This window comes from Pseudomonas sp. LPH60, from assembly GCF_030718165.1.
Lineage (GTDB): Bacteria > Pseudomonadota > Gammaproteobacteria > Pseudomonadales > Pseudomonadaceae > Aquipseudomonas > Aquipseudomonas danubii.
The window spans coordinates 230,164-287,242 of sequence record NZ_JAVAJH010000006.1 but is presented as its reverse complement, the minus strand read 5'-3'; the positions used below and the strand labels follow the sequence as shown (position 1 = coordinate 287,242).

Annotated in this window: 48 protein-coding genes (2 of these 48 running past the window's edge); 20 read left to right on the top strand and 28 right to left on the bottom strand. The window is 63.7% G+C overall.

The window, feature by feature from the left end; translation table 11 throughout:
• Together Q8O96_RS22680 and Q8O96_RS22675 are read left to right on the top strand one after the other, a co-directional pair.
• Positions 1–50: the 3' portion of a histidine phosphatase family protein gene (locus Q8O96_RS22680; protein ID WP_305949495.1), read on the top strand. It extends 487 nt beyond the left edge of the window; the window shows 50 of its 537 coding nt (coding positions 488–537); the start codon falls outside the window, past its left edge; its stop codon occupies positions 48–50.
• Positions 51–226: 176 nt separating this feature from the next.
• Complete coding sequence (locus tag Q8O96_RS22675) at positions 227–934, top strand: peptidoglycan DD-metalloendopeptidase family protein (RefSeq protein WP_102879395.1); 708 nt, start codon at positions 227–229, stop codon at positions 932–934.
• Positions 935–1,025: 91 nt separating this feature from the next.
• Here the strand turns inward: Q8O96_RS22675 and Q8O96_RS22670 are convergent, their stop codons facing one another.
• Together Q8O96_RS22670 and Q8O96_RS22665 are read right to left on the bottom strand one after the other, a co-directional pair.
• Positions 1,026–3,305, bottom strand: coding sequence for a P-loop NTPase fold protein (locus tag Q8O96_RS22670; RefSeq protein WP_250330251.1), 2,280 nt, complete (start codon positions 3,303–3,305; stop codon positions 1,026–1,028).
• Positions 3,306–3,317: 12 nt separating this feature from the next.
• Entirely contained in the window at positions 3,318–4,727 is a 1,410-nt protein-coding gene (locus tag Q8O96_RS22665) for a hypothetical protein (RefSeq protein ID WP_305949439.1), read from the bottom strand.
• A 177-nt stretch (positions 4,728–4,904) separates the two neighbouring features.
• On the opposite strand from Q8O96_RS22665, the gene fnr reads away from it, so the two are divergent.
• Positions 4,905–5,657 carry a fumarate/nitrate reduction transcriptional regulator Fnr gene (fnr, locus tag Q8O96_RS22660; RefSeq protein ID WP_305949438.1) on the top strand — a complete coding sequence of 251 codons (753 nt, stop codon included), beginning with the start codon at positions 4,905–4,907 and terminating at the stop codon, positions 5,655–5,657.
• Here fnr and Q8O96_RS22655 read toward each other — a convergent pair.
• Together Q8O96_RS22655 and Q8O96_RS22650 are read right to left on the bottom strand one after the other, a co-directional pair.
• On the bottom strand, positions 5,654–7,027 hold the full coding sequence (locus tag Q8O96_RS22655) for an MBL fold metallo-hydrolase RNA specificity domain-containing protein (RefSeq protein ID WP_102865083.1): 1,374 nt from the start codon (positions 7,025–7,027) through the stop codon (positions 5,654–5,656). The genes fnr and Q8O96_RS22655 overlap by 4 nt on opposite strands.
• A 46-nt stretch (positions 7,028–7,073) precedes the next feature.
• Positions 7,074–7,985 (bottom strand): universal stress protein, encoded by a 912-nt coding sequence (locus Q8O96_RS22650; RefSeq protein WP_305949437.1) that lies wholly within the window; start codon positions 7,983–7,985, stop codon positions 7,074–7,076.
• Between the two features lie 256 nt (positions 7,986–8,241).
• On the opposite strand from Q8O96_RS22650, the gene Q8O96_RS22645 reads away from it, so the two are divergent.
• Complete coding sequence (locus Q8O96_RS22645; protein WP_102865085.1) at positions 8,242–8,805, top strand: GNAT family N-acetyltransferase; 564 nt, start codon at positions 8,242–8,244, stop codon at positions 8,803–8,805.
• Between the two features lie 45 nt (positions 8,806–8,850).
• Here the strand turns inward: Q8O96_RS22645 and Q8O96_RS22640 are convergent, their stop codons facing one another.
• From Q8O96_RS22640 to Q8O96_RS22630, 3 genes are all read right to left on the bottom strand, one after another.
• Positions 8,851–9,774: a universal stress protein gene (locus tag Q8O96_RS22640; RefSeq protein ID WP_115580006.1), complete on the bottom strand. Its 924-nt coding sequence runs from the start codon at positions 9,772–9,774 to the stop codon at positions 8,851–8,853.
• A gap of 121 nt (positions 9,775–9,895) precedes the next feature.
• Positions 9,896–11,134: a DUF4010 domain-containing protein gene (locus Q8O96_RS22635; protein WP_060839197.1), complete on the bottom strand. Its 1,239-nt coding sequence runs from the start codon at positions 11,132–11,134 to the stop codon at positions 9,896–9,898.
• A 169-nt stretch (positions 11,135–11,303) separates the two neighbouring features.
• Positions 11,304–12,209 (bottom strand): helix-turn-helix domain-containing protein, encoded by a 906-nt coding sequence (locus Q8O96_RS22630; protein ID WP_102865088.1) that lies wholly within the window; start codon positions 12,207–12,209, stop codon positions 11,304–11,306.
• 163 nt (positions 12,210–12,372) lie between these two features.
• On the opposite strand from Q8O96_RS22630, the gene Q8O96_RS22625 reads away from it, so the two are divergent.
• The 3 genes from Q8O96_RS22625 to Q8O96_RS22615 are packed head-to-tail and all read left to right on the top strand — an operon-like array spanning position 12,373 to position 16,178.
• Positions 12,373–13,731: a glutamine synthetase family protein gene (locus Q8O96_RS22625; protein ID WP_305949436.1), complete on the top strand. Its 1,359-nt coding sequence runs from the start codon at positions 12,373–12,375 to the stop codon at positions 13,729–13,731.
• Positions 13,732–13,779: 48 nt separating this feature from the next.
• Complete coding sequence (locus tag Q8O96_RS22620; protein ID WP_250330247.1) at positions 13,780–14,868, top strand: polyamine ABC transporter substrate-binding protein; 1,089 nt, start codon at positions 13,780–13,782, stop codon at positions 14,866–14,868.
• Positions 14,865–16,178: an FAD-binding oxidoreductase gene (locus Q8O96_RS22615; RefSeq protein WP_305949435.1), complete on the top strand. Its 1,314-nt coding sequence runs from the start codon at positions 14,865–14,867 to the stop codon at positions 16,176–16,178. Before Q8O96_RS22620 ends, Q8O96_RS22615 begins: the two co-directional genes overlap by 4 nt.
• Before the next feature lie 251 nt (positions 16,179–16,429).
• Here Q8O96_RS22615 and Q8O96_RS22610 read toward each other — a convergent pair whose 3' ends face one another.
• Positions 16,430–17,185 carry a TetR/AcrR family transcriptional regulator gene (locus tag Q8O96_RS22610; protein ID WP_207167879.1) on the bottom strand — a complete coding sequence of 252 codons (756 nt, stop codon included), beginning with the start codon at positions 17,183–17,185 and terminating at the stop codon, positions 16,430–16,432.
• A 353-nt stretch (positions 17,186–17,538) separates the two neighbouring features.
• On the opposite strand from Q8O96_RS22610, the gene Q8O96_RS22605 reads away from it, so the two are divergent.
• The 4 genes from Q8O96_RS22605 to Q8O96_RS22590 are packed head-to-tail and all read left to right on the top strand — an operon-like array spanning position 17,539 to position 22,207.
• Entirely contained in the window at positions 17,539–18,243 is a 705-nt protein-coding gene (locus tag Q8O96_RS22605) for an ABC transporter ATP-binding protein (RefSeq protein ID WP_250330245.1), read from the top strand.
• Complete coding sequence (locus tag Q8O96_RS22600; RefSeq protein ID WP_102865094.1) at positions 18,240–19,439, top strand: ABC transporter permease; 1,200 nt, start codon at positions 18,240–18,242, stop codon at positions 19,437–19,439. Before Q8O96_RS22605 ends, Q8O96_RS22600 begins: the two co-directional genes overlap by 4 nt.
• A complete protein-coding gene (locus Q8O96_RS22595; protein WP_102865095.1) occupies positions 19,432–20,931 on the top strand; it encodes a TolC family protein in 1,500 nt (499 codons plus the stop codon). The genes Q8O96_RS22600 and Q8O96_RS22595 overlap by 8 nt, the downstream gene beginning before the upstream one ends.
• On the top strand, positions 20,921–22,207 hold the full coding sequence (locus tag Q8O96_RS22590) for an efflux RND transporter periplasmic adaptor subunit (RefSeq protein ID WP_115579998.1): 1,287 nt from the start codon (positions 20,921–20,923) through the stop codon (positions 22,205–22,207). The genes Q8O96_RS22595 and Q8O96_RS22590 overlap by 11 nt, the downstream gene beginning before the upstream one ends.
• A 199-nt stretch (positions 22,208–22,406) precedes the next feature.
• Here the strand turns inward: Q8O96_RS22590 and Q8O96_RS22585 are convergent, their stop codons facing one another.
• The 10 genes from Q8O96_RS22585 to Q8O96_RS22540 form a co-directional block, all read right to left on the bottom strand.
• A complete protein-coding gene (locus Q8O96_RS22585; RefSeq protein WP_115579997.1) occupies positions 22,407–24,110 on the bottom strand; it encodes an AMP-binding protein in 1,704 nt (567 codons plus the stop codon).
• A 19-nt stretch (positions 24,111–24,129) separates the two neighbouring features.
• The gene (locus tag Q8O96_RS22580) at positions 24,130–25,428 is read right to left on the bottom strand and encodes an acetyl-CoA C-acetyltransferase (protein WP_305949434.1); all 1,299 of its coding nucleotides are present in this window, start codon (positions 25,426–25,428) and stop codon (positions 24,130–24,132) included.
• Positions 25,425–26,318, bottom strand: coding sequence for a MaoC/PaaZ C-terminal domain-containing protein (locus Q8O96_RS22575; protein WP_207167877.1), 894 nt, complete (start codon positions 26,316–26,318; stop codon positions 25,425–25,427). Before Q8O96_RS22575 ends, Q8O96_RS22580 begins: the two co-directional genes overlap by 4 nt.
• Before the next feature lie 3 nt (positions 26,319–26,321).
• The gene (locus tag Q8O96_RS22570; RefSeq protein ID WP_102865100.1) at positions 26,322–27,674 is read right to left on the bottom strand and encodes a 3-oxoacyl-ACP reductase; all 1,353 of its coding nucleotides are present in this window, start codon (positions 27,672–27,674) and stop codon (positions 26,322–26,324) included.
• A 30-nt stretch (positions 27,675–27,704) separates the two neighbouring features.
• On the bottom strand, positions 27,705–30,254 hold the full coding sequence (locus tag Q8O96_RS22565) for an acyl-CoA dehydrogenase (protein ID WP_305949433.1): 2,550 nt from the start codon (positions 30,252–30,254) through the stop codon (positions 27,705–27,707).
• Positions 30,255–30,533: 279 nt separating this feature from the next.
• Complete coding sequence (locus Q8O96_RS22560; protein ID WP_102865102.1) at positions 30,534–31,970, bottom strand: outer membrane protein transport protein; 1,437 nt, start codon at positions 31,968–31,970, stop codon at positions 30,534–30,536.
• 123 nt (positions 31,971–32,093) lie between these two features.
• A complete protein-coding gene (gene praB / locus Q8O96_RS22555) occupies positions 32,094–32,585 on the bottom strand; it encodes an alkane oxidation protein activator PraB (protein WP_102865103.1) in 492 nt (163 codons plus the stop codon).
• A gap of 207 nt (positions 32,586–32,792) precedes the next feature.
• Positions 32,793–33,284 (bottom strand): alkane oxidation protein activator PraA, encoded by a 492-nt coding sequence (praA, locus tag Q8O96_RS22550; RefSeq protein WP_102865104.1) that lies wholly within the window; start codon positions 33,282–33,284, stop codon positions 32,793–32,795.
• 145 nt (positions 33,285–33,429) lie between these two features.
• Positions 33,430–34,707, bottom strand: coding sequence for an alkane 1-monooxygenase (locus tag Q8O96_RS22545; RefSeq protein ID WP_102865105.1), 1,278 nt, complete (start codon positions 34,705–34,707; stop codon positions 33,430–33,432).
• Positions 34,708–35,000: 293 nt separating this feature from the next.
• A complete protein-coding gene (locus tag Q8O96_RS22540) occupies positions 35,001–35,996 on the bottom strand; it encodes an alpha/beta fold hydrolase (RefSeq protein WP_305949432.1) in 996 nt (331 codons plus the stop codon).
• A 265-nt stretch (positions 35,997–36,261) separates the two neighbouring features.
• Here Q8O96_RS22540 and Q8O96_RS22535 point away from each other — a divergent pair, with 265 nt between their 5' ends.
• From Q8O96_RS22535 to Q8O96_RS22520, 4 genes are all read left to right on the top strand, one after another.
• A complete protein-coding gene (locus tag Q8O96_RS22535) occupies positions 36,262–37,830 on the top strand; it encodes an NAD(P)/FAD-dependent oxidoreductase (protein ID WP_305949431.1) in 1,569 nt (522 codons plus the stop codon).
• Entirely contained in the window at positions 37,817–38,716 is a 900-nt protein-coding gene (locus Q8O96_RS22530) for an SDR family oxidoreductase (RefSeq protein WP_102865108.1), read from the top strand. Before Q8O96_RS22535 ends, Q8O96_RS22530 begins: the two co-directional genes overlap by 14 nt.
• Before the next feature lie 38 nt (positions 38,717–38,754).
• Positions 38,755–39,597 (top strand): metal-dependent hydrolase, encoded by an 843-nt coding sequence (locus tag Q8O96_RS22525; RefSeq protein WP_305949430.1) that lies wholly within the window; start codon positions 38,755–38,757, stop codon positions 39,595–39,597.
• Positions 39,598–39,709: 112 nt separating this feature from the next.
• The gene (locus tag Q8O96_RS22520) at positions 39,710–40,504 is read left to right on the top strand and encodes a type 1 glutamine amidotransferase domain-containing protein (RefSeq protein ID WP_305949429.1); all 795 of its coding nucleotides are present in this window, start codon (positions 39,710–39,712) and stop codon (positions 40,502–40,504) included.
• A 75-nt stretch (positions 40,505–40,579) separates the two neighbouring features.
• Here Q8O96_RS22520 and Q8O96_RS22515 read toward each other — a convergent pair whose 3' ends face one another.
• From Q8O96_RS22515 to Q8O96_RS22495, 5 genes are read right to left on the bottom strand one after another with little or no spacing between them, the layout of a single operon-like run.
• Entirely contained in the window at positions 40,580–41,344 is a 765-nt protein-coding gene (locus Q8O96_RS22515; RefSeq protein ID WP_102865111.1) for an ABC transporter permease, read from the bottom strand.
• Positions 41,344–42,543, bottom strand: a complete 1,200-nt coding sequence (locus Q8O96_RS22510; protein WP_102865112.1) for an ABC transporter substrate-binding protein — start codon at positions 42,541–42,543, stop codon at positions 41,344–41,346. Before Q8O96_RS22510 ends, Q8O96_RS22515 begins: the two co-directional genes overlap by 1 nt.
• Positions 42,509–43,348: an ABC transporter ATP-binding protein gene (locus Q8O96_RS22505; RefSeq protein WP_305949428.1), complete on the bottom strand. Its 840-nt coding sequence runs from the start codon at positions 43,346–43,348 to the stop codon at positions 42,509–42,511. The genes Q8O96_RS22510 and Q8O96_RS22505 overlap by 35 nt, the downstream gene beginning before the upstream one ends.
• Positions 43,345–44,412 (bottom strand): acyl-CoA dehydrogenase family protein, encoded by a 1,068-nt coding sequence (locus tag Q8O96_RS22500; protein WP_305949427.1) that lies wholly within the window; start codon positions 44,410–44,412, stop codon positions 43,345–43,347. The genes Q8O96_RS22505 and Q8O96_RS22500 overlap by 4 nt, the downstream gene beginning before the upstream one ends.
• A gap of 48 nt (positions 44,413–44,460) precedes the next feature.
• A complete protein-coding gene (locus tag Q8O96_RS22495; RefSeq protein ID WP_305949426.1) occupies positions 44,461–45,021 on the bottom strand; it encodes a carboxymuconolactone decarboxylase family protein in 561 nt (186 codons plus the stop codon).
• A gap of 104 nt (positions 45,022–45,125) precedes the next feature.
• Here Q8O96_RS22495 and Q8O96_RS22490 point away from each other — a divergent pair, with 104 nt between their 5' ends.
• Entirely contained in the window at positions 45,126–46,037 is a 912-nt protein-coding gene (locus Q8O96_RS22490; protein ID WP_305949425.1) for an AraC family transcriptional regulator, read from the top strand.
• 17 nt (positions 46,038–46,054) lie between these two features.
• Here the strand turns inward: Q8O96_RS22490 and Q8O96_RS22485 are convergent, their stop codons facing one another.
• Genes Q8O96_RS22485 through Q8O96_RS22465 form a run of 5 tightly spaced genes read right to left on the bottom strand, consistent with a single transcriptional unit; the run spans position 46,055 to position 49,831 of the window.
• Positions 46,055–46,726, bottom strand: a complete 672-nt coding sequence (locus tag Q8O96_RS22485; RefSeq protein ID WP_102865117.1) for a methionine ABC transporter permease — start codon at positions 46,724–46,726, stop codon at positions 46,055–46,057.
• On the bottom strand, positions 46,723–47,700 hold the full coding sequence (locus Q8O96_RS22480) for a methionine ABC transporter ATP-binding protein (protein ID WP_305949424.1): 978 nt from the start codon (positions 47,698–47,700) through the stop codon (positions 46,723–46,725). The genes Q8O96_RS22485 and Q8O96_RS22480 overlap by 4 nt, the downstream gene beginning before the upstream one ends.
• Entirely contained in the window at positions 47,697–48,506 is an 810-nt protein-coding gene (locus Q8O96_RS22475; RefSeq protein ID WP_102865119.1) for a MetQ/NlpA family ABC transporter substrate-binding protein, read from the bottom strand. Before Q8O96_RS22475 ends, Q8O96_RS22480 begins: the two co-directional genes overlap by 4 nt.
• A gap of 29 nt (positions 48,507–48,535) precedes the next feature.
• A complete protein-coding gene (locus Q8O96_RS22470; protein WP_115579987.1) occupies positions 48,536–49,573 on the bottom strand; it encodes an isopenicillin N synthase family oxygenase in 1,038 nt (345 codons plus the stop codon).
• A 42-nt stretch (positions 49,574–49,615) separates the two neighbouring features.
• Complete coding sequence (locus tag Q8O96_RS22465) at positions 49,616–49,831, bottom strand: molybdopterin-binding protein (protein ID WP_102865121.1); 216 nt, start codon at positions 49,829–49,831, stop codon at positions 49,616–49,618.
• Positions 49,832–50,055: 224 nt separating this feature from the next.
• Between Q8O96_RS22465 and Q8O96_RS22460 the strand changes: the two genes are divergently transcribed.
• The 4 genes from Q8O96_RS22460 to Q8O96_RS22445 all read left to right on the top strand — a co-directional run.
• A complete protein-coding gene (locus Q8O96_RS22460; protein ID WP_250330237.1) occupies positions 50,056–50,877 on the top strand; it encodes an aldo/keto reductase in 822 nt (273 codons plus the stop codon).
• A gap of 204 nt (positions 50,878–51,081) precedes the next feature.
• On the top strand, positions 51,082–53,916 hold the full coding sequence (locus Q8O96_RS22455; protein ID WP_115582394.1) for an ATP-binding protein: 2,835 nt from the start codon (positions 51,082–51,084) through the stop codon (positions 53,914–53,916).
• Complete coding sequence (locus Q8O96_RS22450; protein WP_102865123.1) at positions 53,903–55,093, top strand: EAL domain-containing protein; 1,191 nt, start codon at positions 53,903–53,905, stop codon at positions 55,091–55,093. Before Q8O96_RS22455 ends, Q8O96_RS22450 begins: the two co-directional genes overlap by 14 nt.
• A 109-nt stretch (positions 55,094–55,202) precedes the next feature.
• A protein-coding gene (locus Q8O96_RS22445; protein ID WP_305949423.1) for a hybrid sensor histidine kinase/response regulator crosses the window boundary here: on the top strand, positions 55,203–57,079 show its 5' portion. The gene runs 1,363 nt beyond the window's last position; 1,877 of the gene's 3,240 nt are visible here — the first part of the coding sequence; it begins with the start codon at positions 55,203–55,205; its stop codon lies off the right edge, out of view.

The following is a 57,079-nucleotide window of genomic DNA, read 5'->3' as shown; positions in this document are numbered from 1 at the left end:
ACAGCGACGGCAGTCGCTACTGGAGTGCGACAGTCTATCGACGGCAATAGCCCGCCCGGAGCGGCCCGGGAAATCCGCCACGCCCTGAGTCCTGATGGAATTTAACGGCACCGAACACTGTCTATTGCGCGCCGGTTGTCCGGCAAACGGGTATAGTTGCCGGCTTGCCCGGCGCGCTACAGGCAGCTTGGGCTACAGGACTTGGTCAGGACTTAATGGTTGCCGCGTGTTGGTAAGACTTCTATTGATTGCACTGCTGCTGGCGGTATCCGCCTGCAGCTCCAATTCCTCCAGCCCTGGCGGCACTGGGCCGCTCAAGGCCGGTGAATACCGGGTCAAGCGTGGCGACACGCTGTATTCGATCGCCAGCCGCAATGGCACCAACTGGAAGGAAGTGGCGCGGCTCAACGGCCTCAAGGCGCCCTACACCGTGGAAGTCGGCCAGGTACTGCGGGTTGGCGGCGCGACCAGGACCACCCGCGTAGTCAGCAGCAAGTCGCGCAGCACCGCCAGCAAGAGCAAGGTCAAGGCCGCACCGCCCGCCCCGCCCATGCCCAAGGTCACCCTACAAGGCTGGAGCTGGCCGCTGCGCGGGGTGCTGATCGGCCGTTTCTCCCCCACCGGCAAGCTCAACCAAGGCATCCGCATCGCCACCACCCAGGGCCAGCCCATCCACGCCACCCTGGGCGGCAAAGTGGCGTTCGCCGGTTACATGCGCGGCTACGGCAACCTGATGATCCTCCAGCACGGCCCCTCCTACACCAGCACCTACGCCTACAACAGCCGCTTGGTGGTCAAGGAAGGCCAGATGGTGATCAAGGGCCAGAAGATTGCCGAGGCCGGGTCCCAGGACACCGACCGCGCCCAGTTGTACTTCGAGATCCGCGCCAATGGCGTACCGGTGGACCCGTTGCGGTTGCTGCCGCCGGGGTGAGTGCAGCAAGCCCCCTGCGCCCAGGGCCAAGGCACGTCAACGAAACCCGGGGCAATGGCCTCTCCCGCTATTGAGCGGAGGCCGCGCGGAGTCAAATGCCTCGCAGTTCGTGCTCGATGTCATCGGGCTTGCCACTCCACCAGTCGGGAGTGTCAAGCAACCCCGGGCTTGCCACCTGCTTTTCAAGCTGCGACTTCAACTTCTTCAGATACACCCGGGTCTGGATGGTCGGCTCCAGCTGGCAGAGGGCTTGCCAAGCCAGCTGGATATATTCCAGGTAGCGCGTGGCCTGCTCTGCACAGGTAGAGGAAGACTCCCATCGATCAGTAAACGCACCAAGGTAGGACAAGGCGTTCTTCGCCAGTATTTCCCTGGCGCCCAGCTCCTGGGTGCTGCCGATCAGTTCCTTCAAGGCTGCGCATCCCAAGTCTTTGCTGGCCTGGGTATACAGGGGTGAGCGCTCTTCAGTCAGTACCCACTTCAGTCGCGCATCATCCTGGCCCAGTGCATTCGCTACGCCATTGGGCAAGGCGAACACCTGGATGGCACTGTGTATCAGAGGCGGCGCGAGCACCGTCCGCAACGCATCCACATAGTGCTCATATGCTCGGGCAACTTCCCAGGCAGGAACACGCAGCGTGCCCTGTATAGGCTCGGCATCCAGATACAGGCGCTGTGGATCATCGCACTGAGCGGCAATGATCGCCGCCAATCGCAGCTCGCGTTCACGGAGCGCTCTTTCCGGTTGGCTGCCGTCCTTTGAGACACTCCCATAAAAGCTCCTGATAAAGCCGATACACACGTCATATTCGCTGCGTGCCTTGAACATGGCGCCCTGAAGATCGGCCGTGTAACAGAACTCGATCAACCCCAGCAGCTCACCGGCACGGCTCAACGCTCGCTCAAAGGCTTCCCGTGAGTAGAACGAGGCGGTTCTGCCCAACTGCTCGCCATACTGGAAATTCGCCATGTTGAGCATCGCGCTGGCCACGGCAACCTCACCTTCATCGCTACGACTGGCCGCATCACGAATGAAGTCGTTGAGGGTCTGGACGTTCTGGAATTCACCCCAGGATTTCACCAACCGGGAAAACTCGGGAATGGTGAACTCCACTTCGCGGACCGCCAGGCTCATCTCATAGTGAATGTTTGCCAGAGACAGTTTGCTTCTGGCATGGCCCAGCTCTTCGATCAACTTCAGCAGGCGCTTGTTCTTAATCTCATCCTTGGGAGATTGTGCGGCGTTGAGCGCTACTTGCTTGTGCTGCTCCTGTTCCTTGGTATTGGCATTGCCGAACATGTTAGCTCTGAAGGCCGAGTGGAAACCCAGCAGGTGCTCTTCAACCACCTGGGCCACCTTGGGTTCGGTTTCACGCAAGAGGGTCTGCAGAACAATCCCGCGCCAGTCCAGTTGCCCATCGGCATGTCGATCAGCCGCCGCGCCAAACACCGACAAGCTGCGGCAGATGCGTTTGGCCTGGCGCGGATTGGTGGGAAACCACTCGGCGGTCTGCGCGATGGCCGTGTCCGGCAGGAATGGGCAGCAGTATTTCAGGTTCCTGGCGACCATTCGCTGCACCTGCTTCGGGCTTGGCTCGGGCAGGGTCACCGGTACATCGATGATCTTGTCCAGAAAGTGCTGGGCCGACTCGCCGAAGGCTTCGGAATAGGAGCGAAGTGCCTTGCCCACCACGTCCTTGTCGAAGGCCAGGACAAAGACGAATCCCGGCCAGTCCAGGAGCTCGCGCAGGGCTAGAAGCGTCTGCGGGAGTATTTGCGGATCGGCACGGTCAAGGTCATCGATGAAGACAATGACTCGTCTATGACCCAGTTCCTTGCGCAGGGCCTCTATGTCGCTGCTGTCGAGCTGCAATATGTCGCTTAATTTCTCGGCGGCGACACCGGCGGCAGTGGCCCAGGCGGTGACGAAGTAACTGGAGTTAACTGACTCTGGCAACTCCGTTTCAGCTATTTTTTTTGCCAACGCCCCAACCAGATCTGCACCTTTTTTCGATTGGCGTTTCGTCCAGTTCCGGAAGGGCTCTGCGTAGCCCAAGCGTCCCAGCACCTGGGCCAGTTGCAAATAGAACTGCACCATGAACTCCTGCTCCCCGGTGGTGCGCCACGCGGGAAGCCGGATGACAATGTCGTCGTTCTTCTCAGCAATCTGCTGCAGAAAATTCAGCACGCTGGTCTTGCCGCTGCCCCACTGACCATAGAGGCCGATCCGCGCCGACCACCCCAGGGGCGTCGCGGTGATCATGCGATAGACCAGCTTGGCCACCGGCCAGCGATCCAGAAGGTCGTCGTCGCGCCGGGTCAGCGCCGCATCGTGTCCGCCCGGGGCGGTAAAAGCCTGTGTCACCGACATCTACTGGGGTCCTTATTGCTGCTGCGGCTTGATCAGGTCGATGGAGATCATCTTGTGCATGCCACTGAGGGGCACCAGACGCTTGACGTCCATCTGGTAGAAACCGGCCACCGGACTGATGGACGCCGGCATGGCCGGGGTGCAACCGGTCAGGCTGTAGAGGTTCATGTAGTCGGCATTGGGGTCGCCCACGGTGCCCTGGCGCATGGACAGGCTGCAACGCAGGCTGCCCTTGAGCCCCGGGCCACCGTCACCCTGGACTTCCAGGCGCAACGGGCAGACACCCATGCGCCGCCCACCCATCCAGGGGTCCTGGGCCTGCGGGCATTCCTGGTCGCCAACGGTGGCCATGACCTGACCCACCAACTGGCGCAGGTCCTTGTTCTGGTCGGGCCAGACTTCGCCGTTGTCGACCATGCGGTCCTTGATGAACAGGGTGTAGCGCACCGGGAAGCCGACCTTGTTGCTGAGCATGAACGCACCCTGGGAATAGGCCAGCTTGTCGCCGGCCATACAACCGGCGCGATCGGTGACGGAGAACTCGGTGGTGTTGAGGTTCTTGATGTCGGTGCCGCCGTTGAATCTGATCAGGCACTGGGCTTGCCGGCCATCGCGGCAGTTGTTTTCCACCAGGCGCAACCCCTTGCCGACCACAGCGCTGTCGTCGATGACAAAACCGTTGAAGTTGGTCATGTCACTGGGCAGCACGCGGTTGACCCGCAAGTCGACGAGAAAATCGCCGTTCTGTGCCAGCGAGGACTCCAGGTTCATCGAGAAGCGTGCATTGCATTGCTGCTTCAGGGTCACCTTGAAGTTCTGCGCATCCGGCAGGCCACCGATCATGCCGCCCGCACCGATCGGCAGGCCGAGTACGCTGCCCAGGGTGGTCAGAATGCCCGAGATCATGGCCTTGGTCTTGGCATAGGCCTCCAGCTCGTCGTTGGTCATATCGCTGACTTGGGCTTGGCTGAAGTTGTTCGACTGCTTCCAGTTGAAGCTGGTGGTGGAGCGGATGGTGCCGCTGAGCCGGGCTTCGTCACAGGCCCCACGCTCCTGGCAGAACTTGAGGTTGAACCCCCAGTCCTTGCTGAAGATATCGAGGATGTTGAACATCGGCTTGCTCAAGGCCATCACCAGCATGCCCTGCTGGCGCGCGCCGATCACCACGGGACCGGACTCCAAGCCCTTGGCGGTAGCGTATTTGGGCGCGCTTACCGGGTATTTGCGCTCGAAATCCGAAGAATCGACGTGGAACGGTGGCTCGAACGTGATGGGATAGTCGCCTTCGTTCTCGATCACCAGGGTGATGAAATCAGGCTCCGCTGCCTGAGTCTCAAGGCTGAGAACGGCCAGCGGCAGGCCGAGCAGGCAACTGGTCAGTACGGCGGTTTGGCAGCGGGTCCAGAATCCGGTTGGGCGCATCGTCAATCCTTGAACTAGGGTGGGGGACGCTCACTTTAATGACTTTATGGCCCATTGCCACTTCTTCGTTCATGACCTCCGATTGACATCAAGCAGCACCGATCGCATCGGTCTACAGTTAATCGTCAGGCTTGCCCTCCTCCCTTGCCGAGCCGGCTCAACCGTCGAGAGCCCCCCATGCCGCCATTCGAAGCACGCCCGATTCAGGTACAGCACCTCAAGACCGCCTGCTCAAGTTGCAGCGTGCAGGAGTTGTGCCTGCCCATCGGCCTCAGCCACCAGGAAGTGGAGTGCCTGGACACCTTGATCCTGCAACGGTTGAAGGTGAAGAAAGGCCATGCGCTGTATCACGCCGGCGACCCCTTGCATTCGCTGTACGCCGTGCGCCTGGGGTTCTTCAAGACCTGCGTGCTGTCGGTGGATGGCCGCGAGCAGGTCACCGGGTTCCAGATGGCCGGCGAGATTCTCGGGCTGGACGCCATCAGCACCAACCAGCATGCCTGCAGCGCCTTTGCTTTGGAGGACTGCGAGGTCTGCCCGATTCCCTTTGCCCAGCTGGAGCACTTGTCCCAGGCCCTGCCTTCGCTGCAGCACAACCTGAACAAGATCCTCAGCCGGGAGATCGTGCGTGATCACGGCATGTTGCTGCTGATGGGCAACATGAACTCCGACGAGCGCCTGGCGGCATTCCTGCTCAATCTGTCCCAGCGCCTGAGCCTGCGGGGCTATTCGTCGCGGGCCTTTATCCTGCGCATGCGCCGCGAGGAAATCGGCTCCTACCTGGGGCTGCGCCTGGAAACCGTTTGTCGGGGCATAGCCCATCTGCGGGACCAGGGCCTGGTGACCATCAACGGCAAGCAGGTGGATATCCTCGATCTGGAGGGCCTGAAGCAGCGGGTCGCGGGTTGCCAGAACGCGGCCAGGGACTAGGTCGCCGGGCCTGGCTGCAACTCCACGCTGTCCCGGTATTCCGGCACCGACACCGACCAGCCCAGTTCCAGGCTGATGCGCCGACGCAAGGTGTCGGCGGCGTTGGCCTCGCCGTGGACCACATACGTGTGTTTCGGCGGACGCTTGAAGCCTCGCAGCCATTGCATGATCTCGTCGGCATCGGCATGGGCCGAGAGGTTCTGCATGGCCGTGACTTCGGCGCGGATCGGCACCTCCCGGCCATGAATGCGCACCGACTCGGCGCCGGCGATGATCTGCGCGCCGCGGGTGCCGCCGGCCTGAAACCCGGGAAACAGCAGGCTGTTGGCCGGATCGGGCGCCAGCACCTTGAGGTGGTAGAGCACCCGGCCACCGGTGGCCATGCCACTGGCGGCAATGATCACCGCCGGGCTCTTGAGCTGGTCCAGGGCCATGGACTCCTGGGTGCTGCGCACGATGTGCGCCACATGGCACATGCCTTCGCACTCCTCCCGGGACAGTCGATGGTCGCTGCGAAAGCGCTGGTACAGATGGGTGGTGTCGGTGGCCATGGGGCTGTTGAGGTAGATCGGCAGGTCGGGAATCGCCTGGCGCTGGCGCAGGCGATACAGGTGGTACATCAGCAGCTGCGCGCGCCCCACGGCAAAGGACGGCACCAGGGTGATACCGCCACGCTCGGCGGTGCGGTTGATGACATCGGCCAGTTGCTGCTCGGGGTCGTCCCGGGGATGCAGGCGGTCGCCGTAGGTCGACTCCACCAGCAGATAATCGGCTTGCTCGATGCTTTCGGGGGCGAACATCAGCGGGTCCTGCATGCGGCCCAGGTCACCGGAAAACACCAGGCTCATGCCCGCGGCGTCGACCTGGACCGTGGCGGCGCCGAGAATGTGCCCGGCGCCGCGCAACTGGATGTGCAGCCCCGGCAGCACTTCCACCCGGTGGTGCAATTGCAGCGGATGCAGGAGTTTCAGGGCCTGCTCGGCATCGCGCTCGGTGTACAGCGGCAATGCCGGAGAGTGCTTGGAGAAGCCATGGCGGTTGGCATAGGCCGCCTCCTCTTCCTGCAGGCGCGCACTGTCGCGCAGCAGAATCCTGGCCAGCTCGCAGGTGGCCGCCGTGGCATACACCGGCCCGCGATAGCCATTGCGCACCAGCAGCGGCAGGTAGCCGCTGTGATCCAGGTGAGCATGGGTCAGCACGATGGCGTCCAGCTCGCGCAGCGGCAGGCCGAAGGCTTCCCAGTTGTGCTGGCGCAGCTGCTTGTAGCCCTGGAACAGCCCGCAGTCCACCAGCACATGCCGGTCCTCATGCTGCAACAGGTATTTGCTGCCGGTGACGGTGCCGGCGGCACCGAGAAAGCTCAGGCGCATCTCCATCTCCTTCGTGTCGGGCGAGGTTGCGGGGCATGGCCGCACCTCACTCCTGGGGCTCCACCAGCATCAGGCTGCAGGGTGTGTGATACAGCAGTTGCTCGGCGCTGGAGCCGATGAAGCGTTGCAAGCCCCGGCGATGTGCGCGCCCGAGGACCATCAGGTCGAAATCGTTGTCGGCAGCAAAGCGTGCGATGACCTGATGCGGCACACCCTCCAGGCGATAGCAGTGCTCAGGGGCAATGGCGTAGCGCTCGGCCAGGGTCTCGAACGCTTCCTGCTGCGCATCATTCACCGCATCGCGCAAGCTGATGTTGGTGTCAGGACTGAAGATCGGCAGGCCGGTGGCGTTCTCAGTGGCCCAATCCACCACATTCAGCAAGTGCACCCGGGCACCGCAGTGTTTGGCCAGGGTCGCGCACATCTCGAGAATGCGTTGGTTCAGGCCCTGGGTCAGGTATTCCAGATGGGACAGGTCCAGGGCGGCCAATACCTTCAACGGCAAGGGGTGCCGACAGTCCGTCACCAGGTGCAACGGCTGGCGCAGCTCGCGCAGCAGCAACCAGTCCAGGGGCTTGTAGAAAATGCGCCGCAGGGCCGGTACTGGCTGGGCGTCCTTGATCACCAGGTCCGGGTGGTAGTCGGTCACATAATCGAGGATGTCCTGCAGCCGGGCCTTGGCCCACAAGACTTCGGTGGTCACCCGCAGGCCATTGGCCCGTTCGAAGCGAGCCTGTTGCTCCAGCCACTGCCGATGCACCTGCAGGTAGCCTTCCCGGGCCTGGGCCATGGCCTGGTGATCGAACAGCCCGGCGACCTCCAGCACTTCGATGAAGTCGAAGGCGACGATGTGCAGGCTGGCGCCCATGGCCCGGGCCAGGGCACTGGCCCGGTCGAAAGCCGGCGTGCGGGACAGCGCCGTGGGGGCGATCAACAACACGCGTTGCAGTGTGGACATGGGCACCTCCCGGGCGGCGCACTGGACAGCGGCCCGGGAGTCCCGAGCCGATGCGCCGATGATGCGCGCCGCTCGGGCCGCCGATTTGACAAAAGTCACAAAGCCTCGGGTTAAGCCCGCGCCGGCAGTCAATATCCGCGGCGGTGGGCCGCATCTGATCCAGATCAGATCCTGCCCCGGGCAACAGGGGTAAAGGATAGTCAGCACGCGGCCGCGGGTCGCGGGCCCACCTTCATCGTCCCCAGAGGATCGCCCCATGTTCAGCATCAAGGAACACAACGATCAGGCCGCCGCTGCCTACGGCACCGTGACCGGCCTGCACTGGATCGAGGCGCTTAACGACGGCCGCCACGTGCTGATACGGCCCTTGGCCGAGAAAGACCGCGAGCGCGAGTACAACTTCATCAAGCGCCTGTCCCCGCAATCGCGACACATGCGCTTTCTGGCGCAGATCAAGGAGCCCGACGCCGCCATGCTCGAGCAGTTGATGGATGTCGACGGCAAACAGCGTCTGGCCTACATCGCCCTGGTGCATGAACAGGGCCAGTTGATCGAGATCGGTGTCAGCCGCTATGCCGCCACGTCCCACGATGAATGCGAATGCGCCGTCACCGTGGCCGATCAATGGCAGCATCTGGGTCTGGGGTCATTGCTGATGACCCATCTGATCCGCGCCGCCCGCCAGCATGGGTTTGTGCAGATGTATTCGGTGGACAGCGTGAACAACCAGGCCATGCGCGAGTTGGCCGCGCACCTGGGTTTCACCACCCACACCGACCCGGACGACGCCCATCAGGTGGTGCATCGTTTGCTCCTGTGACCGGCGGTGCCACGTCGGTGTGGCACCGGCGTGGCCTGGTGCGGCTCATGGCAAGGGGTCACGCGGCGGCTTGACCGCCCAGATACTGCAGGGTGCCTGCAACAGCAGATGTTCGGCGGTGCTACCCAGGCGCTTGTGCAGGCCGCGGTGCTGGGTGGTGCCCATGACGATCACATCGCTCTGGTGCTCCTCGGCGAAACGACAGATTTGCTGCAGCGGCATGCCCTCGATGAAGTGGCTGCGTTGCGGGGGCACGCCGTGGCGCTCCGCCAGAGCGCGATAGACATCGTGTTGCGCCGCGCCCAGGGCTTCATACAGACCACTGGCCAGGGACAGCGCGCCGGCTCCGGTGTCTTTGGCATAGACGGCCACCCAGTCATACACATGCAGCAGGTCCAGCTCGGCGCCGCATTGCTCGGCCAGTTTCACCGCGGCGTCGACGATCTGATCGTTGAACTGCAAGTCCTGCACTTCGCTGCGCAGCACGTCGATGATGGCCAGCACTCGGCGTGGCCGTGGGTGCCGGGCCTCGGTCACCAGATGCACCGGCAGCGCGCAATCGCGCAGCAACTGCCAGTCCAGCGGGGTATAGAAGATCCGCCGCATCGCCGACTCGGCATGGGCGTCCTTGATGATCAGGGCCAGGGGCATCTCGTTGGCGAACAGCTGGATCTCTTGATACGGCTGGCTGGCCCAGCGCGCTTCGCAGGTCACCGACAGGCCACGCTCGCGCATGCCTTGCGCCTGCAGCTCCAGCCATTGCCCGTGCTGTTCCAGATAGGCCGCCTGCAACTGCTCGGCCTCACGGCTCTCGAACAGCCCGGCCAGCGTCAGGGCCTGCAAATGATCCAGGGCGACGATATGCACCGGCAATTGCATGGCCAGGGCCAGTTGCTCCGTGCGTTCGAACGCCGGCGTGCGCTGCATCTGCTGGGGCGCGATCAAGAGTAAACGCGGGGTTTGCGACATGGTTCACCTCGGCACTGGAGCTTGAAGAAACCGCTAGGGGGTCATTCAAGACTGAGCGCAATGGCCAGGCACGAGTTGATCTTTATCAGGCGTCGCGGCTTTTTTTCGACCCGGTAGCCGCTTATTGCAGCCAGACACCGACCCACATCGCCAGGGTCAGCAGCGCCTGCCCGGGCACGACGTACAGCGCAAAGCGCCATCCACCGCTGAGGGCCGCCAGCATGCACTTGCTCAGGGAGTTGCTGCTGACCGCCAGCATCACCGCGCTGCCGATGGCACTGCCGGGCAGTTGCCCGGACTTGACCAGCGAAGCAATGGACGCCGTAGACGCATGGGCATCGGCAAAGCCGCTGATCAAGGCGCTCAACATCAGGCCCAACTGCCCGAAGTAATTGAGCATCAGCGAACAGGCGAAGGTTATGGCGCTCATGGTCAGGGCCACGATCAAGGCCAGCTTGGGATTGAACGCGCCCTTGTCGCTGACCGGTTCGACGCTGCTGGGCTGGCTGCGTGGAAACACCAGGCAAGCGGCATACAGCGCGGTGCAGAGCCCCCCCAGCACCAGGGGCAGCCACATGGTTTGCAGCAGTGCGCTGTCGACCGTTACCAGGATCAGAGCGATCTGGGTCACCGTGGCCAGGTTGGACAGCAGCGCCGCGGCCGCCAGAACCCTGACCTGCCCGGGCGCCTTGGCGACCCGCTGGCCCATGGAGGCGATGGTCAAGGTGCTGGAAACGAATCCCGACGCCACGGCGCTGAGGGCATAACCGTAATGGGCGCCCAGGGTCCGCACCGCGACGTGGCCCAGGGCCCCAACCGCCATCAGCAACACGGTCAGGGTGCCGATGGTGCGCAGGTTGAACGCCTCATAGGGGCCGATGAAACGATCCGGCGCCAGGGGCAGGATCACCAGCGCCGCCACCAGCAGCGTCAGACCGTCGGCGATTTCCCGGTCGCTCAACTGACTGCGCACAAAGTGATGGAGTGTCTGTCGATAGGCCAGCAAGGCGGTCATGACCACGGCGATGGCCAGCGCCAGCTCCGGTGCCGTGCCACACAAGGCCCCGAGGATCAGCACCGCCAGCAGCGCCACTTCGCTGGTGACCCCCGGGTCCTCTTGCTCGTTGCGCCAATAGGCCACCGTCACCAACCCGGCCACAGCAATGGCCAGCGAGGCCAACAGCAGCGGACCGCCGACTCGCTGGCCGATGAACCCCAACAGCGCGGTGATGGCGAAGGTACGCAACCCGGCGCTGCCACGCTGAGGCCCCTGCCCTTTGCGCCGCTCGCGCTCCAGGCCCACCAGCATGCCGATCCCCAGGGCCGCGGCGGCGTTGGTCAGGTCGATGGTTTCAAGCATTGCACGCCCCAGGAAGACAGCCCACACCGAGAATAGAGCGCTGCCGGCGCTTTCGCGAATCGGCCGCCCAGCACCTTGCAGGAGCCGGCTTGCCGACGAAGGCTGAGAGTGATGCAGGGTTTGCGGGCCTCTTCGCTGGCAAACCAGTTTCTGCGGCCAGTGCTGCCGATCAGCTCGGGCGACGTTTCAGGGTCTGGCTGGGCAACTCCTTGAACAGCGCTCGATAGCTGCTGGAAAACCGTCCCAGGTGCCAGAACGACCAGTGCATCGCCACCTCGGCCACGGTGGTCTCGCTGGGCCCGCGGCTGAGCAGTTCGCGGTGCGCGCTGTTGAGCCGGCGCAGGCGCAGCCACTGGCTGGGGGCCATGCCGGTAAAGGCCTTGAACGCGCTTTGCAACTGACGCAGGGAAACCCCGGCCACCTGGGACAGCTCCAGCAGGTTGAGGGTTTCCTCGGGGACGTCGGCGGCCCACTGCGCCACCCGCTGCATGATGCCCCGCTCCTCGTTGCGCCGTTGCAGGCCGCCCGGGTCCAGGCGCACGCAGGCGTTGTCGAGGATGTACAGGCAGTCGTCCAGCAGTTGCTGGGTCAGGGCTTCGCGGCTGGGTGGGTCAAAGGTCTGGGACAGGCGGGTCAAGGTGGAACTCAGCCAGCGACAGAACAGGGCGTTCTGCTGGTTGGTCAGCGGCGCCATGAACAGGCCGTCGAGGCGCTCCACCCCCAGGCCCTGGCGCTGGACGAACTCGGGGCCGAACACCACCGCCACTTCCTGGTAGTTCTCCGGGGTGATCCAGATATTGCGGCTCTCGCCATTGAGCAGGTACAGGGCGTTGTCGCTGCGGTCGAAACAGAACGCCAGGGCGCCTTGCGGGGCGCTGAAATTCTGCTCGACCCGGGTGTTCATGCACTCCTCGTAGATCTCCACGCCCTGCAGGTCGAGGTAGCGCACCAGGCCGTTGAAATGCCCGGGGGACATCTGCTGGTAGTGCTGCACCCAACCCGGGGTGGCACGGATCTGATCGGCGACATCGAAGGTGTTGAACGCTTGAACCTGAAGCGGATTGGACGCTGTCATCGGGGGACCTTGCGCACTCTTTTGGTGCGCTTTGGTGCTGCTTAAAGTGGATAGATGGAACAACAAGGCTCGCCCAAGATAGTCGCCAATGCGCCGCAGGGGAAGCCTTGCCGGGATACTCCCGCTCACCTCGGAGCAGACAAGAACAATCATCGAGGTCTTTATGAACGCCCCTTTCGATCAGCTGTCCTCCTGGCTGAAAGATCACAAGATTACCGAAGTCGAATGCGTGGTCAGCGACCTGACCGGCATTGCCCGCGGCAAGATCGCGCCCACCAACAAGTTCCTGCACGAGCGCGGCATGCGCCTGCCGGAAAGTGTCCTGCTGCAAACGGTAACCGGGGATTTTGTCGACGACGACCTGTACTACGAACTGCTGGACCCGGCGGACATCGACATGGTCTGCCGCCCCGACTCGTCATCGATCTACCTGGTGCCCTGGGCCATCGAGCCAACGGCCATCGTCATCCACGACACCTTCGACAAGTTCGGCAACCCCATCGAGCTGTCGCCGCGCAACGTGCTGAAAAAAGTGCTGCAGCTGTACACCGACAAGGGCTGGCAGCCGATCGTCGCCCCGGAAATGGAGTTCTACCTGACCCAGCGCTGCGAGGACCCGGACCTGCCGCTCAAGGCCCCGCTGGGCCGCTCCGGTCGCGCGGAAAGCGGCCGCCAGTCGTTCTCCATCGACGCCGCCAACGAGTTCGATCCGCTGTTCGAAGACGTCTATGACTGGTGCGAAGCCCAGGGCCTGGACCTGGACACGCTGATCCACGAAGACGGCCCGGCGCAGATGGAAATCAACTTCCGCCACGGCGACGCCCTGGACCTGGCGGACCAGATCACCGTGTTCAAGCGCACCCTGCGCGAGGCGGCGCTCAAGCACAACGTCACCGCCACCTTCATGGCCAAGCCGGTGGCCGATGAACCCGGCAGCGCCATGCACCTGCACCAGAGCGTGGTGGACATCAGCACCGGCAAGCCGATCTTCGTCGATGCCGACGGCCAGAAGAGCCAGCTGTTCCTGCACCACATCGGCGGCCTGCAGAAGTACATCCCCAAGGTGCTGCCGATGTTCGCCCCCAACGTCAACTCGTTCCGCCGCTTCCTGCCGGACACCTCGGCCCCGGTGAACGTCGAATGGGGCGAGGAAAACCGTACCGTCGGCCTGCGGGTGCCGACTGCCAGCCCGGATGCCATGCGCGTGGAAAACCGCCTGCCCGGTGCCGATGCCAACCCTTACCTGGCGATTGCCGCCAGCCTGCTGTGCGGCTACCTGGGCATGGTCGAGGGCATCGAGCCCAGCGCCCCGGTGGAAGGCCGGGCCTATGAACGGCGCAACCTGCGCCTGCCGATCACCATCGAAGACGCCCTGGCGCACATGGAGGACTGCCCGACCATCGAGCACTACCTGGGGCGCAAGTTCGTCCGCGGCTACGTGGCGGTCAAGCGCGCCGAACACGAGAACTTCAAGCGCGTGATCAGTTCCTGGGAGCGTGAGTTCCTGCTGCTCAGCGTCTGATTTGTCCGCAGTCCGCAATCAACAAAAACAACCCGAAGAGGTGTCGACATGCGTCTTTTGCAAGCAGTGATCCCGGCAGCACTGGCGGCCTTGATGAGCGCCGCCGTCCAGGCACAACCCAGTGTCAGCGTGTACAACTGGACCGACTACATCGGCCAGACCACCCTCGCCGACTTCCAGGGCAAGACCGGGGTCAAGGTGATCTACGACGTGTTCGACTCCAACGAAACCCTGGAGGGCAAGTTGCTGGCCGGGCGCACCGGCTACGACGTGGTGGTGCCCTCCAACCATTTCCTGGCGCGCCAGGTGAAGGCCGGCGCGTTCCTCAAGCTGGACCGCTCGCAGTTGCCCAACTGGAAGAACCTGGACCCCAAGCTGCTGGCGCTGCTGGAGCAGAACGACCCCGGCAACCAGTACTCGGTGCCCTACCTGTGGGGCACCAACGGCATCGGCTACAACGTCGACAAGGTCAAGCAGGTGCTGGGCGTCGACCACATCGACTCCTGGGCGGTGCTGCTGGAACCAGAAAACCTGAAGAAGCTCCAGCAATGCGGGGTGTCGATGATGGACTCGCCGGATGAAGTGTTTCCGGCGGTGCTCAACTACCTGGGCCTGGACCCGCGCAGTGAAAATCCCGAGGACTACAAGAAAGCCGAGGCCAAGCTGCTGACCCTGCGCCCCTACATCACCTACTTCCACTCCTCCAAGTACGTCTCGGACCTGGCCAACGGTGATATCTGCATCGCCTTCGGCTACTCCGGGGACGTGTTCCAGGCCGCCAACCGGGCCAAGGAAGCCAAGAACGGGGTGAACATCGCCTACGCCATTCCCAAGGAAGGCAGCAACCTGTGGTTCGACCTGCTGGCGATTCCCGCCGATGCCGGCAACGTCAAGGAGGCTCACGCCTTCATCAATTACCTGCTGGACCCGCAAGTGATCGCCAAGGTCAGCGCCTACGTCGGCTATGCCAATCCCAACCCGGCCTCCCAGCCGTACATGGACGCCGAGCTGGTGAACAATCCCGAGGTGTACCCGCCTCAGGACGTGCTCGACAAACTGTACATTTCCACCACCCAGTCGCCGGCCATCATGCGCTTGATGACCCGCTCCTGGAGCAAAGTGAAGTCCAACAAATGATTCAGCCAAACCTTTCGGGCAGTGCCACCGGGCATGCCCGCTCCTACTACGCCGCCTCCGCCGGCAGCCTGCCTGGCTATCCGTCCCTGGACGGTGACCTGAGCGCCGACGTCTGTGTCATCGGCGCAGGTTTCACCGGCGTCAACACCGCCATCGAGCTGGCCCAGCGCGGGCTGTCGGTGATTCTCCTGGAAGCCCGGCACATTGGCTGGGGCGCCAGTGGGCGCAACGGCGGCCAGCTGATCCGCGGCATTGGCCACGACGTCAGCGGCTTTGCCCGCTACGTCGGCAAGGAAGGGGTGAAATACCTCGAGCATGCCGGGATCGAGTCGGTGGACGTGGTGCGTCAGCGCATCGCCGAGCACGGTATCGACTGCGACCTGCGCTGGGGCTTCTGCGAGCTGGCCAATACCCCGGCCCAGTTCGCGGCGTTCCAGGCAGAACAGGAGCATCTGGCGAGCCTGGGCTACCGCCACCCTACCCGCCTGGTGGCGCCTCAGGACATGCATCAGGTGGTGGACTCCCCGGTGTATGCCGGGGGCCTGGTGGACATGGGCTCGGGGCATCTGCACCCACTCAAGCTGGTGTTGGGGGAAGCGCGGGTCGCGGCCTCCCTGGGGGTGAGGATCTTCGAACAGAGCCCGGTGCTGGAACTGGTGCATGGCAACCGCGTCGAGGTGCGTTGCGCCACAGGCACCGTGCGCGCCGCCAGCCTGGTGCTCGGATGCAACGCCCACCTGGATGAACTGGAACCGCGCCTGAGCGGCAAGGTATTGCCCGCCGGCAGCTACATCATCACCACCGAGCCATTGCCTGAGGCGCTGGCGACACAGTTGATCCCGCAGAACCTGGCGCTGTGCGACCAGAAAGTGGGCCTGGACTACTACCGGCTGACGGCGGATCGACGCCTGCTGTTCGGCGGTGCCTGCCACTATTCAGGGCGTGATCCTGCGGACATCGGCGCCTACATGCGGCCGAAGATGCTCAAGGTATTTGCGCAATTGAACGATGTGGCCATCGACTTCCAATGGGGCGGCAAGATTGGCATCACCGCCAATCGCTTCCCCCAGGTAGGTCGGCTGCACCAGTACCCCAACGTGTACTACGCCCAGGGCTATTCCGGTCATGGCCTGAATGTCACCCACTGGACTGCACGGCTGCTGGCCGAAGCCATCCATGCCGGGCACAGCCATGGCCTGGATGTGTTCAGCGCCGTCCCACACATGACCTTCCCCGGCGGCCCAGCCCTGCGCGCACCGCTGCTGGCCCTGGGCATGCTCTGGCACCGGATGCGGGAAATGCTCGGTTGACCGCCCGCCTTCGCCGGCCCACCCCGCTTGCTATGGGGCGGGCAGGTTCTCCAGGAGACCGTCACTGCGGAAAATCCAGCAACAGCGCATTGACCCGTTGTGGCTGCTCATTCTGAATGCCGGGCGCTCCAGGGTAGATGCGAGGAGCGGAACCTGGCACATGGCGGCCGCAGCCCTGAGCAATATTGATGCTTCGAATGACACTGCCGCTCCTGCCGGCACGGTGCGCTGCTGGCAGGAGCGGCAGCTCCTCAGACAGGAATCATTCCGACCTGGGACTGGCTGTGCTGGCGAATCAGGCGCTGAGTGTTCAAGACCTTTTCCAGGGCCTGCTCGGAGTCGGGGTCCTGCATGGGCGCACGAATCGCCGCCGACACCAGGCTGATCAGCTTGGCCATGACTTCGGCGTCGGTGGCCGGACGGCCCAGGCTCATGGCCTGCATCAGCAGGCGCAGTTCGGTGCCGGCCATCACCCCGGAAATCGCCTTGAGGGCAAACTGCAGGCGCACCCCCAATTCGTTGCGCGGCAGGTCCGGCAGCGCCAGGGCGAAGGCCTTGAAGAAGCGCTCGAACACCGGTTGGTAGTGTTCCTTGAGGTATTCCTGAATGAACGGCGAGGTATCGCTGTACACCCGCCCCAGGAAACGGATGAACGACCGGCCTTCCAGGCCACCGCTTTCATCACTGCGCTCCAGGCCCATGGCCGGGGCGAACAGCACCCCCAGCAGGGTCTCGCAATCCAGCGGTCCCTGGGCCTGCTCTTCACATTTGGCCAGCAGTTCCAGGCGTTGATCGTTGAGGGGGCCCAGGCGCTGCATCAGCAGGGCCTTCATCAGCGAATCCTTGTCGCCGAAGTGATAGTTCACCGCCGCCAGGTTGACCTGGGCGCGCTCGGTGATCTGACGCAGCAGCACGGCGTCGTAGCCGTACTTGATGAACAATGCCTCGGTCGCTTCCAGCAGTCGGGTCTTGGTGACATTGGGGGCACTGAGTTTCTTGGCGACCATGGAGGACTAACCTTTGCTGGGATGAAAAACTGACCGTTCGAACAGTGTTTTAAAAAAAAATTTGATTTTTTATACCCGCGAGAAGCCCTAAAAGCAAGCGTCCCAGGGACGTCCCCTGCGGCCCGAGGCCGTTTTGTGACCCGCCGGTTCCTGGTCGAAAAATCCCGAAAAAAGCCCGCAATTACCCGGTTCAGACAGCTGGCGCGCCAGGATGAACGCAGTTACTATTCAAACAAAGTTTTTAAAATAATAAATAAAACCAGAGCTTGGCGTTGCCCCTGAACCCCCGCTGCACGAGCCGTACGAGGTGGGAGTGTTCAAGCATTCAGTCGAGCCAGCCGGCGCGGTAAGCGATGACAGCGACGATAATCGACCCAGGTTTTATCTCCCTGCAAGGCATAGGCAAGAGCTATCGGCTGGCGGAGCAACCGCTCCACATTCTCAAGAACGTTTCCCTGTCCATCGAAGCCGGTGAAAGCTGCGCCATTCTCGGTGCCTCCGGTTCCGGCAAGAGCACCCTGCTCAACATCCTCGGCCTGCTGGACCTGCCCGACAACGGCGACTACCGCTTTGCCGGGCACGATATCTTCCGCGCCAGCCCCGACCAACTGGCGGCGATCCGCAACCAGCAGATCGGCTTCGTCTTCCAGAGTTTCAACCTGCTGCCGCGCCTCAGTGCCCTGGACAATGTCGCCCTGCCCCTGAGCTATCGCGCAGTGGCACGGCGTGAATCGCTGGAACGCGCCCAGCACATGCTCGATCAGGTGGGCCTGGGGCAACGGGCCCACCACCGCCCGGCGGACCTCTCCGGCGGTCAGCGCCAGCGGGTAGCGATTGCCCGGGCCCTGGTGGGCGAACCCTCGGTGATCCTCGCCGACGAACCCACCGGCAACCTCGACAGCCATACCGCCCAGGAGATCATGGACCTGCTGCTGTCGCTGAACCGCGAGCGCCAGGTGACGCTGATCATCGTCACCCACGACCCGGGCATTGCCCAGCGCCTGGACCGGCAGATCCGGGTCACCAACGGCGTGGTCCAGGAGGTCTGCCCGGCATGAGCCTCAAGGTCGAGCAAAGCGCCAGCCAGTTGCTGCACGAAGCCTTGGTCAGCCTGCGCACCCTGGGCAAGCGTTCGATCCTGGCCCTGCTGGGGATCGTCATCGGCAGTTCATCGGTGGTGGCCCTGATCAATATCGGCCATAACGCCGCCGAAGACGCCGCGGCCATCTTCCAGGACATGGGCACCGACACCCTGGCAGTGCAGTTCCCCGACACTTCGGGGACGCGCACGCCCATGCCGGCGGCGCTGGACCTGGCCACCCTGTACAAGGCCCTGCCCAACCTGCTGCACATCGCCCCGGTGGCGTTGTTCAGCGGCCCGGTGGTGTTCCAGGGACGCACCACCAACGCCAACCTGGTGGGCAGCACAGCGGCATTGAATGACGCCATGCGCCTGCAACTGCAGCAAGGACGCTTCCTCTCGGAATTCGATGCCACCGAAACCTACGCGGTGGTGGGGGCGCAAGTGGCCCAGGCCCTGAGCCAGCCCCATGCCCCACTGCGCCTGGGCGACAGAATCCGTATCAACGATTACCTGTTCCAGGTGATTGGCATCCTGCACTCGCAACCGGCTGCCGTGCTGATCCCGGTACAGACCAACGAATCCCTGTTCGTACCTCTGGAGGGCATGCGGCGAATATCCTCCAGTGCGCAGATCAGCAACCTGATAGCCCGCGCCGCTCCCTCCCAGGACATGAACCAACTGGCCACGGCCCTGGGCGATGCGCTGAAAAAACAGCTACCGGGACGGGGCGTGGAAGTACAGATACCGCAAAAGATCATCGACGGCATGACCCGGCAAAGCCGCACCTTCGGTTACCTGCTGATGGCCCTGGGGGGCATCTCCCTGGTGGGGGGCGGGGTCGGGGTGATGAACGTGATGCTGATGAACGTCTCGGAACGGCGCCGCGAGATCGGCATCCGCATGGCCCTGGGCGCCAGGCGCCGGGATATCCGCAACCTGTTCCTGCTCGAAGCCGTGACCCTGACGGCGGTCGGTGCTTTGTCCGGGGCGGTGCTGGGCATGAGCGCCGCCTACCTCTATGCCCGGGTTTCCGGCTGGCAGTTTTCCCTGGCCTCTGCATCCCTGCCCCTGGGCATCGGCAGCACCTTGTTGATCGGCCTGTTCTTCGGCCTGTACCCGGCCATCTCGGCCTCGCGCCTGCAACCGGTGGAGGCGCTGCGCGATGAATGATCGCCAACGCGCCGGGCTGTTGCTGCTGTGGCTGATCAGCCCCTTGGGGCACGCCGCCTCCCAGGACATGAACGTGGCTCGCCAGGCGTCAGCCCCGACCCTGCACAGCGGCTATGAACGCAGCGTCCTGCTGAGCCAGCAGCAGACCGACCTGACCCTCGCCGACGCGGTCTACCTGGGCCTGCGCAACAACCGCGGGATTCGCAGCGCCTACTTGCAGCGCGTGGCGCAAAAGTTCGACCTGCGGGTCTCGGAAGATGCCTTCAATCCCAAACTGCTCCTCAGTGGCACCTATCAGGCCAACAAGGGCAGCCACGACGGGGTACGCAACGCCATGCTCACGCCCAGTTCCAGTCTGCTGGGGGAGTACGGCACCCGCTTGAACATGGCCTGGCGGCAAGAGTTGAGCAATGCCAATCGGGCCGGCTACTACCGACGCGACGGCCTCGACCTGGCGATTATCCAGCCCCTGCTCAAAGGCGCCGGCTGGGATGTGACCACCGCGCCGCTACGCCTGGCGCGGATCAACGAACAGGCCTATCGCCTCAACCTCAAGGCCAACGTGGCGCAGACCATCAGCGACATCATCGGCGCCTACCGCGAGCTGCTGCGGGCCCAGCAACAGCTGGCGATCGTCGAGGATGCCCTCAAGCGCGCCAATGCCCTGCTCCAGGTGAACAAGGCGCTGATCGCTGCCGGGCGCATGGCCGAGTTCGAGATCGTGCAGACCGAAGCCGATATCGCCAGCCAGGAACTGGGGGTCGAAGAAGCGCGCAATCAGGTGGACATCAATCGCCTGTCGCTGCTGCGGCTGCTGGCCCTGGACCTGTCCACGCGCATTCGCGCCAGCGACGCCCTGGAGGCCGCCAGGATCAACATCGACCAGCAGGACGCCCTGCGCCTAGCCCAGCTCCAGCAACCCAGTTACCTGGCGACCTTGCTCGGCAGCCAGCAGGCCGATCTGAACCTGGTGATCGCCAAAGACCAGGGCCGTTGGGACGTGTCCCTGGTGGCCGGTGCCAACCAGGTGCGCAACCGCTACGACAACGACGGCGGCAATGGCGCGGGCAGGACCTGGGACAGCTATGCCGGGGTCCAGGTGCAGATCCCCATTGGCGACCTCAGTACCCGCCAGGCGGAAGTCCATGCCCGGGTCGACGTGGAAAACCAGGCGCTGGTCCTGGCCGATGCCCGCCAGGCCCTGGAGCGCAGTGTCAATGACGTGGTGCGCGACCTCGGCACCCGTTGGCGCCAGTATGAAATTGCCCAGCGCGCCGTGGAACTGTCCAAGCGCAAACTGGAGATCGAACGGGAGAAACTCAGCGCCGGACGCTCCAGCAACTTTCAGGTGCTGAGCTATGAAAGCGACCTGCGCACCAGTGAAAACGCCCGCCTCAACGCACTTATCGCCTACCTCAACGCCCAGACCCAACTGGACCTGACCCTGGGCACGACCTTGGAGACCTGGGACATTGCGCTCAATGACTACTGAGCAGAAAAGCTCGCGCAAACGCTACCTGCAAGGGGGCGCGGCGCTGGTGGTGCTGGCCTTGGCCGGCGTGGCCCTGATCGGTTACCACGCCCCGGACCACACAGCGACTGACAAGGGCCGCTGGATCGAGGTCAGCAGTGCGCCGCTGATTCATCAGATCGGCCTGGTGGGCAAGATCGAACCCCAGCGCACCATCAGCCTGACCGCGCCGTTCGACGGCATTGTCCTGGCCAACCTGGTGGAACAGGGCCAACGGGTGGAGGCCGGCCAGACCCTGCTGAAAATGGACCCCAGCCTGATCGAGATCCAGTTGCGCGAAGCCTTGTCGGTCCAGCTCAAGGCCCGACGCAGCGTCCAGGAACTGCAGGACTGGAACAACAGCGCCCAGGTCACCCGTGCCCGGCGGACCTTGCGTTCCTCGCAGATGGCGGTCAGCAATTCCGAGCGCAAGCTCAGTGAAAGCCAGAGCCTGTTTGCCCGGGGCATCATTCCCCGCAACGAACTGGACGACCTGACCCAACAACTGCAGACCCAGCGCCTGGACCTGAGCGCGGCCCAGGGCGAGCTGCAACAGGCCCTGGATCAGGGCAAGGGCGAATACCGGCAGATTGCCGAGATGGAACTGACCAATGCCACGGTCAAATACGAAGCCCTGCGCGCTCTGCTGGCGGGCAAGGACGTCACCGCGCCGTTTGCCGGCATCGTGGTGCCGGCGCCGGGCGTCAACCTGAGCCAAATCGCCTCGGCAGGGGCCTCGGGCCCGGTGCAGACCGGCAGCAAGGTCGGCCAGGGCCAGGCCCTGTTCGGCCTGGCCAACATCGAGCAACTGAAGATCGTCAGCAAGGTCTCGGAGCTGGACATCAACCAGCTGCGTCAGGGCCAGAGCGTGGAAATCCTCGGTGACGGCTTTGATGGCGAACGCCTCAATGGCCAGGTGGACATCGTCAGCAGCCTGGCCCTGCCCGGCGACGCCAGCGGCGCCAGCGCACAGTTCCCGGTGACCCTGTCGATCCCCACGCTGACCCGGGAACAACTGCAGCGGGTGCGCCTGGGCATGAGCGCGCGATTGACCATCATCACCTACCGCAACGATCAGGCAATCGTCATCCCGCCGGCAGCGATCCAGCGCGGCGCAGATGGCATGAGTGTGGAATATCGGGCGAGCGCCGATCAGCCGGCACAACGGCTGCCGGTGAGCGTCGGCCAATCGACGGCGGAGGGTATCGAAGTGTTCGGCCTGCAGCCGGGCCAGGTCCGCCTGCCCAACGCCTTGTAGGTTCAGGCTTGCCCGGCTATCACCCGAAGAACCTCTAGCGCCCTCGGGACGCTTGCGCCCCTGCGGGCCGTTCGCAGCCTTCGGCAGCGGCTACAGTGATCGCCGTGGAGGTAGCCGCTGCCGAGCCCCGGCGAGGCTGCGAAAAGGCCCGCAGGGCCTTGCTTGACGATCTTCAGAACAACCTCGGACGCCCTCGGAACTAACGCAGGGCCCGACGCAGGACCTTGCCCACGGTGGTCTTGGGCAACTCTTCGGTACGGAACTCGACGTAGCGCGGCACCTTGTAGCCGGTCAGGTACTCGCGGCAGTGGGCCAGCAACTGCTCCTGGGTCAGGTTCGGGTCCTTGCGCACCACGAAGATCTTTACCTTCTCCCCCGTCACCCCATCCTCGACCCCGATCGCCGCCACTTCCGCCACGCCCGGATGCAAGGCCACCACATCCTCGATCTCGTTGGGGTACACGTTGAAGCCGGACACCAGGATCATGTCCTTCTTGCGGTCCACCAGGCGGATGAAACCCTGCTCGTTCATCACCCCGATATCCCCGGTGGACAGCCAGCCATGACGGTCCAGGACCTTGGCGGTCTCTTCCGGACGCTGCCAGTAGCCCTTCATCACTTGGGGGCCACGCACCTGCAACTCGCCCTCCTCGCCCAGCTCCGCCAGTTCGCCGTCCTCACGCACGAAACGCACCCAGGTCGACGGCAGCGGCACGCCGATGGTCCCGGTGAAGTCACCCTCGCGCATGCGCGCGATGTCGATCGGGCTGATGCTCACCACCGGCGAGCATTCGGTGAGGCCGTAGCCTTCGATGATCGGCACCCCGGTGACCTCCTTCCAGCGCCGGGCCACGGCGGTGTGGGTGGCCATGCCGCCGGCGATGGCCAGCTTCAGGTCGGAGAAGTCCCGGCCACGAAACTCTTCGTTCTCCAGCAAGCCGTTGAACAGGGTGTTGACCCCGACGATGCCGCTGAACTTCTCCTTGCGCAGGATCATCTGCACCCGCTTCACGTCCCGCGGGTTGGCGATCAGGATGTTGCGCCCGCCCAGGCACATGAACATCAGGCAGTTCACCGTCAGCGACAGCACGTGGTACAGCGGCAGCAAGGTGACGTTGGTTTCCTGCTGGTTTTCGTCCAACTGGTCGCCAACCCAGGCCTTGGCCTGCATCAGGTTGGCGAGGATGTTGCGGTGGCTGAGCATGGCGCCCTTGGCATCGCCGGTGGTGCCGCCGGTGTATTGCAAAAAGGCAATGTCGTCCTGCTTCAGGTCCACTGGACGGGGCTCCAGCACGGCGGCCAGTTTCATCATCGCCGGGAAGCGGATCGAGCCTGGCAGGTTGAACTTGGGCACCTGCTTCTGCACATGGCGCAGGGCGAAGTTCAAGGCCGCGCCCTTGAAGGTGCCCAGCAAGTCGCCAATGGCGGCCACCACCACGTTCTTCAATTGGCTGCCCGGCATCGCCTGCTCCAGGGTGTGGGCGAAGTTCTCGAAGATCACCACGGTTTCGGCGCCACTGTCCTTGAGCAGGTGCCGCAGTTCATGGGCGGTGTACAGCGGGTTGACGTTGACCACCACCGCCCCCACCAACAGGGTGCCGAACAGGCAGATCGGATATTGCAGGCAGTTGGGCATCATCAGGGCCACCCGATCGCCCTTCTTCACCCCTTTGGATTGCAACCAGGCGGCGAAGGCGAATACGCGCTTCTCCCAGAGGTCGTAGCCCATCTCGGTGCCGATGCTGACGTAGGCCACCCGGTGGCGGTACTTGTCCACGTGTTCGAGGAACACTTCCCGCAGCGACGGGTAGCGGTCGATGTCGGCTTCGATATCGCTGGGCACACCCGGCAGGTAAGCGTTCAGCCAGATACGCTCGGCGGGTTGCAGGCTCACGACACTCATTGGCAGTCTCCTGGTTATTTTATTTTTCGACGATGGCGGTGATACCCAGCCCGCCGGCTGCACAAACGGAAATCAGCCCGCGGCCGGAACCACGCTGGTGGATCGCCTTGGCCAGGGTCGCCAGCAGGCGCCCGCCGGTGGCGGCAAAGGGATGCCCGCAGCCCAGGGAGCCGCCGTTGACGTTGAGTTTGCTGCGCTCGATGCTGCCCAGGGCGCCGTCGAGGCCGAGTTTTTCCCGGCAGTAATCGGCGTCTTCCCAGGCCTTGAGGGTGCACAGCACCTGGGCGGCGAAAGCCTCGTGAATCTCGTAGAAGTCGAAATCCTGCAAGCCCAGGCCTTCCCGGGCGAGCATGCGCGGCACCGCGTAGGCCGGAGCCATCAGCAGCCCTTCCGTACCGTCGACGAAGTTCACTGCGGCAGTTTCCCCGGTCCGCAGGTAGGCCAGCACCGGCAGGTTGTGGGCGGCGGCCCACTCCTCGCTGGCCAGCAGCACCACCGAGGCACCGTCGGTGAGCGGGGTCGAGTTGCCGGCGGTCAGGGTGCCGTTGTGGCGGTCGTACGCCGGGCCCAGGCCGGCGAGCTTCTCCAGGCTGGCATCGGCCCGCAGGTTGTTGTCCCGGGTCAGGCCGCGATACGGGGTGATCAGGTCGTCGAAGAAGCCGCGCTGATAAGCGGCCTGCAGTTGCTGGTGGCTGGCCAGGGCCAGTTCATCCTGGGCCAGACGCTTGATATGCCAGCGCTTGGCCATTTCTTCACAGTGCTCACCCATGGACAACCCGGTGCGCGGCTCGCCGTTGCGTGGCAGCAGCGGCTTGAACAACATCCCCGGGCGCACCTTGAGCAAGCTGCGCAGTTTGTTGCCGGTGCCCTTGGCGCGATTGGCCTGGAGCAAGGTCCGCCGCAGCCCTTCGTTGATGCCGATGGGCGCATCGGAAGTGGTGTCGGCACCACCGGCGATGCCCACTTCGATCTGCCCCAGGGCGATCTTGTTGGCCACCAGCAGCGCCGCCTCAAGCCCAGTGCCGCACGCCTGCTGCACGTCGTAGGCCGGGGTCTGCGGCGACAGCGTGGTGGACAGCAGGCTTTCCCGGGCCAGGTTGAAATCCCGGGAATGCTTGATCACCGCCCCCGCGGCGAACTCCCCCAGGCGCTGGCCCGACAGGCCGTAACGATCCACCAGCCCCTGCAACGCCGCCACCAGCAGGTCCTGGTTGCTGTCGTTGGCATACACCGTATTGGAGCGGGCGAACGGAATCCGGTTGCCGCCGATGATCGCCACCCGGCGCACCGGCGCCGGATTGAAACTGTACTCAGTCATTGCCCAGCTCCCCAGATAAATAGGCCGCGCATGTGGGGTTTGTCCCCCGCGTTGTTGCGCACTTCGAACGCATGGCGCGGACCGTCGGGCAGACGGTTCCACAGGGTCACCGCCGCCGGCAGGAAGATCGGCAGCTTGAACTCGCAGTCCAGCTCCGCCGCCGCCAGTGGATGGGGCGGCTGCTGCGCTGCCAGGGCCCGGCCCAGGGTCCACATGCCGTGGGCGATGGGCCGACGGAAACCGAACAGCCGCGCGCCGAGCCAGGAGGTGTGGATCGGATTGAAATCGCCGCTGACCTGGGCAAAACGCCGCCCCAGGTCGCCCCCCAGGCTCCAACGTTGAGTGCGCACCAGGGCCTGTTCATCCAGTGGCAGCGAGCCTTGCCAGGGCTCACCAATGGGCGCGCTGACGCCACGGCGCAGATACAGGCTGTCGCTTTCCCAGACCAGGCTGCCGCCACTGTGGGCCCGGGTGGCAATCGACAACGCCTGGCCCTTGGGATGGGCCAGCCAACGCTCGGCAAACACCTCCAGGCGCAGGGCCTGCCCTTCCTCCAGCTTCTGGTACTGACGGATACGGTTGGCCAGGTGGACCATGCCGCTGGCCGGATAGGGAAACGTCGGGTGGGTCAGCAACAACAGATGCAACGGGAAAGCCAGGGTATGGGGAAAGGCCAGCGGCACACCGTGCTCCCGGCGAAAGCCGCAGGCCTGGGCATAACGGGCGATTTCGGCGGCCTGCAGCTCCACCGCCGGGCGTACCAGACGCTCGCTGGGCAGCTTGGGGGCGACCTCCAGTTTGGGCTTGCGCAAGCTGCGGATGCCGTCGTACAGCAACTGGCCCCGGGACGGCGGCGGTTCGATGATGCGAATGGCAGAGTCGGCATTCATGGTTCAGGCCCCCAGCAGGCTTTGTCCGCAGACGCGGACCACCTGTCCATTGATCCCGCCGGAGGCCGGATGGGCCAGCCAGGCGATGGTTTGCGCCACATCCACGGCCTGACCGCCCTGGTTCATGGAATTCATGCGCCGTCCGGCCTCGCGAATCAGCAGCGGGATCTTCGCGGTCATCTGGGTTTCGATAAAGCCCGGTGCCACCGCGTTGACCGTGATCTGCTGACGCGCCGCCAGTGGCCCCAGACTCTCCACCAGACCAATGACCCCGGCCTTGGAAGTGGCGTAGTTGCTTTGCCCGAGGTTGCCAGCGATCCCGGAAATCGACGAGACACAGACGATCCGTCCCCCCGGGTTCAGGCCCTGGCCCTCCAGCAGCGCCTGGCTCAGTAGCAGCGGTGCTTCCAGGTTGACGGCCATGACCTTGCGCCAGGCGGCTTCGGTCATCTTCGCCAGGGTCTTGTCCTGGGTGATGCCGGCGTTGTGCACGACGATATCGAAAGCACCGTGCTCACCGACGAACTCCAGCAGCCGCTGCCCGGCACCAGAAGCGGTGATGTCCAGGGCCAGAGCGCTGCCCTTGAGGCCCGCTGCCGCCTGCTGCAACTCAGCCTCGACCTGGGGAATGTCCAGGCACACCACCTGGGCGCCTTCCCGGGCCAGGACCTGGGCAATGGCCAGGCCAATGCCGCGACAGGCCCCCGTGACCAGGGCCCGCCGGCCCTCCAGTGGCTGGGCCCAGTCGATGTGCCGGGGCACATCCACCGGCTCGCCGATGCGCACCACCTGACCCGAGACATAGGCCGAACGACGGGACAGGAAAAACCGCAGGCTGCTGTCCAGTTCAGCTTCGGCACCGGGCTCGACATACAGCAGTTGCGCGGTAATGGCCCGGCGCAACTCCTTGCCCAGGGAGCGCACGAAACCCTCCAGGGCCCGCTGCGCCACGGCCTGGGCCAGCGCCTTGCAGTGCTCCGGCGGCGTGCCCAGCACCAGCACCCGACCGTGGGCGGTCAGGCGCCGGACATTGGCATGGAAGAAGCGGTACAGCTCATCGAGCTGGGCGATATCCGCCAGCCCGCTGGCGTCGAAGACCAGGCCCTGGACCTTCACGGTCGAGGGCGCGTTGATGCTTGCGGCCTGGGCCGCCACGGTGTCGGTGGCGGCGAAGATCCGTTGCAGCTCGCCCAGAAGGCGCCCCTCGGGCGCCGCGGCGAGGACCACCGGGTTGATCAGGTTGCCGCCCTGCCCCTCGCGCTGGCGTTGCAGCGGCAGCGGTTGCGGCAGGCCGGTCCGTTGGGCCAGCCAGCGGCCCCACCCGGAATTGACGAACGAAAGATAACCGTCAGACATAAAGAGATCCCGATCCAATCCAGTAGAGGCTCAATAGGCCGAATCGCTGGCCAGCACCGCGTCTTCGCTGCTGGCGGCACGTTTGCGCGAGGCCGGCTTGGCGCTTTGCTCGAAGTGCGCCTGACGCTGTTGCAAGGCTTCCAGCAGCCCGAAGTCCTGGGGGAAGTCGTCGACCTGGATCGCGTGATCGCCGTATTCCACGTAACGACTGAGCAGCTCGTCTTCGTCCTGGCTGATCAACTGCTGTTCCAGAGCCTGGACCCGCCACACGCCGAAGGCCTCGCGGGAGATCGGCAACGGCGCCAGGGCGCCCTGCTTGATCGCCGGTTTGAGCCGGGCCTCGATCAGTTCCACTTGCGGTTGCAGGCGGAACGCCAGTTCGCCGTAGGCCAGTTTGTCGATGTCCGGTTGCGGGATGTAGGAGTCGGCCAACAGGCGGTCCCGGGTGGCGCCTGGGGTTTGCACCAGCTCGGCCACCTCGGCCAGCAAGCGGTCGCTGGGTTTGTGCTGGGGAATGCCCAGGGGGAAGCTCAGACCACGAATAATCCGCGCCGCCGCTCTGGACGGATAGTTGTCCAGCACCTCGGCCAGGGCTTCATGGGCCCGCAGCAGGGCATCCTGGGCCGCCCAATGCACCAGCGGCAGATCGGCCTGGGGCCGGCCATCGTCCTCGAAACGCTTCAGCACGCAGGACAGGATGTACAGCTGGGAAAGAATGTCCCCCAGGCGTCCGGTGATGCTTTCCTTGCGCTTGAGGGCACCACCCAGCACGCCCATGGAAATGTCCGAAGCCAGGGCCAGCACCACCGACAGACGCTGGATCTGCCGGTAATAGCCAGCCAGGGCCTTGTCGGTGTTGGCCGGGGCTTTGATCAGGCGGCCGCCGGTCAGGGCATGCACCGCGGCGCGCACGGTGTTGGCGCAGAAAAAGCTGATATGGCCGAACATGGCGCTGTCGAACGCTTCCAGGCCTTTGCGTCCAGCATCGCGAGCGGCTTCCATTTCACGGAACACATAAGGATGGCAACGGATCAGCCCCTGGCCGTAGATGATCAGGCAGCGGGTCATGATGTTCGCGCCTTCCACGGTGATGGCAATCGGGCTTTGCTGGTAGGCCCGGGCCAGGAAGTTGTTGGGGCCCATGCAGATGCCCTTGCCGGCGACGATGTCCATGCCGTCGTTGACGATGGCCCGGGCCCGCTCGGTGACGTGGTATTTGGCAATCGCCGAGATCACCGAAGGTTTCTCGCCGGCATCCAGGGACGCCACCGAAACCTTGCGCACCGCATCGCAGGCATACAGGTGCCCGGCCATGCGCGCCAACGGCGCCTGCACCCCTTCGAACTTGCCGATGGGCAAGCCGAACTGCTTGCGCATCGCCGCGTAGGCGGTGGTGCCGCGCACCGCCACCTTGCCCAGGCCGACGTTGGCCGACGGCAGGGAAATGGCGCGCCCGGCGGCCAGGCACTCCATCAGCATGCGCCAGCCGTTGCCCACCTGGGCGCCGCCGCCGATCACCCATTCCAGGGGAATGAACACATCCTTGCCGGTGGTCGGGCCGTTCTGGAACACCGCGTTCAGCGGCCAGTGACGACGCCCGGTATTGACCCCCGGATGGGTGGTGGGAATCAGTGCGCAGGTAATCCCCAGGCTGCCCTTGCTGCCCAGCAGGCCGTCCGGGTCTTCGGCGCGAAAGGCCAGGCCCAGTACCGTGGCGATGGGGCCCAGGGTGATGTAGCGCTTGTCCCAGGTGACGCGAAAGCCCAGCACCTCCTGGCCTTCGAACTGGCCCTTGCACACCACCCCGACGTCGGGAATGGCCCCGGCGTCGGAACCGGCATAGGGGCTGGTCAGGGCAAAGCACGGAATGTCTTCGCCGCGAGCCAGGCGCGGCAGGTAATGCTGGCGCTGGGCCTCGGTGCCGTAGTGCAGCAATAGCTCGGCCGGGCCCAGGGAGTTGGGCACCATCACCGAGATCGCCGCCGCCGAGCAGCGGGTGGAAAGCTTCATCACCACCTGGGAATGGGCGTAATGGGAGAAGCCTTTGCCGCCATACTGCTTGGGAATGATCATCCCCAGAAAGCCCGCGTCCTTGGTGTATTGCCAGGCCTTGGGCGACAGGTCCTGCCAGATCTGGGTGGTTTCCCAGTCGTTGGCCATGTTGCACAGGGTTTCCACTTCGTTGTCCATGAACGCCTGTTCTTCGGCGCTCAGGCTGGCCGGGGCGGCCTGCAGCAGGCGCGGCCAGTCGGGCTTGCCGCTGAACAGCTCGGCGTCCCACCAGACCGTGCCGGACTCGATGGCGGCGCGCTCGGTGTCGGACATGACCGGCATGATCTTGCGAAACATGGCCAGGGCGCGGCGGGTGAGCAAGGCACGGCGCAGGGGCTTGATGCTCAGCAGCGCGGCCGGCGCCAGCACCAGCAGCACGCCGAGGGTCAGTCCCAGGGTGCCCACCAGATTGAACAGATAACCTGCCGCCAGCCATACCAGGCCGCCGCCCAGCCACAGGGCCGCGGCGGCCTGGCGATAGGCCAGTGCACAGGCTGCGGCGAGTCCCACCAATAACCAGACAATCATGGAATACCTCTCTTGTTCTAACGAGACAACCACTGGGAGCCCGGGCGTTGTGCCGACCCCTCGACGATCACCCTACAAAGGAAAGAAGCATGTTTCAAATTTTATTTTTAAATATTGTTTTGAGTGTTTTCGGTAACGCATAACGGCTGAACGATGTCAGCCAAAGGTTGGAAAAGCAGGCAGGTCGAGACGGGTCCTGAGGTGACCCGTCCAGCCAACGGCAGTCGCACACTCCCTTGGTACTGCCGTTATCTCAAGGCATGGATGAAGCGCGGGACCTCAGAAGTGATAGGTCGCGGAGAGACTCACCACTTCGCCTTTGGAGTCGACTTTGCCGTCGATGGTGGAACCACCGAGACGGTCGACGTTGACGGTCTTGAGCTTGGCCTCTTTGACGAACTGCCGGGAATAGGCGCCGTCGATGGTCAGCCCGGGAATGGCCTTGATGTCATAGCCAAAACCGATGGAAGTGAACCAGCGATCGTTATCCGGAATCCGTGGGTCACGGGTCGAATTACGAGTCGGGGTCTGGTCGAAGGCCACACCGGCGCGCAGGGTCAGTTCATCGGTGAAGCGATAGTCGCCACCCAGGGAGTACATCATCGAGTCCTTGTAGTTGTAAGGAATCGCCACCAGGGTGTTGCCATCAGACTTCAGCGTCAGGTCCTTGAACGACGACCACTGGGTCCAGAGCAGACTGGCACCCATGGTGAAGCGATCGTTGAACACGTGGACCCAGTCCAGGCCGGCGGTGGCCGGAATGTCCAGTTGGGTACTGGCGTTGGCACCATCGGGGTTTAGCTTGAGGCCCGGATAGGCCAGTTCGGTCAGGGTTTCACCGTTGGGACCGGCCGGCTGGGTCATGAAATTGCGGCCCAGGGCGTCGGCACGAATGTTGTACTTGCCCTCCATCTTGTTCTTGATCTTGGCGTGATAGTTCAGGCCCAGGGTGTCCTGCTCGGTGGGTTTCCAGGTGATGCCGGTGAACCAGCCGACCGAGGTGTTATCGACCTTGACCCGCATCAGGTTGGAGCCAATGCCCGAGGGCGCTCCAGGAAGCACCGACATGCCCGCCGAACCACTGACGTTGAGGTTCTGGCTGACGAAGCCCTTGCTGTGCTGCACGATGACCCCGGCACCGATGGAGAAGTCCTCACGGACCTTGAACGACAGGGCCCCAGTGAGGCCGACAGTCTCAATCTTGGTATCCACGGCGAAGTCACGACCTTTCCAGCCTTCGTCCCAGGTGCTGCGCATGCCCAAGGGCACGACCTGGCTGAGGCCAAAAGCAAAGCGATCGTTGATCGGCATCACCATGAAACCGGTGGGCAACCAGGCGGTGAAACCACCTTCCCCGCCATCGCCGGTCAGGGGCATCGCCGCGCCACTGGGAGCGCCGGTGTCATCCACGGGAGTGATGGAGGCCGGATTCCCCTGATAGTCGTTGACGTTGCCTTTGAACTTCATCTTGATCCGCGCGTAATCCACGGTCATCTGTGCCACGTTGTGATCGATGAACGCCATGGCCGCCGGGTTGTTGTACGCAGCACTGGGATCATTCTTGAACAGCGAACCACCACCAAACGCCCGACCCCAGCCTGGAGCGCCATAGGTCGGAGTAGAGAAACCACCCGCCTGCACCGACCCGGAACCGATCAGGCCACCCAGCACCGCCAAGCCAATAGCGGCCTGGATCTTGTGTTTCTTATTATTCATGCCCCACTCCTTATTATTATCGACCGCGATCGGCCACCACCGACCCAGGGCGTTGCAACAGGCGCCTCAAACGAGGCGCCTGTTTTTTCAGCAAGTGATCAACAGGCTGAAGTCAGATCAACTTCAAGGGGTTACGGTGAAGGCTGGGTTCGGCTTGACGCTCAACGCCGTGATTTTGCAACTGCCGACGGATTGCGCCGAAGGAATGCTCAGGGTGTTGGTGGCGTTGTTCCAAGTGGCGTTGATGGTCACCGGCGTGCTGCTGCAGTTGGAGAGGATCTTGAAGTTGACCCCGGTCACGGTGCCCGCGGTAGCGCTGGAGGCGGTCAGGGTCCAAGGCAGGTTCAGCAGAACCGGCACGCCGCACAGCGAGTTGCTACCGCTGACGGTGGCGCCGGTGATCGAGGCATTGGAGCCGTCGGCCGCCACGGTACCGGTGAAGTTGATGTTGCAATTGACCGGAATCCCAAACGATGCCGGCGAAGACACCGAGATGGTGCCCGGTGCCGAGAAGGACGCACCGGCAGGTGCAATGGTGGCAGCGTTGGCCATCGACGCGGCGCCCAGGCAGATGGCGAAAGAAGCTACGGATACCAGAGTCTTGATGCTTTGCATTGTTGTTTTCCTCAAGATTTAGGCAACAGGCAGTTGCCAGGGGGTTATCAGCCTCGCCAGGGTGTCGATGACGCCATCGGCTCTCCAGTTCGACCGAATTCGGTGCTGGAGCACGCTATGGCGATACCGACCGGGCTTGAGCTGCCGGCGCTTTCGGACTACTTGATCGCACGTTCATCAGCGTCCCTCCATGGAATCTGTTGTGACTCAGGGCGCAACCCGGAACGTGGGCGGCATCTGGATCGATACGGTCTTGATGGTGCAGCCGCCCTCAAGGCTGACCTGGGTCGCCTCCAGCTTGCCGGTGCGGTTGTTCCAACTGCCTTCGGCGGTGCTCGGCCCGCAATCGCCGCCCACCAGGGGGGCGTGTACGGTGACCTGGATGCCGGACATGGCGCCGCTGGTTTCATCCTTGGCAATCAGCTTCCAGGGCAGGTGCGTGGCTTCCACCTGGCCACACTTGAGGCCGCCGCTGAAGTCGACTTTCTCGACGCTGGCGAAGCTGCCGTCGGGGCTGACCTTGCCGCTGACCTGGATGGTGCAGTCGGCATTGATGATGCTTTTGGCGAAGCTGATGGGCCCTTTGGCGGTGAACTCGGTGTTGGCCGGCTCGATGCGCGCCGCATCGGCGGCGCCCATCAGTGACACACCCAGCATGACCACGAACAGACGGGCAGCGAGCAGAGGTGAAATAGACATCCGTGACTTCCTTACAGTTGCTTATTGTTGTTGTCGGTCAACGTGTTCAAGGACTTCTGTATTCGGGGCTCACCCTTCAAGCAGGCAAACGCAGGCGGTTCACGGGCACTTGAAGGAGTGAGCGGTCCAACTAAAGAGCGGTGTCTCAATCGGTGTCGGTGAAACCGTATTGCTTGAGCAGTTCGGCACGCTTGGCCGGATGCAGGTTGGCCAACCGCACATCTCCCGAGTAATGGGCCAGGACCCGGTGGTCCATCAGTCGCCGCCAGAGCGCCGGCACATAGGCCCAGACGATCATGGTGGCGTAGCCATAGGGCAGTTGCGGGGACTCGTCGAAGTGGCGCAAGGCCTGGTACGAACGGGTCGGGTTGGCATGGTGGTCAGAGTGACGCTGCAGCTGGAACAGGAAGATGTTGGTGACGATGCGGTTGCTGTTCCAGGAATGGCGTGGCGAGCAGCGCTCATACCGGCCGTTGGGCTGTTTCTGCCGCAGCAGACCGTAGTGCTCGACGTAGTTCACCACTTCCAGCAGGGAGAAACCGTAGATGCCCTGGATCACCAGGAAGGGAATCACTGCCGCGCCGAGCCAGGCGATCAGCACGCCCCAAAGCACCACGCTGTACAGCCAGGCACTGAGCACGCCGTTCTTCCAGTGCAGGGTCGGCAGTCCGAGCTTGTGCAGGCGCTCGCTTTCCAGGTGCCAGGCCGAGCGCAGGCTGAACCACACGGTGCGCGGCAGGAAACTCCAGAACGACTCGCCAAGGCGCGAGCTGGCCGGATCTTCAGGGGTCGCCACGCGCACGTGATGGCCACGGTTGTGTTCGACGAAGAAGTGCCCGTAGAAGGTCGAGGCCAGGGCCAGTTTGGCCAGGAACTTGGCCATCCCGCGGTTCTTGTGCCCCAGCTCATGGGCAATGTTGATGGCGATACCGGTGGCGGCACCGGTGGACATGGCCATGCCCAGGTAAGTGAACCAGCCGACGCTGCCATGCAGTTGCGCACGTTCGGTCAGAAAGGCCGCGAAGCTCGCCAGGCTGCCCTGCAGGTGCAGCTGTTCACTAAGCTGCAACAAGCCACCGGCCAGGATCCAGTCGACCCCCTTGATGGCCATCCAGGCGGTGACTACCAGGGACACCACCGAGAGCACGGCGCAGCTGTAGACGATGAAACGGTAGTAGGGTTGTTTTTCCAGATCGGGAACCGCGGACTCCGGCGGGTTGCTGGCGTCCTCTCCGAGCAGGCCGTCAATCAGGGGAATCAGGCCGAAGATCACCACCACCCCGCTCCACCAGAACACCTGGACACCGGTGGTCAGTGCGAACAGGCCTGCGAGCAAAGGGGTGATCATCGGCAAGGTGCCCAGCCACCAGAGGTGACGCTTGCCATCGGTCCAGACGCCAGGTGCCGCCACGGAGACAGTCATGGCAGCCTCCGCAGGATGGCCGTCGGCAGGGATGCCATAGAGGACAGCGCGACGGCGCTGTACGGAGCGTGAACAGACGAAAAAACAAAAGCGTGAAATGGCGTTATTTTCATTATTTTAATCGCTCAATTGCACTTTCAAAAAAAACATTCAAAACATTTTTTTAAAAAAATAGCTCGGGTTCGTTAGCTCGTCAACTATTTTCTCGGTCTGTTTTGAATGTCGCCCGTGAAGCCTTTACAGCTGCTGCCAGAGTCGTTGCGCGACGATTGCAATCACCACCTACAACGCCCCTAGCCTGCTCGGGATGCCGCGAACGGCGGGCGCAGCACGGTGGCGCTGCGCTGCGGTGCGGCTTGTGCAGCAATGTGCTCGACCATGGCCACCACTCGCTCGACGGCGCTGATGGGCAGCATGTGCCCTCGACCTGGAACGATCTCAAGTTGCAGCCCCGGCACCTTGCCCACCATGGCCTCGCCATGCCGGCGGTAATTGAGTATCGAGTCCGCCGAACCATAGATCAGCCCCACCGGCAGCTTCAGGCTGGGATAGCGCTTGACCATGCCCGGCAAGGCGCGATTGACCACCGCGATCTCGCTGGAGGCGTTATAGAAGTTGTCCGAACGCATCCCCAGCAAGCCGCCGCCACGCTCGGCGAAGTCCTCGGGCACCGGGTCCGGGGCAAATATCGCCTTCACCAGACCGCGACGGCCGAGCATCGCCATGGGCGCCGCCAGGGTCAGGGACATCCAGCGACGCAGGAAGGCCGGACGTACTCCAAGGGACAGGAACACCCAGGGCAGCATGCGTTGCGGATGAGTCAAGGGCGCCACCAGGATCAGCCCGGACACCGATTGCGGATGATCCAGCGCCAAAGACAAGGCCACGGCGCCGCCCAGGGAATGCCCGAGTACCAGCGGCTGCCCCAGGTCCAGGGTGCGAATGAACTTGGCCACCAGACTGGCCTGGGCCGGCAGGTCCGCCGCCGCACCGCGGGCCCGCGTGGAATAGCCTGAGCCGGGGCGGTCGAGGGTGATCACCCGGAACCGTTCACGCAACTGCGGCGCCAGGGAGTGGGTCAGGTTGCGACCGCAACCGGACAGGCCATGGATCATCAGCAGTGCCGGGCCGCGGCCCTCGTCGGTGTAGTGCAGGCGTTCACCGCCGACTTCGAGAGAGCGCCCGTTGATCGGCACCTGGCGTTCGATCCTGCGGTTGATACGCAAGCTCACCACCCAAAGCACCGCGCTGACCGCCAGAAATACCGCCGCCGCTACCAGCCACTGCATAACCCGTCCCCCCAGCTTCCCTGCGCCGCGCTGCAGGACCAGGATGATCCGCCGCAGTGGCTGTCGCCTTGGCCCGGTAGCGCCTGTGGCGTCTCATCCCGGCTCCGGATGAGCCCTGCAAGATCCACAAGCGAATGGCGTAGGTGACTTTTTCAGGCGATTTATTTAAATTAATTTTTAAAACATTATTTTAAATTGTGCAATCCTGAGGTTTCACTCACCGACGAAAGTCACCCCAAGCATCACCACAATCGAGGTACACACCATGAATGCGTACTCGCCACCCAACGACCCCGAGGTCGTTGACATCGCCATCATCGGCGCCGGCTTCGCCGGGCTGTGCATGGCGATCAAGCTCAAGCAAGCCGGGCTGCAAGACTTCCTGGTCGCCGAACAAGCCGCGTCCCTGGGGGGCACCTGGCGCGACAATCACTACCCCGGCTGCGCCTGCGACGTGCAATCCCACGTTTACTCCTTTTCCTTTGCGCCCAACCCGAACTGGACCCGGCAGTTCGCGCCCCAGGCGGAAATCCGCGAGTACCTGGAGAACTGCGCCAGGGACTTCGCCCTGGCGCCCTTTCTGCACTTCAACATGGGCCTGGAGCAGGCGGTCTTCGATGAGGTTTCAGAGCGCTGGCAACTGAGGTTCGGCAATGGCCGCAAGGTCAGCGCGCGGGTGCTGGTGTCCGGCATGGGCGGCCTTTCGCGTCCGGCGATCCCGCAGATTCCCGGCCTGGACACCTTCACCGGCAAGCGCTTTCACTCCCAGCAGTGGGACCATCGCTACTCCCTGCAAGGCAAGCGCGTGGCGGTGATAGGCACGGGTGCCAGTGCCATTCAGTTCGTCCCGAAAATCGCTCCCCGGGTGGCGCAGCTCAAGCTGTTCCAGCGCACCCCGCCGTGGATCATGCCCAAGCCCGACCGCCCGCTCAGCGCGGCGGAACGCTGGGCCTTCAAGCACCTGCCCTTCACCCAGCGGCTGGTGCGCTCGGCGCTGTACTGGGCCCTGGAAAGCCGGGTGATCGCCTTCGCCCGCAGGCCGAAGCTGATGAAAGTGGCACAGCGCGTGGCCCTGCGGCACCTGCGCAAGCAAGTCGCCGATCCGCTCCTGCGCCAACGCCTGACGCCCGACTACACCATCGGCTGCAAGCGCATCCTGATTTCCAACGACTACTACCCGGCCCTCTCCCGAGGCAATGTGGGGGTCATCAGCGATGCCATCCAGCGCATCGACAGCGATGCCGTGATCACCGCCGACGGCACCCGCCACCCGGTGGACTGCATCATCTTCGGCACCGGCTTCCAGGCCACCGACCCGATTCCCCAGGGCCTGCTCTTCGGCCGTCGGGGCCAGGACCTGATGGACGCCTGGTCCGGGGGCGCCCATGCCTACCTCGGCACCTGCCTGCCGGGCTTTCCCAACTTGTTCATGATCGTCGGCCCCAACACCGGTCTTGGGCACAACTCGATGATCCTGATGATCGAGGCTCAGGTGGACTACATCCTCAAGGCCCTGGAACGGATGCGCCTGGACGGCATCGCCAGCCTGGAGGTCAAGCCCCAGGTCGAGAGCCAGTACAACCAGCGTCTGCAACAGCGCCTGGCCGGGGCCATCTGGTCCACCGGCGGTTGCCGCAGCTGGTACCTGGACCCCCGCAGCGGCCAGAACACCACCCTCTGGCCCGGCTCTACCTGGAGCTTCAGGAAGACCGTGCAGCACTTCCAGCTCCAGGACTACCTGACCACTCACCTGCTCCACCCCGGGACTGCCGCCACGCCGGCCGCAGCGCGCCCGTTGAACCTGCAAGAGGCCGCCATCGATGAAAAATTTTAACGGTAAAGTCGCGGCCATCACCGGCGCCGCCTCCGGCATGGGGCGTGCCCTGGCCATTGCCCTGGCCCGCGAGGGTTGCCACCTGGCCCTGGCCGACAAGAACCCCCAGGGACTGGCCCAGACCGTGACCCAGGCCCGGGCCGCGACCTTGCTGCCATTGCGCATCAGCAGCCAGGAACTGGACGTCGGCGACCGCCAAGCGATGTTCGCCTGGGCCGCCGCCAGCGCCGCCGAACACGGGCAGATCAACCTGATCTTCAACAATGCCGGTGTGGCCCTGTCCAGCACTGTGGAAGGTTCGAGCCTGGCGGACCTGGAGTGGATCGTCGACGTCAATTTCTGGGGCGTGGTCCACGGCACCCAGGCCTTCCTGCCCTACCTCAAGCAATCCGGCGACGGCCACATCATCAACACCTCCAGCGTCTTCGGCCTGTTCTCCCAACCGGGCATGAGCGGCTACAACGCCACCAAGTTCGCCGTACGCGGCTTTACCGAATCCCTGCGCCAGGAGCTGGACCTGCAAGGCAACGGCGTCTCTGCCACTTGCGTGCACCCGGGCGGCATCCGTACCGATATTGCCCGCAGCAGCCGCATCAGCGACAACGTCAAGGGCTTCCTGATCGACAACGAACAGCAGGCCCGGGACGACTTCGAAAAGCTCTTCATCACCGGCGCCGAAACCGCCGCCAAGGTGATCCTGCACGGGGTGCGCAAAAACAAGCGCCGGGTGCTGATCGGCCGCGATGCGCACTTCCTCGATCTGCTGGTGCGTCTGCTGCCCGGCGCCTATCAGGCCCTGGTGGTGTGGATCAGCCGGCGCATGGCGCCCAAGCCGGGCCAGGAACGGCCGGCAGTCTACGAGGCCCAGGACGAGCGCGGCCTGTAGCGCCGAGTACCCATTTCATGTCTAGAGGAGCACCAGCCATGCTGCCCATCCGCCGCGACATCCAGGTCGAACTGCCTGCCGAACGTGCCTGCGACTGGCACGAACAAGGCAGCCACGTGAGCCACTTCTTCAATGCCCTGTCCCTGCTGTTTCCTGCCGGCGAGCTGTTCTTCATGGACAGCGTGCGCCATTACCGCGAGCAGATTCACGACCCCGAGCTCAAGCGCGAGATCCAGGGGTTCATTGGCCAGGAAGCCATGCACAGCCGCGAGCACGTGCGCTACAACGACTTGCTGCAGGACGCCGGGCTGCCGGCCCATTTGCTGGATCGCCGGCTGCGGATGATCCTCGACTTCCAGAAAAAGCACTTTCCTGCGGCCTTCAACCTGGCCATCACTGTGGCCCTGGAACACTACACGGCGATCCTTGCCGACCTGCTGCTGCGCGACCCCAGCCGCTTCGGCGATTCGGTGGAAGGCTACCGGCAGATGTGGCTGTGGCACGCCCTGGAGGAAACCGAACACAAATCGGTGTCCTACGACGTCTTTAACAGCGTGCTCAAGCCCGGGCCCAAGCGCTACCTGATCCGCACCGGGACCATGCTCTTCACCACCCTGACCTTCTGGCTGGTGGTGTTCGACTTCCATGTGCGGATGCTCATCGCCGACCGCCGTCGCGGTGGCCACTGGCGCGGCCTGTGGCAGGTGATCAAGTACCTCTACGGCCCCAAGGGCGTGTTCCCGCGCATCGCCCTGCCCTGGCTGCAATTCTTCAAGCCGGGCTTCCATCCCTGGGACCACGACAACCGCGAGCAGCTGCAACGCATCGACGGCCTGGTGCAAGAGATCGAACGCACCCGCGCCGCCGTGACGACCAAGTGACCGGCCAAGTAGGCAGCCATGACACGCCGCAACAGCGGCGTGCCATGAGCGCCTGCACGCACGCCAGGGGCTGCTAACCTGCAGCGCACCCTTTGTGCTGCGAGCGCGCGCCATGATCCTGATCCTGCTGCCCCACGCCGACTACGACCCCACCGAAAGCAGCCTGCCCTGGCAGGCCGCCAGGGACACGGGCTTTGACGCGCAATTCGCCACGCCCCTGGGGTTCCCGGCCTACGCCGACTCGCGCCTGGTGAGCCTGGGCTTCGGCCCACTCAACCCGCTGTTGATGACCCCCGCCGCCGACCTTGAGCACTACCACAGCATGACCCGCGACCCGGCGTTTCTCAGCCCCCTGAACTATGCCGACGTCGATCCGCAAGCCTTCGAGGGCCTGCTGATTCCGGGCGGGCATGCCCGGGGCATGCGCAGCCTGCTGGAGTCCGCGGATGTGAGGCGAATCATCCTGGCGTTCTTCAAGGCCGACAAACCCGTGGCCGCGGTGTGTCACGGCCCACTCGCGCTGGCCCGCTGCATCGACCCCGACAGCGGGCGCTCGGTGCTCTACGGACGCAAGGTCACCGCCCTGCTCGCAGGCCCCATGGAATTGGCGGCCTGGATCGTCACCGCGCCGTGGCTGGGGCGCTATTACCGCACCTACGACCACAGCGTCGAGCACGAGATCAAGCAGGTACTGGCCAGCCCGGCGGATTTTCTTTCCGGGCCCTGGCTGCCGCGCCGGGATTCAGCGCAGCACCCCGAGCGCGGCTTTGTGGTGCGCGACCGCAACCTGCTGACCGCGCGTTGGCCGGGAGACTGTCACCGCTTTGCCGAGGAGTGGGTGAACCTGCTGCAAGAGGCCCGTCAGGCCCAGGTTCAGCCGGAGCAGAGCAGCGCTGGCCCGGCTTGAAGGCGTGGCGACACGCACGACTGTCTCCATGACCTGTTCGCCGACAAGCCGGCGCCTGCGGGAAAGGGAGCCGGATCAGGCATGGGACCAGCGTCGGTGCAGGCCACGGGCCAGGGCGTCGAGGGCAAACCCCAGCACGCCAATCAACAGCACCATGGCCATCAGTTCCGAGTAGGCCAGGCGGTCCCGGGTGTCGAGGATGAAGTAGCCCAGGCCGGCGCTGACACCGAGCATTTCGCAGGGCACCAGGACGATCCAGAGGATGCCGATGGACAGTCGCACCCCGGTCAGGACATGCCCCACCACCCCGGGCAAGATCACCTTGCGCAAGGTTTCCCAGCGGGTGGCGCTGAGGCTGCGGCTCAGTTGCAGCCAGCGCGGGTCCAGTTGACGCACGCCGGCCGCGGTGTTGAGCAGGATCGGCCACAGGGCGGCAAACGCCAGGAGGAAGTAGATCGGTTGGTCCCCTACCCCCATCAGCATCACCACCACGGGCATCCAGGACAGCGGCGAGATCATCCGCAAGAACTGGAACGCCGGGGTGGTCGCCGCCTCCAGGTGCCGGTAGCTGCCCACCAGCAGACCCAGGGGCACACCGATCAGCAAGGCCAGGAGCAGCCCTACCAAGATGCGCTTGAGGCTCACCAGCACATGCTCATACAGCTCGCCGCGCCCCAGCAGTTCCACCAGGCTGGCGAAGGTCGCCTCGGGGGAGAAACGCGCCGCCAGGCCATTGCCGCCTCCCAGCAGGTGCACCCCCAGCCACCAGCCCAGCAGCAGGCTCAGCAGCCCCGCCAGGCCCAGGACCCAATGGCTCAGGGAGGAAGGTTGCTTGCCCATCAAAGACCAAACTCCTCGCTGCGTTCGAAGCTGTCCGCCAGGCCGAACGCCTTGAGCCCGCCCACTGCGGCGATGGCGTTGCGCACAAAGCGATCGTCCACCAGGTCCTGGGCGGTGTGCGCCGGGTCGAGGTTGGCGAGAAAGCCCTTGTCGCCCTCGATCAGGGTGTCCTTGAGGCGCTTGACCAATTCCTCGGTGTAACTGGGAAACGGATACGGCTGGAAGTCGATGCGCGACTCGTCCCAGTGGCTGTGCTGGATCGCACCGCTGGCCAGGTAGGCCTCGCGGTCGCTGGCCGCCGGCGCCAGCACTCGATTGAGGACCTGGGGCGCATGGGGCGTGTAGCGATTGCTGCCGTCCTTGGACAGCAACTGCGCAGCCTCCGCGCGGTTATCCCGGGTCCAGAGCTGAGCCTTGACGATGGCGTTGACCACTTTCTGCGACCACTCGGGGCGCTGGTTCAGGTCGTGCTCATGCATGAACACCACGCAGCAGGCGTGATTGCGCCAGACGTCCCCGGTAAAGCGCTGCACCCGCCCCACCTTGAGCTCTTCGGCCAGGGCGTTGAAGGGCTCGGCGACGATGTAGCCGGCAATGCGCTGGCTGGCCAGGGCCGGCGGCATGTCCGATGGCGGCAGCACCAGCAGGTTGACCTCGTTGGCCCCCAGGGCGCTGCCAGCGGCCTTGCTCACCGGCACCAGGCCGTTGTCGCGAAACAGCTGCTGCACCACCACGTTGTGGATCGAGTACCAGAACGGAATCGCCACCGACTTTCCCGCCAATTGCTTGATCTCGGTAATGCCCGGGGCCACGGTCAGGCCGGAGCCGCCGACATGGTTCCAGGCCACCACCTTGGCCGGCACCCGGCTGCCATAGCGGGCCCAGACGGTCATCGGCGACAGCAGGTGAATGACATTGACCTGCCCGGAAATGAACGCCTCGATCACCTGCGCCCAGCTGCGCAGCAGCACCGGGCGTTCGGCCTTTATGCCCTCGGCCTCGAACAGGCCGTTGTTGTGGGCCACCAGCAAGGGCGTGGCATCGGTGATCGGCAGGTAGCCGATGCGTACCGGCGCATCCGGCTCCTGGGCAGCGCGGGCGTGCAGGCTGTTGAGCAGCGGCAAGGCGCCGCCGGCGGTCAGCAGCGCGCTGAGTTTGAGGAAGTCACGACGCGTGTGAGTGAAGTCGTCCAGGCACATGGTCAATCTCCGACGGTGCAGGCAATGGGGAATTAAGGGGGTTGCGGCTCGCCCGCCGAAGGGTTTTGAGAATCTCGATACGCAAGGCGCCCAGCTCCTCGATCCGTTCGGCACGGGGCGCCGGCAGGTCGATGTGCCACTGGCCGAGGGTGCGCGCCGGGCTGTTACCCAGTAGCAGCACCCGATCGGACAACAGCAGGGCTTCGTCGATGTCGTGGGTGATCAGCAGCGCGGCCGTGCGGTGCTGGCCGATCACCTTGAGCAGCAGTTGCTGCATGTCGGCCCGGGTCACCTCGTCCAGGGCGCCGAAGGGTTCGTCCAACAGCAAGACTTGCGGCTGCCGGGCCAGGCAGCGGGCCAGGGCGGTGCGCTGGGCCATGCCGCCGGAAAGCTGGGCCGGGTACTGTCGACGGGCATGGTCCAGGCCAACGGCGGCGATGGCGTGGTCGATACGGGCCTGACGCTGCGTCTGGCTCAAGTGCGGCTGGCGGGCAAAATCCAGGCCGAAGGCGACGTTGTGCTCCAGGGTCAGCCAGGGCAACAGGCTGGGGTCCTGGAAGGCCACCGCGACCCGAGGATGAGGACCGCTGAGCACTTCTCCCAGCAGGCTGACCTGCCCCTTGTTGGGCTGCAGCAGGCCGGCCAGAACCCGCAACAGGCTGGACTTGCCGACACCGCTGGGGCCGAGGATGGACACCACCTCACCGGCTTGCAGTTGCAGCTCGAAGTCTTCCAGCACCACGTGCCAGCCCTCGGCCCCGGGATAGCCCAGGCTGATGTTCTGCGCATTCAACAACGGGCTCATGCTGCGTTACGCGCCTGGCGCTGCAGTTCGGCACGCAATTGCACCAGGCTTGGCGTGACGATGGGCACAAAGGCCGACTCGCGCCAGCGCCGGGCAAAGCCGCTGCCGAATTCATTCAGGTAGGCCTTGCCCCCACTGGCCTGCAACTCCAGTTGCACGGCGTTGGCAGTGGCCTCGGCCAAGGCGATGCGCACCCGGAACAGCGCTGCGGGCTGGGTCAGGAAACGCCCGTCGAGCAGACCCTCCTTGAGCTCGGCAACGGTCTGTTCCAGGTGCTGGCGCTGCTCGTGCAACGGCTCCATGAGAATCGAGCGGGCACCCTGGACATGGCTTTGCACTTCGCCAAGAGCCCGGCGCGCCAGGCCGATGGCCAGGGCACATTGCAGACCGAGAAAGGCCGGGCGCACGGCTGGCAGGAAGACTCGGGCGTCCTCGTGCAGCAGCCAGTCTCGCGGAACCTGCACCTGACTCAAGTCCAGGGCCGCGGTGTTGCTCGATTGCAGGCCCATCAGTTGCAGGTCGTCGGAGCGCTGCAGCCCGGGCAAGGCATCGGGAAGCGCCAGGATAAAGGGCGCACCGCCCTCCTCGTGCTCGATGGCCGCCGCCACCACAAAACCGCTCTTGCGCAGGTTGGTGACCCAGTGCAGGCGGCCGTTGAGGCTCCAGCCCTGGCCCTGGTCCCGCGCCTTGACTTGCAGCGCCTCGATCCCGGACAGGAACTTCATGGCGTTGGACAGCCCGGTGGCCCCGGCCAGCTCGCCACTGAGCAACGAGGACAGCAAGCGCTCGCGCAGCGCCTGGTTGGGACTGTGCAGCAGGTATTCGATAAAGGCCCGCTGGCCCCAGAACACGAAGGCGGCCGCCAGGGAGTGACTGGCCACCGCGGCCATGACTTCCAGGGCATCGGTCAGGTCGCCGCCGCTGCCTCCCAGTTCCTGGTCGATGCCGACCCGCAGCACGTCGGCCCCGGCCAGTCGAGCGAGTACCTGCTGAGGATCGCAGTGACCCTGGTCCAGCGCCTGGGCCTGGGCATCCAGCCATTCACTCAAGTGCGCACTGAGCATGTGGTTTTCTCCTTGAAGGGGGCGCCGTTGGATAACCGGCGCCTTGAATCATTGACCTTGGGCCGACCAGCGATACTGGGCCAGCTCGGGGTTCAGTTCGGTCCCGGCGAACACATTGGCAAAATTGCACAGGGTCGCCAGGCTGATGCCCAGGATCACTTCCAGGGCGTTGCCTTCGCTGTACCCTGCGGCCTTGAACCGGGCATAGCCCTGGTCGCTGACCTTGCCCCGGGTGGCGATCACTTCCCGGGCGAAGGCCGCCAGGGCTTCCAGACGGGCCTCGGGCAAGCTGCTCTGCTCACGCAGGGCGCTGACCACCGGGTCCGGGAGTTTGGCCTTGTTCAGGGCCACCGCGGTATGACCTGCGACACAGAAATCGCAGCCATGGGTGGTGGCGGCGATCAACTGCACCACCTCCCGCTCCGCCAGGCTCAGATCAGCCTTGGCGTTGAGGCCCGAGACCGTGACGTAGGTCTCCAGGGCGGCCGGGGCGTTGGCCAGGATGCCCAGCAGGTTGGGAATGTAGCCGGAATTTTTCAGGGCATTATCAAGAAATGGCCGGGCGGCTTCTGGGGCGCTGTGCAAGGTGTGTAGAGTGACGCGGGACATGGAGTGGACTCCTGGTATGTAGGTGTGCGTCAAGTCTGTTGGTTATAAGAATTCCGATCCATATTCTAAAGTAGCGATTACTTGCTCCTGAGTGTTTCCCTTAGATGATTTCATCAAGCCCCTTGGTTGATTGGTTATTAGAAGGCCTGGAACTGGATGCCAGCCTGTTTCATGTCGGGCGTTACTGCGGTGGCTGGCACGCCAGCACCCAGGGGCTGGCCCGGGCCAGTTTCCACCTGATCGTCCAGGGCCATTGCTGGCTGCACATCGATGGCGTGCCCGAGGCGCTGCGCCTGGACGCCGGGGATGCGGTGTTTCTGCTACAGGACCTGGGCTATCGACTGTCCAGCGCCCAGCAGTCCGCAGTGGCGCAACAACTGCCGCGCATGGCCATGACAGCCCTGGATTCCAGCGCCCAGGATGGCGTGGGCCTGGTCTGCGGCTTCTTCCACTTCAAGTCAGGATTGTCTTCGCTGATCATCGACGGCTTGCCGGGCTGGCTGATCCTGCGGGCCGGCGATCCGTCCCTCAGCGCCGCCCGCGCACTGTTCCAACTGATTCTCGACGAGTGCCAGCGCACCCCGGCACCGTCCTCGGCCTTGCTGGAGCGCCTCAGCCACCTGCTGTTCCTCTATGTGCTGCGCCAACAGGTCAGCGACAACCAGGACCTGGGCGGCCTGGTGGCCCTGGCTCGGCACCCGGGATTCGCCCCGCTGCTGGAACAGTTGATCCAGCAACCCGGCCAGCCCTGGCCCCTGGAAAGCATGGCAGCCCTGACCGGGCTGTCGCGTTCGGCGTTCTTCAAGCGTTTCAATGAACTGGCCGGGCAGTCCCCGGGACAGGTGCTGCTGGCCCTGCGCATGCGCCATGCCTGCCAGTTGCTCAAGGCCAACCAGACCGTGGAACAGGCGGCGGCGAGGGTGGGTTATCAATCCATCGCCGCCTTCACCCGGGCCTTCACCAAAGCCGTGGGCCTGCAGCCCGGGGCCTATCGCAAGCAGCATGAAGGGCGCTGAGTCGCACCGCACAGGGTTTAACGGCGATGCGCCAGGGAGCGCACCAGCCTGTCGCCGGCGCTCTGTACTCCCTGCACCAGCAACACCAGGACCAGCACCGTGGCCACCATGATCTGGTTGTTGAAACGCTGATAGCCGTAGCGGATCGCCAGGTCGCCCAGGCCTCCGCCGCCGATGACCCCGGCCATGGAGGAGAAGCCGATCAGCATCACCAGGGTCAGGGTCAGCCCCGCCAGCAGTGCCGGCAAGGCCTCCGGCAGCAGCGCCTTGAAGATCACATGGCCGATATGCCCGCCCATGGCCAGGATCGCTTCGATCCGCCCCTTGTCCACCTCATCCAGGGCGTTCTCGACGATCCGTGCAAAAAATGGAAAGGCGCCGATGGTGATGGGCACCACCGCTGCGGTGCTGCCCAGGGTGGTGCCTACCACCAGCCGGGTCAGGGGAATCAAGGCGATCAGTAGCACCACAAAGGGCAAGGAACGTCCCAGGTTGACCAGGGTGCCCAGCAGGCGATTGATCCGCGGCATGGGGCGCAGGCCGCCCTTGCGGCTGACGAACAGCAGCACGCCCAAAGGCAAGCCGATCAGCACCGTGAACAGCGAGGCCAGGAGCACCATGTACAGGGTCTCGCCGGTGGCGTTTATCAGCAGTTGCGCCAGTTCCTGCCAATCAATAGTGCGGTTCACAGGCGTTCACTCCGGATGCCTCGCTGGGCCAGGGCCGTCAGCAGTTGCTGGAATTTTCCGTGGTCGGCACCGGCGGCAGCGATGCGCAGGCGCCCTACCCGCCGGCCGCCCACCGACTCGACCCCGCCGGCCAGCACCTTGAGTTCCAGCGCCTGCTGGCGACTCAGTTGCGCAAGCAGCGGCGCGGCACGCTGGTTGTCGAAAAATGTCAGCTCGGCCTCGGGCTGGCTGCCGTTGAACGGCAGGTTGTAGCCCGGCAGCAAGGCGCGACCCAGGGCCGATTGCGGGTCTGCGAGCAATTGGGCAATCGCACCGCACTCCAGCAACCGGCCCTGGGCCAGGGAAGCGGCATGGCTGCAGATGGATTTGACCACCTCCAATTCGTGGGTGATCAGCACGATGGTCAGCCCCAGCTCGCGGTTGATTTGCGCCAGCAGTTGCAGGATCGAGGCGGTGGTTTCCGGGTCCAGGGCGCTGGTGGCTTCATCCGAGAGCAGATAACGGGGACCGGCGGCCAGGGCTCGGGCAATGCCTACACGCTGCTTCTGGCCACCGGACAGTTGGGAAGGAAAGGCCTGGGCCTTGTCGCTCAGCCCCACCAGATCCAACAGTTCCAGGACCCGGGCTTGTCGCTGCGGTTTGCCCAGGCCGGCGATTTCCAGGGGCACGGCGACGTTGTCCTGCACCGTGCGTGAATGCAGCAGGTTGAAGCCCTGGAAGATCATGCCGATGCCCTGGCGCTGCCTGCGCAGCTGGCCTTCGGATAGCGCGCCGAGGTCCTGGCCATCGATCAGGATGCGCCCGCTGCTGGGGCGCTCCAGCAGGTTCAGGCAACGCAGCAGGGTCGACTTGCCGGCACCGCTGCGGCCGAGAATGCCGTAGACCGCGCCGTCGGGAACCGTCAGTGACACCCGATCCAGGGCCGGCGGCTGGCCTTCGCCATAGACCTTGCTGACCTGCTCCACCTGGATCATGGCTGGCGGCCCGCGACCGGGATCACCGAGCCCTTGTAGGACTCGGTGATGTACTTGGCCACTTCAGGAGAACCCAGGTCCTTGGCCAACTGCCGAATGCGGGGGTCGTCCTGCAGTTGGGGGGTGGTCACCAGGATATTGGCGTAGGGGTTGTGTTCGGCCTGCTCCAGCCCCAGGGCATCCTTGGCTGGCACCAGGCCCGCTTCCAGGGCGTAGTTGCCGTTGATCACCGCCAGGTCGACATCTTCCAGGGCCCGGGGAATCTGCGGTGATTCGATTTCCAGAATCTTCAACTGCCTGGGGTTGTCGGCGATGTCCTTGGGGGTGGCCTGGTCACGGGCCGGATCGCTGAAGCCGGGCTTGAGGCGGATCAGCTGGTAACTCTGCAACAGGTACAGGGCGCGGCTCAGGTTGGTGACATTGTTGGGCACCGCCACTGTGCCGCCCTGTGGTACCTGATCGAAGCTCTTGTGCCGCTGGGAGTAGATGCCCAGGGGTTCGATGTGCACGCTGGCGGCCACCGCGAACGGCTGGCCCAGGGCCTGTTCCTGGGACTTGAGATAAGGCAGGTGCTGGAAGTAGTTGGCGTCCACATCGCCGTGGGCCAACAACTCATTGGAGTTCACGCCGTTGGGAATCTCGATGATCTGCAACGCCAGTTGCGGGTCGAGCTTCTGCACATAAGCGAGGATCTGCGCGTGGGGTACCGGGTCTGCCGCGACCCGCAACGGCTGTGCGGCAACCGCCGGCAGGAGGTGACCCAGGCTGGCCAGCAGCGCCAGGGCAAACAGGTTCTTGTTCAACATGGTTATGTCCTTGGGTCGGCGAATCGGGGTCAGGCACTCAGGGCCTTGGGGACCAGGGCATCGGGGTAGAAGCGCTGGGCGACATCGGGGTGGGAACGCAGGCGGCCCTTGAGGTAGTTCCAGCCCACTTCACGAAACAATGGATTGTCCGGATCGCTGGCCGGGCCCCGGGCTTCCTGCAACAGGGCTGCAGGCAAGGGGTACAGCGGCACGCGGGCGTCCAGTTGGGCGCCGAGGAAAAAGGCAATCGACAAGCGATCGCGGTCCGCCGGTGGCGAGAGCACCCGGTGCACCGTGGCCCGCAGGTAGCCGTGGGTGGCCAGTTCCAGTAGCTCGCCGATATTTACCACCAGGGTGTTGTCCCTGGGGAGTGCGTCGATCCAGCGGCCCTCTTGCACTTCCACCTGCAGACCGGCCTGCTGGTCCTGCAGCAAAAAGCTGAGGAATCCGGAATCCTTGTGGGCGCCTACGCCCTGGTTGCTTTGTCCCGGGGCGTGGCCGGGATAGCGGATCAGCTTGATATGTTCATTGGGCCGCTCGCCGTACAAGGGATCGAAAGCATGCTCCGGCAATGACAGGGCCTGGGCAAAACCTCGCAGCAGGCGCAGCGACATGCCGGTCATTGCCTGCTGCCACTCCAACAACAGGGGCTTGAAGTGCGGCAACTGTGCCGGCCACTGATTGGGACCTTGCAGGCGGGCCCAGGGTGGACTTTGCGGGTCCAGCGGCAAGGCCTGGCGTTCGGCACCCAGGTCGAACTGCTCGCGCAGGTCCGGCTGGCCTCGGGTGATCTCCGAGGCCGCGCGGTTGTAGCCGCGAAAATGCGGCGAGTGGATCATGCCCACCGCCGCCTTGTCGGCGTCGGGCAAGGCAAAGAAGGCCCGGGCCTGATCCTGCACCCGACGCAGCAGGTCACTGTCGATGCCATGCCCGGTGAGGTAGAAGAACCCGACATCCCGCGCCGCCTGGCGCAGGCTCTGGAGAAAGGCCTGGCGCTGCTCCGGGCGCCCCTCCAACTGGCTCAGGTCGAGCACGGGTAACGCGGTGATATCCAGCGAGTGCGGCATGTTTCACTCCCCTGTGAATTGATGACGTCCGAGGTGCGTGTCTCAGAGCTTGGCGATGGACACTTCAGTGGACTTCACGAAGGCGATCACTTCACTGCCGATCTTCAGTTCCAGGTCGCGCACCGAGCGGGTGGTGATCACCGAGGTGACAATGCCCGAAGCGGTCTGCACGTCGATTTCCGAAACCACCTGGCCCTCGTGGATCTCCTTGATCACGCCTTTGAACTGGTTGCGTACGTTGATCGCTTGAATGGTCATGCTGAAAATTCCTCTGCTGGCACCGGACTCTGGAATTGAGCGGCTGGTGACAAACATGCACCTTTAGCCAAAGCCTTCAAAGGAATAAATAATTAGAATTTTATTCTTTTTAGGAATATATGATTTCCGCCCTCGCCCTGGGCTTGGCGGGCCTTGACCACCGCCCAAGGCTTTGTTTCCCTGTGCCCTCCCCATCCGACTCGCTACAGATCCCAGGAGGCAGCATGCGCACGCTCGAGCTCGCGGACACTCAGGTTCCGGTCATTGGCCAGGGCACTTGGCGCATGGGTGAGGATCGCCGGCAGCGCGATCAGGAAATCGCCGCGCTGCGCAGTGGAATCGAGCTGGGCATGACCCTGATCGACACCGCGGAGATGTACGGCGAAGGCGGCGCCGAGGAGGTGGTCGGCCAGGCCATTGCCGGGCGCCGCGATCAGGTGTTTCTGGTGAGCAAGGTGTATCCCCACAATGCCAGTCGCAAGGGCCTGCCTTTGGCCTGCGAACGCAGCCTGCAACGCCTGGGTACCGAGGTCATCGACCTGTATCTGCTGCACTGGCGCGGACAGTATCCGCTGGCGGAAACCGTCGAGGCCTTCGAACGGCTGCGCGAAGCGGGCAAGATTCGCCGCTGGGGGGTCTCCAACTTCGACGTGGCTGACCTGGAGGAACTGGATGCACCGGCCTGCGCCACCAATCAAGTGCTGTACAACCTGGAGTCGCGGGGTATCGAGTTCGACCTGTTGCCCGCCTGCCAGCAGCGACGGATGCCGCTTATGGCCTATTGCCCGATCGGCCAGGGTGGCGCCTTGCTGGCCGAACCGGTATTGCAGCAGATTGCCCGGAACCACGGGGTTAGCTCAGCCCAGGTGGCCCTGGCCTGGTTGCTGCGCCAGGACCAGGTGCTGGTGATTCCCAAGGCAGTGCGCCCGGCGCACCTGCGGCTCAACGCCCAGGCCGGTGAACTGCAACTGGAACCCCAGGACCTGCAAGCCCTGGATCAAGTGTTTACTCCACCCCGGCGTAAACAGCACCTGGAGATGGTCTGAAACCGCTGTAACGGAATAAGAAACTCTCGACTTCAGGAAAATTTACAAAAGACTAGTTGCAAGAAAATGGCTGAGAGGAAAGTTGCTGTTTCAGACGAACAACTAAGTTCCAGATAAACATAAACACCACAAAGCTACTTTGCACCCAGCTATTTAAGAATTGTCTGATCCCTGGTTGGCATGCCCCACAATTACAGTTGGCGGATGAGATTAAAAAGCTACCTGCATCAGATCAATCCCCTTTTTTCCAGTCCTGAAGCAGCCCGTCGGCTGCTTCGTGTCGTGGCGCTGATTTTTTTGATCGGCCTGCTGGGTGCCGTTTACAACTTCTTGCGTTCAAGTATCAGCAACGAGTTGTCACAACGGCGCAGCTACATGAGCAGCGCCATTGCCGAAGCCCAGACTTTCTTCACCAGCCGTGAAGCCCTGCTGGAAAGCCTGAGCCTGTCCGCCGTACACAAATCCCGGCAGAACGAGGCCTACGAGCCCAGTGCCGACGCGGCGGAGGAAATCCACTTGCATCTGGGTGGGCCGCAGGGAAACCAATGGTCGATCTGGCTTACCCAGCGCATGCGCGACTATCTCAAAAGCAAACAGCTGAACCTGCTGTATGTCTCCGGCGGCGAGCCATCCCAAGTGCAACGGCTGTTCAGTACCCAGCCTGAATCGGCGTATCTGCCCGGATCGCTGCTGGCCAAATTGGCCACGCTGAAGTTCTCCGAAGTCCCGCCGGGTGAAGAGTTGTGGCTGATGGATCACTCCTCGGGCACTGCCCTGCTGTACATTTTCACCCGCCTTGACGAGCGCTACGCCAACTCTGGCTGGCTGGGTCTGGAGATGGACGGCAAGAGTGTCTCCGCGGCCCTCAGTGACCAGAGCGCCGGGGATTTCATGATGTTCAATTCCCAGGGCGGGCTGATTTTCAGCAGCACCCCCAGCGCACAACTGAGCGAGGACGTGCAGCAGGTCAAGGGCGGCAGCTTCTTCGGCTTTCTCGGCGGCCGCTGGTGGCCCGACCATCTGGTGATCCGCAAGCAACTGGGGTCATCGGACTGGCAACTGGTGTACTCCTTCGACCTGCACAATCTGCTCAAGAGTCTTTGGCCGCAATTGTTTGTAGCCTTGCTCATCAGCCTGTTCGGCATGGCACTGATCGGCTTCTTGACCCACTGGGTCGAGGTGCGCCTGATCGCTCCAGCGCTGGACCGGATCCAGGCCTTGATCGAAAGCGAAGCTTTCAGTCGCGACGTGATCCAGATCGCTCCGGTAGCCCTGTGCGTGCTGCGCCGCAGCGATGGCCGGGTGGTGCTGGAGAACACCCTGTCTCAGCAATGGCTGGGCAATGGCACCGAGCGCGATCAACTCTGTGCCGGCTGGATCGAACAGGCCTTCGATCCCAGCCGCCCCAATAGTTCGGATTACTTTGAAACCGCCGATGGCCGCCATCTCTATCTCAGCTCGGCACCGACCCGCTATAACGGCGAGGACGTGCTGTTCTGTGCCTTCAGCGATATCAGCGCACGCAAGCAGATCGAAGCGGCCCTGGAAGAAGCCAAACGCCTGGCCGATACCGCCAACGAAGCCAAGACGCTGTTCCTGGCCACCATGAGCCACGAGATCCGCACACCGCTGTACGGCGTGCTCGGCACCCTTGAGCTGCTCTCCCGAACCCACCTGGACAACCAGCAGAGGGATTACCTGCGGGCCATCGAAGGCTCCTCCGGTACTCTGCTGCAACTGATTTGCGACGTGCTGGATGTGTCCAAGATCGAGGCCGGGCAGTTGGCCCTGGAGCTCAGTGAGTTCTCCTCCTTGGATCTGGTGCACGAGATCATCCAGGGCTATGCCGCTGCCGCCCACGCCAAGGGACTGCAGTTCTATGCTTGCGTGGACCCGCAGTTGCCGGAAATTCTTCTTGGTGATGTCACACGGATCCGCCAGATCCTCAGCAACCTGCTGAACAACGCAGTCAAGTTTACCGACTCAGGACGTATCGTCCTGCGAGTCCGAGTGGACAGTCGTGACGGCGAACGCAGCAACATCCTCTGGCAGGTATCTGACACTGGCCGCGGCATCGCCCAGGACGACCAGGCGCTGATCTTCGAACCCTTCTACCAGACCGAAGGCAACACCAATGTCATCGCCGGCACGGGCCTGGGCCTGCCGATCTGCCAGCGCCTGACACAGTTGATGAACGGCAACATCCGCATGGTCAGCGAACTCGGACTGGGCAGCAGCTTTACCCTCACCCTGCCCCTGGAAGCCTGCCCCATGGTGTCCCACACCCCGCTGATCAGCCCGCTTTTGCCGGAGATGATCTATGTGGTGTCCCCGGTCCGCGAGCTGGCGGAATCCGTGGCCGGGTGGTTACGTCGCTGGGGCGCCCGGGCCCAGTTCAGCCTGCCCACTCAGTCGGATCGCAGCCGCGGCAACGTGCTGATCGAGCTGCACCCGGGGATCGTCGAACATCGCCTGGAGCCCGATTGGCAGGGCCCTCTGGTGCTCGCCAGTGGTGACGGCCACAACGAACCGCGGATCCGTGGCGGCAGCTGGCAGGTGAACACCAACAACCTGCGGGCGATCCACCAGGCGGTGAGCCAGGCACAGGGCGTCTGGGTGGCCCAGAGCGAGGAACATACCGACAGCCGCGAACTGAAAAAACTCAGCCTGCATGTGCTGGTGGCCGAAGACAACGTGATCAACCAGTTGATCCTCAAGGACCAGTTGGAGGAGCTGGGCTGCAGCGTGGAATTGGCCTCGAACGGAGAAGATGCCTTGTCCATCTGGAGAAACGGGCACTTCGACGTGGTGTTGACTGATGTGAACATGCCGAAGCTCAACGGCTATGAACTGGCCAAGGAGCTTCGACGTCAAGGCTGTTCGATCCCGATCATCGGGGCGACGGCCAATGCAATGCGCGGAGAAGAAGAGCTCTGTCTTGCAGCCGGGATGAACCACTGCCTGGTCAAGCCCTTTGCACTAAGAGCGTTGTTCAACTATCTGGCGCCCTATGAAAGAGCCCCTCATGAAGTCCTGTAGCATTTTGATCGTCGAAGATCAGCCGTTTCAGTACATGTACCTGCAACACTTGTTCAACGAGCTGGGGCCTTACCAGCTGGAGGTCGCGAGCAACGGTTCCGAGGCTCTCGAGCGTCTCAAGCAACGGCATTTCGATCTGGTACTGACAGATCTGCTGATGCCTGGCATGGACGGTGTGCAGTTCATCCAGGGTCTGGCCAAGCACCGCGTACGCCCGGCCCTGGCAATCATGAGTGCCTCTTCCCGGCGCATGTTGATGGGCGCCAGCCTGGTGGCTCGAAACCTGGGCCTGCGGGTCATAGGCTTGATTTCCAAACCCGTGAGCCTGGCGGCACTGCGCAACCTCACCGCGCAGCTACCGGAGCTGATCAGCAGCGAGCCGCCGCCAGCGATCTGGGTCGAGTGCAGTACCGAGACCCTGCAACACGCCCTGCGCAACTCGCAGATTCAAGCCTGGTTCCAGCCCAAGAAAGCTCTGAACAACGGCCGCATCGTCGCCGCCGAAGCGCTGGTGCGCTGGATGCACCCGCAACACGGCATGCTGTTGCCCTGCGACTTTCTACCGGAACTCACCGAGGCGGGACTCGAAGAGGAGCTGTTGTGGCTGATCCTCGAACAGGCTCTGGAAGCTCAGGTGCGCTGGCGGGAAGACGGCTATGACATTCCGGTGTCGATCAATCTGCCAACCCACCTGCTCAACAGCGCCGACCTGGCCGATCGACTGCATGACTTCGTGATCCAGCGCCAGGGCATCCCCGGCAAGATCTGCTTCGAGCTGATGGAGTGCTCCACTCCGGAACACATCAGCAACTTCTACGCCGGTGCCTGCCGCCTGCGCATCAAGGGTTTCGGCCTGTCCCAGGACGATTTCGGCAAGGGCTACAGCTCCTACATGAATCTGGTGTCGACGCCCTTTACCGAGCTGAAGATCGATCGGGCCCTGGTCCAGGGCTGCCACAACAACGAGGAAATCGCCCAGGCCCTGACCAGCATCATTGCGCTGGGCCGCCAACTGGGCCTGACAGTGGTCGCCGAGGGCGTGGAGAGCGCACAGGAACTGGCCCTGCTGCGCAAAATCGACTGCACCCAGGTGCAGGGCTTCCTGATTTCCCACGCGGTGTCCTCGCAACAGTTTCAACAGCTACTGGCCCAAGACGGACCAGCGACCCTGTACTAGCCGATGAGCCCTTTGCTCACCCACGCAACCTTCACTCATCGCTGACGGCCTTGCTTCAGAGAGAGGAATCTCAGAATCGAGGCCCTTATATGCATTTGGGAATTCAGTGATGAAATACCGCGACACCTTCCTGGAGAGTCTCAGTCGAAGCTCGATCCGGTTGAACAAGGGTCTGTTGATTCTCGCGGGCCTGACGCTGCTGCTGTTCACCCTTCTCTACTGGGCCGCCCAACGCCTGATCAATGAACAGGACAGCACGGTAAAGCTGCATTTCACCGGACTGATGGAAAACATCCAGGAACAAGAGCTGTTCCTCCAGCGCCTGGCCAGCCACCCGTCCATACAGGCATTGCTGGCCGACGAACCCACTGCGCAGTATCTGCAGCAGCCCCTGCCCAGCGAGGAAAAAACCGCTTACGAAGGGCAACAAGCGCCCTATTCGACGCCTTTCAGCCTGAACTTCAATCACCAGCAACTGGCCTCCAGCGAGCTGCCCAAGGTGTTCGCCCTGGGCATGCACCTGTCGACGTTCTACGGTGCCTTCTGGTCCACCTCGCACTATCAAGCACCACGCACCTTCCTCTTCAACACCTTCGGTAACTTCGACATCAGCGTACCCGCAGCGCGGCACACCCGCGGCACTCCCTGGAACAGCGACATGCCCTACAGCAGCGTGGTGGATAGGGTCCTGCAGCACCTGGCGGTGAAGAACAACGACCTTCCGAACAATCAGGTCCACTGGGAGAAATACCATGTGCCGGCCTCGGCGCAGTTTTCCCCCAAGCTGCTGGCCTACATCAGCCTGCATGCAGGGCCGCAACAGTTGCGCACCCAGGGCACGCACGAGTCGATGGTGGTCGCCTCGCTGCTGAACCTGGACGACGTCAATAACATCGAACGCCTCATGAACTGGTCGATTTATGACGACTTCACCCTGATCGAACCTTCCGGCAGCGTCCTCACCGGCTCCCACGTCCCTGCCGACGCCCTGCATGAGGGCCTCAACTTCGGCTGGCAAGGAATGGCCTTCAAGGTGACGAGCCACACCCCGGCACTCTGGACCGGGATCTACAGCATCAGCTACAAGAGCTACTTCGGCTACGCCCTGTGGACCCTGGCCGGCCTGCTGACCCTGGCCCTGGGCGCCTTCTTCAGCGGCTGGGCCGCCAGTCGCTGGTATCGCAACAAGGTAGTGACGCCGGCGCAACTGGCGCACCAGAGCATTGCCGAGAGTGAAGCCTTCAGCCGGGTGGTACTCGACACCGCGCCCACGGGCCTGTGTGTGGTGCGTCGGGAAGACTTCAAAGTGCTGCTGGAAAATCGTCAGGCCGAACAATGGCAAGGCACGACAAAACTGCTGGCCCTGCTGCAGCAGAACCAGCGCTTGATGGACAACGACGAGACCAGCCTCGATGTCGACGGACGCCATTTGCAGGTTGGCCTGGTCTCGACCCGCTACCAGGGCCAGGAGGTGCTGCTCTGCACCTTCAACGACGTCACCCAGCATGTCGAGGACGCCCAGGTACTGGAACAGGCCAGGCGTTCGGCGGACGCGGCCAACGAAGCCAAGACCCTGTTCCTCGCCACCATGAGCCACGAGATCCGTACCCCGCTCTATGGCATGCTCGGCACCCTTGAACTGCTGGGCCTGACCCAACTGGATCCGCGCCAGAGCGATTACCTGCAAACCATCCAGCGCTCCTCCAGCACCTTGTTCCAACTGATCAGCGACGTTCTCGACGTCTCCAAGATCGAATCCGGGCAGATGAGCATCGACCCGGAGGCGTTCTGTCCCCTGGACTTGGTGGAAGATGCCTTGCACGCCTACGCCGCCTTTGCCGAACGCCGCGGGCTGCTGTTCTACGCCTGCATCGACCCGAGCCTGCCGGACCTGATGCTGGGTGACGCCAACCGTATCCAGCAGATTCTCAGCAACCTGCTGAGCAATGCGATCAAGTTCACCGATTGCGGCCGGGTGGTACTGCG

Bases quoted from the DNA above. Each gene is read 5' to 3' on its own strand.
- Q8O96_RS22670 (WP_250330251.1), bottom strand. From the start codon at position 3,305: ATGTCGGTGACACAGGCTTTTACCGCCCCGGGCGGACACGATGCGGCG.
- Q8O96_RS22665 (WP_305949439.1), bottom strand. From the start codon at position 4,727: ATGCGCCCAACCGGATTCTGGACCCGCTGCCAAACCGCCGTACTGACC.
- fnr (WP_305949438.1), top strand. From the start codon at position 4,905: ATGCCGCCATTCGAAGCACGCCCGATTCAGGTACAGCACCTCAAGACC.
- Q8O96_RS22655 (WP_102865083.1), bottom strand. From the start codon at position 7,027: ATGCGCCTGAGCTTTCTCGGTGCCGCCGGCACCGTCACCGGCAGCAAA.
- Q8O96_RS22650 (WP_305949437.1), bottom strand. From the start codon at position 7,985: ATGTCCACACTGCAACGCGTGTTGTTGATCGCCCCCACGGCGCTGTCC.
- Q8O96_RS22645 (WP_102865085.1), top strand. From the start codon at position 8,242: ATGTTCAGCATCAAGGAACACAACGATCAGGCCGCCGCTGCCTACGGC.
- Q8O96_RS22640 (WP_115580006.1), bottom strand. From the start codon at position 9,774: ATGTCGCAAACCCCGCGTTTACTCTTGATCGCGCCCCAGCAGATGCAG.
- Q8O96_RS22635 (WP_060839197.1), bottom strand. From the start codon at position 11,134: ATGCTTGAAACCATCGACCTGACCAACGCCGCCGCGGCCCTGGGGATC.
- Q8O96_RS22630 (WP_102865088.1), bottom strand. From the start codon at position 12,209: ATGACAGCGTCCAATCCGCTTCAGGTTCAAGCGTTCAACACCTTCGAT.
- Q8O96_RS22625 (WP_305949436.1), top strand. From the start codon at position 12,373: ATGAACGCCCCTTTCGATCAGCTGTCCTCCTGGCTGAAAGATCACAAG.
- Q8O96_RS22620 (WP_250330247.1), top strand. From the start codon at position 13,780: ATGCGTCTTTTGCAAGCAGTGATCCCGGCAGCACTGGCGGCCTTGATG.
- Q8O96_RS22615 (WP_305949435.1), top strand. From the start codon at position 14,865: ATGATTCAGCCAAACCTTTCGGGCAGTGCCACCGGGCATGCCCGCTCC.
- Q8O96_RS22610 (WP_207167879.1), bottom strand. From the start codon at position 17,185: ATGGTCGCCAAGAAACTCAGTGCCCCCAATGTCACCAAGACCCGACTG.
- Q8O96_RS22605 (WP_250330245.1), top strand. From the start codon at position 17,539: ATGACAGCGACGATAATCGACCCAGGTTTTATCTCCCTGCAAGGCATA.
- Q8O96_RS22600 (WP_102865094.1), top strand. From the start codon at position 18,240: ATGAGCCTCAAGGTCGAGCAAAGCGCCAGCCAGTTGCTGCACGAAGCC.
- Q8O96_RS22595 (WP_102865095.1), top strand. From the start codon at position 19,432: ATGAATGATCGCCAACGCGCCGGGCTGTTGCTGCTGTGGCTGATCAGC.
- Q8O96_RS22590 (WP_115579998.1), top strand. From the start codon at position 20,921: ATGACTACTGAGCAGAAAAGCTCGCGCAAACGCTACCTGCAAGGGGGC.
- Q8O96_RS22585 (WP_115579997.1), bottom strand. From the start codon at position 24,110: ATGAGTGTCGTGAGCCTGCAACCCGCCGAGCGTATCTGGCTGAACGCT.
- Q8O96_RS22580 (WP_305949434.1), bottom strand. From the start codon at position 25,428: ATGACTGAGTACAGTTTCAATCCGGCGCCGGTGCGCCGGGTGGCGATC.
- Q8O96_RS22575 (WP_207167877.1), bottom strand. From the start codon at position 26,318: ATGAATGCCGACTCTGCCATTCGCATCATCGAACCGCCGCCGTCCCGG.
- Q8O96_RS22570 (WP_102865100.1), bottom strand. From the start codon at position 27,674: ATGTCTGACGGTTATCTTTCGTTCGTCAATTCCGGGTGGGGCCGCTGG.
- Q8O96_RS22565 (WP_305949433.1), bottom strand. From the start codon at position 30,254: ATGATTGTCTGGTTATTGGTGGGACTCGCCGCAGCCTGTGCACTGGCC.
- Q8O96_RS22560 (WP_102865102.1), bottom strand. From the start codon at position 31,970: ATGAATAATAAGAAACACAAGATCCAGGCCGCTATTGGCTTGGCGGTG.
- praB (WP_102865103.1), bottom strand. From the start codon at position 32,585: ATGCAAAGCATCAAGACTCTGGTATCCGTAGCTTCTTTCGCCATCTGC.
- praA (WP_102865104.1), bottom strand. From the start codon at position 33,284: ATGTCTATTTCACCTCTGCTCGCTGCCCGTCTGTTCGTGGTCATGCTG.
- Q8O96_RS22545 (WP_102865105.1), bottom strand. From the start codon at position 34,707: ATGACTGTCTCCGTGGCGGCACCTGGCGTCTGGACCGATGGCAAGCGT.
- Q8O96_RS22540 (WP_305949432.1), bottom strand. From the start codon at position 35,996: ATGCAGTGGCTGGTAGCGGCGGCGGTATTTCTGGCGGTCAGCGCGGTG.
- Q8O96_RS22535 (WP_305949431.1), top strand. From the start codon at position 36,262: ATGAATGCGTACTCGCCACCCAACGACCCCGAGGTCGTTGACATCGCC.
- Q8O96_RS22530 (WP_102865108.1), top strand. From the start codon at position 37,817: ATGAAAAATTTTAACGGTAAAGTCGCGGCCATCACCGGCGCCGCCTCC.
- Q8O96_RS22525 (WP_305949430.1), top strand. From the start codon at position 38,755: ATGCTGCCCATCCGCCGCGACATCCAGGTCGAACTGCCTGCCGAACGT.
- Q8O96_RS22520 (WP_305949429.1), top strand. From the start codon at position 39,710: ATGATCCTGATCCTGCTGCCCCACGCCGACTACGACCCCACCGAAAGC.
- Q8O96_RS22515 (WP_102865111.1), bottom strand. From the start codon at position 41,344: ATGGGCAAGCAACCTTCCTCCCTGAGCCATTGGGTCCTGGGCCTGGCG.
- Q8O96_RS22510 (WP_102865112.1), bottom strand. From the start codon at position 42,543: ATGTGCCTGGACGACTTCACTCACACGCGTCGTGACTTCCTCAAACTC.
- Q8O96_RS22505 (WP_305949428.1), bottom strand. From the start codon at position 43,348: ATGAGCCCGTTGTTGAATGCGCAGAACATCAGCCTGGGCTATCCCGGG.
- Q8O96_RS22500 (WP_305949427.1), bottom strand. From the start codon at position 44,412: ATGCTCAGTGCGCACTTGAGTGAATGGCTGGATGCCCAGGCCCAGGCG.
- Q8O96_RS22495 (WP_305949426.1), bottom strand. From the start codon at position 45,021: ATGTCCCGCGTCACTCTACACACCTTGCACAGCGCCCCAGAAGCCGCC.
- Q8O96_RS22490 (WP_305949425.1), top strand. From the start codon at position 45,126: ATGATTTCATCAAGCCCCTTGGTTGATTGGTTATTAGAAGGCCTGGAA.
- Q8O96_RS22480 (WP_305949424.1), bottom strand. From the start codon at position 47,700: ATGATCCAGGTGGAGCAGGTCAGCAAGGTCTATGGCGAAGGCCAGCCG.
- Q8O96_RS22475 (WP_102865119.1), bottom strand. From the start codon at position 48,506: ATGTTGAACAAGAACCTGTTTGCCCTGGCGCTGCTGGCCAGCCTGGGT.
- Q8O96_RS22470 (WP_115579987.1), bottom strand. From the start codon at position 49,573: ATGCCGCACTCGCTGGATATCACCGCGTTACCCGTGCTCGACCTGAGC.
- Q8O96_RS22465 (WP_102865121.1), bottom strand. From the start codon at position 49,831: ATGACCATTCAAGCGATCAACGTACGCAACCAGTTCAAAGGCGTGATC.
- Q8O96_RS22460 (WP_250330237.1), top strand. From the start codon at position 50,056: ATGCGCACGCTCGAGCTCGCGGACACTCAGGTTCCGGTCATTGGCCAG.
- Q8O96_RS22455 (WP_115582394.1), top strand. From the start codon at position 51,082: ATGAGATTAAAAAGCTACCTGCATCAGATCAATCCCCTTTTTTCCAGT.
- Q8O96_RS22450 (WP_102865123.1), top strand. From the start codon at position 53,903: ATGAAGTCCTGTAGCATTTTGATCGTCGAAGATCAGCCGTTTCAGTAC.